Here is a 57,671-nt window from a genome sequence, read left to right as displayed (position 1 = left end):
AGCCAAGGGCGTGTTGAAGAAATTTTAAACAGCAAACCTGAAGAGCGGAGAACGATTTTTGAAGAAGCTGCCGGCGTTTTAAAATATAAAACGAGAAAGAAAAAAGCAGAAGGCAAACTTTTCGAATCTCAGGAAAATTTAAACAGGGTTAACGATATTTTGCATGAACTGGAAGGACAGGTTGAACCGCTGAAAATTCAAGCCTCTATTGCGAAAGATTACTTGCAGCAAAAGGAAGAGCTTGAACAGATTGAAGTGGCTCTGACAGTTTATGAAATCGAGGAATTATATGAAAAATGGCAGAGATTATCCGTTCAGCTTGAAAAACAGCAGCAGGATGAACTGCAGCTGACAAGTGCCATTCAAGCAAAAGAAGCTAAAATTGAGCAGATGCGTGATCATGCAGGAGCTCTGGATGAGTCTGTCAATGATCTGCAAAATATTCTCCTTCATGCCAGTGAGGAACTGGAAAAGCTTGAAGGCCGAAAAGAAGTATTAAAGGAACGGAAAAAAAATGCCTCACAAAATAAAGAACAGCTGGCAAAATCCATTGAAGAACTAACAGAAAGAATTGCTCAGCTACAAGTTCAAAAAGATGAACTGCAGGCAGCTAAGGATCAATTGCAATCTGAAGCAAATCTCCTTAAGAAACAATTGACTGAGAAACAGGAGCAGCTAAAGCTTTTTGCAGAAGATAACGAACAGGTTATTGAATCATTAAAAAGTGAATATATTGAGATTTTAAATAAACAAGCTGCGTCCAAAAATGAAATGCAAATGATTTCTCGTCAATTAAGCCAGCAGGATGCAAGAAATGAAAAACTCGAACTTGATAATGAAAAGTTCATTGAAGAACGCTCACTGATTTCCGAACGTAAACTGCAGGCAGAAAACGGACTAAGTGAAGTGCACGCTGCCTTGGAAGAACAAATTCACCTGTTCCGCGAAGCACAGAAAAAGGCTGAAGCAGTAAAAAACAATTATGAAAAGCAAGAGAAGACCCTTTATCAGGCGTATCAATATTTACAGCAGGGCAAATCAAGACAAGAGATGCTTGAAGAGCTCGAGGATGATTATTCCGGTTTCTTCCAAGGGGTAAAGGAAGTTTTAAAAGCAAGAGGAAACAAACTAAATGGCATTGAAGGTGCTGTTGCTGAATTGATTTCCGTTCCAAAACAGTACGAAACCGCCATTGAAATTGCATTAGGCGGAGCGATGCAGCATGTTATTGTTCAAACCGAGCAGGATGGCCGCAGTGCGATACAATACTTAAAAGGCAATGGATATGGACGTGCGACATTTTTGCCTTTGAATGTCATGAAGGCGAAGTTCCTGCAGGCTAATCAGCAGCAGGCTGTGTCTGGTCATGATGCGTTTGTTGGACAAGCATCATCTCTGATTGAATATAACAGCAAATATGCTGCAGCAATTGAAAGCTTGCTTGGAAATGTAGTCATTGCCACAGATTTAAAAGGTGCCAATGAACTGGCTAAACTGCTATCTTATCGGGTTCGGATTGTGACACTTGATGGAGATGTCGTAAATCCAGGCGGATCTATGACGGGCGGGGCTATTAAGCAAAAGAATTCTTCGATTTTAAGCAGAAAAAGCGAATTAGAGGAACTAAAAGCAAGGATCACTGATATGGAAGGAAAAACTGCTTCGCTGGAAGATCTGGTCAAAAAGCTAAAGCAGGATGTACAGCAGCAGGCAGACCAATTGGAGATTCTGAAAGAAAAGGGAGAGCATCTGCGTTTACAAGAACAAAGAATGAAAGAGGATCTCCGTGAGATTGAATATGAGGAAAAAAGGATAAATGAACGTTTATCCATCTATGATCTCGATAAGGCACAGTATAGTGAGGATAAAGACAATCTTGTGTCAAGGCAGAAAATCCTGCAGCAGGAGCTGCAGCAATTCGAAGTTCAAACAGCAGAGCTTGATGAACAGATTCGTCTTTTAACAGAACGGAAATTTACAGATCAAACGTCTAAAGAAGCGCTGCTCGCTGAAATTAGTGACTTAAAGATTACTTTTGCAGCGAAAAGTGAACAGCTAAATAGTGCAGCTGAAAGGCTGAATCACACTGTAAACGAATGGACCTCGTCCTCAGATAAGCTAAACTTAATTCAGGATGATTTAAAGCTTTTATCGTCAGAAATGACGAACAGCTCTTCAGGAGAAATTCAGCTTGAAGAGGCAGCTAACCGAAAGCTGCAGGATAAAAATGAAACGGTCAGTCTGATTGCAAGCAGAAGAGCTGAACGATTAAAGCTGCAGACAGAGCTTGAGGATTTAGAGCTTGAAGCGAAAGAATTGAAACGCACGCATAAAGGCTTAAGTATTGCTCTGAAAGATGATGAGGTGAAGCTCAATCGAATTGATGTTGAGCTTGAAACACGCCTTGCTCATCTGCGGGAAGAATATTTATTATCGTTTGATGCTGCGAAAGAAGCTTACCCGCTAACGATTGATGCTGAAGAGGCTCGTAAAAAGGTTCGCCTCATTAGAATGTCAATCGATGAGCTCGGCACCGTTAATCTTGGTGCAATTGAGGAATATGAGCGTGTGTCTGAACGTTATGAATTCCTGCTAGAGCAAAAAAACGACCTGCAGGAAGCAAAAGATACGTTATACCAGGTTATTGATGAAATGGACATTGAAATGAAAAGAAGGTTTGAGCAAACATTTAACGGCATCCGTTTTCACTTTGAATCTGTGTTTCAGTCACTGTTTGGCGGCGGCCGAGCCGATTTGCGCTTAACCGATCCTGAAGACCTTTTGAATACAGGTGTTGAAATTGTTGCACAGCCGCCAGGGAAAAAGCTGCAGAATCTTGGTTTATTATCAGGTGGTGAACGGGCTCTGACAGCCATTGGATTATTATTTTCAATTTTAAAAGTAAGACCTGTTCCATTTTGTATTCTCGATGAAGTAGAAGCTGCCCTTGATGAAGCCAATGTCCATCGGTATGCACAATATTTAAAACGATATAGCGGTGAAACACAGTTTATCGTCATAACACACCGCAAAGGGACAATGGAGCTTGCAGATGTACTGTATGGCATTACCATGCAGGAGTCTGGCGTTTCTAAGCTTGTTTCTGTAAGACTTGATGAATCACGGGAAATGGTTCCGCTCTAAGGTTCAGCCGGGGAAATTCCCCGGCATACATATATAAAGCCAATAAAGGATGTGACCAAATGAGTTTTTTCAAAAAATTAAAAGAGAAGATTACGAAACAAACAGACAGTGTAACAGAGAAATTTAAAGAAGGCTTAACGAAAACACGTGATAATTTTTCAGGCAAGGTGAATGATCTTGTTGCTCGTTACCGAAAAGTAGATGAAGACTTCTTTGAAGAGCTTGAAGAGATATTAATACAAGCGGATGTCGGTTTTGATACTGTTATGAAGCTTGTCGATGAGCTAAAACTCGAAGTGAAGCGGAAAAACATTCAGGATCCTGCAGAAGTACAAGATGTTATTTCTGAAAAGCTGGTTGAGATTTATGAACAGGGAGGCAACTCATCTTCTGCTTTAAATATTCAAGAAGGCGAATTAACGGTTATCCTTTTTGTTGGTGTAAACGGTGTTGGGAAAACTACAACCATCGGTAAACTTGCTCATAAATTCAAAAACGAAGGCAAAAAAGTGGTATTAGCTGCGGGAGATACGTTCCGTGCAGGGGCCATTGAACAGCTTGAAGTGTGGGGTGAGCGTGTCGGCGTTGAGGTCATTAAGCAAGGCGCAGGTTCTGATCCTGCTGCGGTAATGTACGATGCTGTGCAGGCGGCGAAGTCACGCCAGGCTGATATCCTTATTTGTGATACAGCTGGACGTCTGCAAAACAAAGTCAATCTGATGAAAGAGCTGGAAAAAGTCAAAAGAGTCATAGAACGTGAAATTCCAGGTGCTCCTCATGAAGTTTTACTTGCCCTTGATGCCACTACAGGCCAAAATGCAATGCTTCAAGCCAAAACCTTTAAGGAAGCAACAAATGTTACAGGTATTGTGCTAACAAAGCTGGATGGAACGGCAAAAGGCGGAATTGTCATTGCCATCCGAAACGAACTCGACATTCCGGTTAAATTCGTCGGACTAGGTGAAAAAATGGATGACCTTCAGGAATTTAACGCCGAGCAATACGTCTATGGCCTATTTGCCGACAACGTTGAAAAAGCAGAAGAATAAACACTTTCAAATATCATTTTATTCAAAAATGCTGACCCGAACTATTAACAGATTTTTTTAATGATCTGTAAAATAGTTCGGGTTTTTTTGTGTTTATAGGTCGCAAATTTTGAGAGCCTGGCTGTAATGAAAATTTTTATAAACAGTACAAATAAAAAAACTTCCCAGCAAGTGAAGGGGTATATCCTTTTCCTTTCGTCTATTATGTAGATGAAAAAATTGTAAAAACATGAACACTAATTGCAATTTATAACGTCTATATTATTGAAGATAGCTATGGAGGGGTATGCAGATGAAAAAAACAAAGATATTGATTTTGCTATTATGTTCGTTATTCTTTTTTTCTTATCTTTTCCCGCAGCAGGTTTCTGCTGCAGAAAAATCCGGCTTAACCATTACGGTTGACGAAGGTTTTGATGGGAAAGTGAAACGGGGAGAAGGCTTTCCAGTTGTTCTAACTGTCGAAAATTCAGGAGAAGATTTTAGCGGAAGTGTGCTAGTTAGCTTTTATCCTTCCTACAACTCGGGAGGTTCTATTCCTGTAAAAATTGAAGTGCCTGCGGGAGAAACTAGAACATTTCAACTATCACTTCCTGGCATGACAGAAGATCATCAATCCTATTATCAAAATGAACCGTCCATTCATGTTTTTGAAGGAGACTGGAAGGATGGGAAACAGCTTACATATAAAGGCGATAAAGCCGTTAAGCCGAAGTTTATTGATGATGCCACTACATTTATTGGTGTATTAAGCGAAAACTACGACCGGCTTAAGGAGCTGAGGACTACATCATCTGCGACAATGGCAGAATTAAACCCAGACATATTGCCAGCACAAGCAATGGGATTAGAATCTATTGATGTCATGATTGTTGATGAATTTTCATTATCACAGCTCAGTGACGCTCAGCAAACCGCTTTAAAAGAATGGATCAAAGTGGGCGGCACGCTCATTGCGGGAGCTGCACCGGATGCACAAGCCACATACGGTGAATTATTTGAACTATTGCCAATGAAACCTGATAAGGAGTCAGACGCTTCCGCGGAGTTTTTAAAACTCGGATCTTCTATTGAAGAATTGCCTTTTAATGAAATTCCATTTTTTACAGGCGAAGTGGCAGAAGGTGCCGAAGTATTAATCAAAAATGGGGAGCTGCCTGCTGTTGTAAGATCATTATACGGCAGCGGTATGATCCTGCAAAGCAGCTTTTCACTCGGGGATGAACCTCTCTCTGCCTGGAAGGACTATGATACATGGTTTGTAAACTTATTAAAGTTTAGTGATGCCGGTCAAATATCGAATGCAAACATGCATGGAGGCTTTTATGATTCGCTATATTGGGAGTTTGCAGAAGCGAATGAATATTTCCCTGCATCAACTGTTTCAATTGAACAGCTTATTGGGTTACTGGCAGTCTATATCATTATAGTTGTACCTATCTTGTATTTTGTCCTGCGTAAAATGGATAAACGAGAGCATTCCTGGTGGGTTATTCCTGCCCTTTCAATCCTAATGGCAGCAGTCATTTTTACAATCGGGGCAAAGGATCGGATCTCTCAGGCACAGTTAAACCAAATGGGCGTTTACTACGAGGAAAACAATCAGTTATCCGGTTTGCAGGCGGCTACATTGCTATCAAATACAGGCGGTGAATATGCCATTGAATATCCTAGCGGAGCATTCCGTCCTGTCAGCGGCGGCGGTGGGGGCAATTCCCTTTATGATCCAATGAGAGGTGCAATCTTCGCTGAGCAAGTAAAAACCAGTTCTGTCATTTTTCCAAAGATGGATTATTGGTCCACACAAACCATTTATGGCAAAGCAAATCAAGCTGCTGAAGGCGGATTTGCTTCTGAATTAACATTATCAGACAAAATATTAACAGGGACAATCACTAATCATTATGATTATGATTTTTCAGAGGTTTTTATTTGGTCGGGTTCACAGAAAATTAAGCTTGGTGCCTTGAAAAAAGGAGAAACCTTGGAGGTTAATAAACAAATTAATCAATCCATTTTAACGAAACCAACATCAAATGGATACGGCGGAATCAACTATAATCAATCAGATATTGATAAGGTAAAGCGCGAGCAGCTTGAATATTCAGCCGTCAACTATGTTTTAAATGAGCATATGGAAGCAGCAAAGCCGGTGATTGCCGGAATCACTTCACAGTCTGTCATTGATGTAACGGTAGCTGATAAGGATGAAAAGCAAAATAATATCAACATGATCCTCTCTTCAGCAGATGTGCAGCAAAACATAACTGGTGCCTTCACTTTAAAGCAAGAGACCTTAAAGACGGACCTTCAGGCAATCTCAGGACATATTTATGAAGAAATGATGTATGGAACAGATTATGAGGTTAATCTTGATAATGGAGAATATGAGTATAAGATCGAATTGCCCGAACAGCTTAAAGGAAAAGATGTGACACTGACTGAGCTAAAGCTTGCTTTCCGAAATCCAACAATTGAATATTCGCTTTTAAACGCTGCTTCAGACGAATGGCTGCCGCTGGAATCAGATAAAACAGCCACGTTAAAGGAAAGTGACAGTGTGAATGAATTTGTATCTCCAGAAGGAGTGATCGTCTTGAAATTAACGAAAAACACGGGTGGAGATCCTTATGTACAAATGCCGAATATCAGTATTAAAGGAGAAGTAGCCCCATGATCGAAATTATGAACTTAACAAAGGAATACGGGAGCTTTAAAGCGCTGGATTCATTGAATTTAAAAATTGAAAAAGGGACGGTTTTTGGATTTGTCGGTCAAAACGGAGCAGGAAAGTCTACCACTTTTTCTATACTTGCAACACTATTAGCTCCCTCTTCTGGAACTGCCTATGTAAATGGCTATAATGTGCAAAAGGAACCTCGGGAGGTAAGGAAGCAAATTGGTTATATGCCTGACTTCTTTGGTGTTTATGACCAATTAAAGGCAGATGAATATTTGCATTTTTACGGAGCGAGCTATGGAATTCCATATCAGGAAAGAGAAAAATTGATTCCGCAGCTGCTCGAACTTGTTAATTTATCGCATAAAAGAGATTCATATGTTGACTTGCTTTCAAGAGGGATGAAGCAGCGGCTTTGCCTCGCGCGCTGTCTCATTCATGATCCAGAAGTGCTGATCTTAGATGAACCAGCCTCCGGATTAGATCCCCGTGCCCGCATCGAAATGAGGGAGATTTTAAAAGAGTTAAAAACAATGGGCAAAACGATTCTTATATCCTCACATATTTTGCCTGAGCTTGCCGAAATGTGTGACCAAATCGGTGTAATTGATCAAGGAAAGCTAGTAGCTGAAGGATCGGTCGCTGATATTCAAGATAAGTTAAGAGGAGAAAAAATCATTTTTGTCAAAGTACAATCAAGCCTGCGCGAAACGGTGTCCTTTTTCGAGGATGATCCGTTTATCTCAAATGTACAGTTAATGGACGATGATCATACAATCCGCTTTATTTATAAAGGCAGCGCTGAAGAGCAGACGGCATTACTAAAAAATGCGATGGTGAAAGGATTGCCGATTACCAGCTTTGCTGAAGAAGAGGCTGACCTGGAAGATATCTTTATGGAAATTACAAAGGGGGTTGAAATGTCGTGAAAAATTTCGTCATAAATCCTGTCTTAAATAAAGAGTTCAAGCTGCGCTTCCGTTCATTTAAAAGCTACCTGGGGATATTATTTTATTTATTGGCGCTTGGAATTATTATTATTGGGTTCGTTTTTATTCAATCGCTTTCCAATAGCTTTGGGTTGTTTAAACCGGAAGAAAGCAAAATGATGTTTATGCTGTTAAGTATGCTGCAGCTTGCTTTGATTTTATTTATTACTCCCGGTTTGACTGCAGGAGTGATCAGCAGTGAACGTGAACGGCAAACATTAAATATGATGCTGACCACTACACAAAGCTCAACAAGCATCATTTTAAGCAAGCTTGTTTCCGCTATTTCCTATTTACTCTTGCTGATTGTGGCAAGCCTGCCATTATACAGCTTCGTCTTTTTGTATGGAGGCATTTCACCAGCTCAAATGCTGACAACCATTGCATTCTATGTTTTTACCATTATCGCATTTGGCAGTCTTGGTGTGCTATTTTCTACTCTCATTCGCAAAACGATTGTCTCGATGGTTACCGCATATGGGTTAACGATGTTTTTGGCAGGCGGTACCGCTTTTCTGACTTTGCTGCTTATGCAGCTTGGCTATAATTATAGCGGCAATCCTTCCAATGTACAGCATGTGCCTTTTGCTTATTTTGCTGCGATGCTAAATCCGGCAATTGCTCTGTTTGGTACGTTTGAGCCAGAAATCATTGACGAAATCACAAATGTGACGGGCATTGAATTTCCTTTATGGGCAGCCTATTTGATTTCGTACACAGTTATAACAGCAGGAGCAATTTTCTTTAGTATTAAGAAGCTTCGTCCAAATATGAAAAAAGGTTAATGGAAATGAAATGAAAAGGACTGATTGCGATGGAAGATCGCCAGCAATTTGCTAAACTGCTGAAGCCTGTAAAAAACCAGCTATTCTTATTGCTTACGCTAAAAGAACTGCAATGGCTATCGATATTTGCTGCAGGCGGGAGTCTGGTGCTGTTCATAGCTGCACGTTTTATTACACTTCCTTTTTTACGGTACTACATTTATAGTCTTGCTTTTCTTTTTATTCTTGCCCTTTTCGTTCGAGTCATTTTAAAAAGTCCGGATGATAAGCAGGCTGCGCTCGTTTTTAATCATTATGTTCCGGATGACCGGGTAATTTCGGCCTATTCCTTCCAAAATGAATCCGGGGAGCTGGCTCAGCTCCAGCTTGCTGATACAGTGGAAAAAATGAAGCATGCGGAATCTTCCGTTTTAAAAAGGAAGAAAAAGTTTTTTTATCCAAAGTGGCTGGCGGCAGCTGCTCTTATGTTCCTATGTGCAGCACTGTTATACATGTTCCCTAATGACAAAATGGATGCTGCCGGAGAACGGGAAAAAGAGATCAAACTGGCATCCGAAATGAACAAGGAACTAGAGAAAAAGATAGATGCAGAAAAAAATAAAGAGGTTAAGAAATCACTGGAAAAAGTAAAAGAAAAACTCGCTGAAACAAAATCAGCCGAAAAAGCAATGGAGGAAATGCAAAAACAGTTGAAAAATATGGAATTACAAGCGTTGAAGGCAAAGGAGAAACAAACTGCACTGCAAAACTTTCAAAAAGATGCAAAAAAGAATGATTTAGCCAGTCTTGGTGAAAAGCTGGATCAGAAGAATATAGAAGAGATCAAAAAAGAGTTGAAAAGCTTAAATGATAATTATGACAAGCTATCTGAGCAACAAAAGCAGGCATTAGAAAGTATTACTGACAAGAATGAACAGCTTTCAGAAGAGGAACTTGCTAAAGCAGCAGAACAGCTGGAACAGCTGCTTCAATCTGAGGAGTTTTTAGATCAGCTTGCTGCCGCCCAAAACTCATTATTAAATACTGGCACTGCCCTTCAGAAACAGCTGGCAGCCAGCGGTCTTTCTGCATCTCAGCTTGCTTTATCATCAAATGCCAGCACTGGAGAAGGAACAGCTCCTAATTCTCAAGATGGAGAAGGGGCAAATGGTGAAGGGGATGGTGAAGGAGATAGTGAAGGTGATGGGGAAGGAACAGGTTCCGGCTCAGGTTCTGGTTCTGGTTCCGGCTCAGGTTCTGGTTCTGGTTCCGGTTCAGGCTCAGGTTCAGGCTCAGGTTCTGGTTCAGGCTCTGGTTCAGGCTCCGGCTCTGGTTCGGGCTCCGGAACAGGCAGCGGTGCGGGCCTTGGACAGGGATCACGTGAACTGCTTACCGTACCACAATCTCTTGATGGAAAGGTTAATAGAGAAACCGATAACGGAAAGCTTGGCCAGGGGACACCATCGCAGCAGTTTGAAGCAGATGGTCCTGTATTAAAGGGGAATATCCGCCCTTATAGTGAAGTATATGGGGAATATGAACGGGCATATCGGGAAAGTGCGGATCGATATAAGCTGCCGGCAGATTTAGAGGATATTGTTAAAAATTATTTTACAAATATTGATCCGAGCTAGGAGTGGTAATATGTCAGCAATTGAAGAAAAAGCACAAACCTTCGCGCAAGCAAGTGAAATGTATCTGAAGGTAAAAGAAGAAATTCAATCTTTTATCGTTGGACAGGATGAAGTCATTGATCATGTGATTTGGAGTATTTTTGGAGGCGGGCATGTCCTGTTGGAGGGATTGCCTGGTTTAGGAAAGACGATGCTGATCAAAACGATATCAGAATGTCTGGACCTATCTTTCTCTCGTATCCAATTTACACCGGACATTATGCCTTCAGATATTACAGGCACGATGCTCCTGCAGCCAGATGTAGATGGAAAGCAGCAGTTTTCATTTCATGAGGGGCCGCTTTTTGCCAATATTGTATTAGCAGATGAAATTAACCGGGCGACACCAAAGACGCAAAGTGCACTGCTTGAAGCGATGGGGGAAAAAACGGTTACAATTATGGGCGAAACGAAGCAAATGGAAAAGCCATTTTTTGTTTTGGCAACACAAAATCCAATTGATATGGAAGGAACTTATCCGCTTCCTGAAGCACAAACGGACAGATTTATGTGTAAGGTAAATGTTTCGTACCCAACGAAGCAGGAATTGCTAGAAATTGTGAAAAGAACGACTGGACCAGTAACGAAAAAGCTGCAAGTTGTAGCGAAAAAAGAAGAAGTGATCAAGCTGCAGCAGCTTGCTAAAGAAATACTTGTTTCAGATGAGATCATTGAATATGCTGTCAAAATCATTTCAGCTTCCCATCCTAATACAGAGGATGCCAGTGAAAGTGTTCGCAAATATGTGCAATATGGAAGCGGGCCGCGTGGTGTACAAAGCTTAATATCAATGGCAAAAGCTCGGGCAATGTGTCTTGGTCGCTATCATGTGTCCATTGGCGATTTGAAACAAGTTGCCTTCCCGGTTTTGCGTCATCGCCTGATTCTTAATTTTGAAGGAGAAGCAAACGGAGTGGCTCCTGATGAGATCATTGAAGAAATCCTGGCGGCAGCTGGAGAGATTCAGTAATGAGTAAAACATACAGCTATCTGGGGAAGCTTCAAAAAAAGAAGCTGCTTGTTAAGACGAAGAAAAGAGGATTGCATGCAGGCTCAAGGCAATCAGCACGCTTTGGTTCTTCTCTTGAGTTTTCAGATTTTAGAGCCTATCAGCTTGGTGATGATGTCAGGCAAATTGATTGGAATGTGTATGGGAGAACTCAAAAGCATTATATAAAACGGTTTCTGGATGAACAGGAATTATCAATCAGCATCTATTTAGACGGTACTGCTTCAATGCAAAAGGCAGAGAAGAAATGGGAAATGGCCCGCGAACTGGCTGCTGCATTGTCATATACGGTTCTATCAAGTGATGATCGGCTTTATTTTGCAGCAATATCTGGTGAATATATTCAGCCTGTGAAAAAAAGAGGAGCCATATACAGCAGAAAAGTATTTTTAGACATTCTGCATCTGCAGGCCCAAGGAGTATCTGGAGCATTTTGGACAGCCTTGCCAAAGGTGATCAGCAAGAAAGAGCAGCTTTCCGTTCTGATCTCAGATGGTCTCGAACCTCTGTCTGTGATGGAAGAGGTCTTTCAACAGCTTGCGGCACTTAAGCAAGAGTTCTGGCTGATTCAAGTATTAAGCTCAGAAGAATTGTTTCCGGACTATTCAGGCGATTTAAAGCTTTTGGATGCTGAAAACGGCACGGTTGTAAATGTGAGTATGAATTCTGCCATTTTAACAGAATACAAGACTAGAATTCGTCAACATAATAAAGAATTAGAATCTTTATGCAAAAAGTATGGAGGTCATTATTTATTGGCAGCAGATGACCGTGATCTGCAGACAATTTTATTTACAGACCTTCCGGCAAAAGGGCTTATGAGATGAGGTGTCATATATGCAGTTTATAAGTCCGCTTTATTTCTCACTGATCCTGTTTTTAGGTGCCGTCATTTTATTTTATTTTTTCCGTAAGCAATATACCGAAAAGTCTGTATCATCAAATATGCTCTGGCAGCAGACGCTGAATGAGTGGCAGGCTTCGCCGTTTTTGAAAAAAATGCAGCAAAATCTATTGTTCTGGCTGCAGATTTTAGCACTTTTATTGCTGATGCTTGCCTTAACAGGCCCAGTTTTCAAGCAAAATGCCGTTGTTGGTGATGACGTCATCTTTGTGATTGATACATCAGCCTCTATGTCAGCGGATTTTCAGGAAAAAGATCGCTTTACAGCTGCAAAAAATGAAATGCTCCAAATTACAGATATTCTGAATGGACAAAATGTTACGATCATCCAAGCAGGTCAGCAGCCTCAGATATTGTTAAACAAAGAAAGCAATAAAAGTCATGCAGAACAAGTGATTACTTCTCTGGAATTGACCTATGATCACGAATCAATGGATGAAGCATTGCGCCTGGCTAATTCACTGGCAGGAGAAGGTAGTGCTATTCATGTTTTTTCTGACAATGTCGAAGAAGAATTGGCAGCCGATGAACTTCCTGAACGTTATGTGCAGGTGCATAACATAGGAGAGAATGATGTGAATCTGTCATTAATTTCATTTGGTGTAACCTATACGGAGGGCAGGACTAGCGGCGTCGCTGTCATTGAAAATCAAAGTAATGAAGTACAAAATGCAGAGTTTTCCATTCTGGGAGAAGAACAGCAATTATTTCAACAATCGGTCGAAATTGAAGCTGGAGAAAGGGAAATCATCCAAGTTGGTGAATTAAAAGAACAGCCGCTATATGAAGGGGTCATCTCTACGAAGGATTCCTACAGTGCCGATAATCAGCTGACCGCCGTTTTATCAAGCGGATCACCGCAGGTTTATAGTTTAGGTGAAACCAGTTCATTTGCTGTACGGGGATTTGAAACCATTGGGGCCGAGGTGATTCAAGCGGCCGTTGGAGAATGGGATCAAGATAATGGGCAGGGTATCATTCTCGCAGAAGGAGATACATTGGAAGAGCTGCCGAATTTGCCAGCAATCTATTTTCACTCCTCAGCAGAGAAAGTAGAACTGAATGAAGCTGTAACTATACAGGAAGATCAGCTGCTGCAATACGTTGACCATGACTCCCTCTATATTGGGCAAGCATCAGAACCTCTTGAAGGAAATTGGGAAACAATCATGCAAAGCGGGAACCATCCGCTGATTCAAAAAGGAAGTCATAATGGACAGCCTTTAATAATTGTCAATTTTTCATTATCAGATTCAGATTGGCCCCTGCATCCAGGTTTTCCAATCTTTTTATTTAATGCATACGAATGGCTTTCTCAAGAAACAGATTTTCTTGGGTATTACCAGCCTGGAGAAGAAAAATGGCTGAATGTGAGCAGTTCTATGCAAAGTATTGATATTTTTAATATTGAAGATGAAAACTTGTATTCTTTAAATTTAGAAAATGAAAGCTTTAGAGCACCAGTCCAGCCTGGTTCCTATCAGGCTGTGTCTCAAGATCATATTTATCATTTTGCGGTTGCGCTTGATGAAAGAGAGAAGCAGATCACATCTGGCCAATCGTTTACGTTAAATGCAAGAACGCTAGAGGCAAAACAAGCATCAAGTGTTAATGAGTCATTATGGTTCTGGCTCGCGCTGATTGCCCTTGTTTTCATAGCAATCGAGTGGGAGGTATACAGGCGTGGGCATCGAGTTTAAATATCCGTATCTATTATTATTGCTGATTCCTGCAGCACTTCTCATCTTTTTATATATGAGACAAGCAATGAAATCGAGCCAGCGAGGATTTTCTTTAATAGCTATTATTAGAAGCCTGGTGTTTGTGTTGCTAATAGGTGCATTAGCAATTCCTCAGCTGCTGCTTCCTTTAAAAGGAGAAACAGTTGTATTTCTGACAGATCGATCTGCCAGTGTAAAGGATGCCGACTCCATCTCATTAGGATGGATTGAGGAGGCTGCAGCAAATAAAGGAGAAGACGATCAGCATGCCGTTGCCGCTTTTGGGGAAGATATCGTTCTCGAACAAAATCTCAGTGGAGATCAATCCAGTATCACACAATATAATGGAAAGCTTAATCCTGCCGAAACGAACCTGGAAGCTGCCCTTTCGTTTGCTTCTACCATGATTCCCAATCAGGCAGGCGGCCGGATCGTTGTTTTTTCAGATGGAAATGAAACATCCGGACGCAGTGAGAATGCAATACAATTATTGAAAAACCGCGGAATCGAAATTGATTACATGGCATTGCCGAGTGTAACAGGAGAGGACCTTGCTATTTCGAATGTAGCTCTTTCTCCTTCTATTTATCTGGGAGAAGAAGTTCCGATTACGGTAACCATTGACAGCAATACCGAAAAACAAGCGGACATTCGCCTTTCTGTCAATAATCAGGAGGTCATTCAGGAAAAGGTTAACGTTAAAGAAGGAACAAATTTATACAGCTTCCGCTACAAAGCTGCAGAGGGCGGGATGAATGTATTTAAGGCGGAAGTAGCAGCAGTTGGCGACACTTTTACAGAAAACAATGTCATGCATGCCATCTCAACTGTTCAAGCAGCCCCAAAACTGCTGATTGTCCAGAATGAAGAAACTTCACAGCTGCCATCTGTATTTGAGGATGCTGGTCTTGAAACAGATGTACTGACACCTGAAAAGCTGCCTACGTCACTATCAGGATACTTATCATATCAATCTATTTTGTTTAATAACGTAGCAGCTACATCAATTACTGAGCAGCAGATGACTTTAATAGAGCAAGCAGTCAGAGAATTTGGTGTCGGGTTTGTGATGGCTGGAGGAGATGAAAGCTTTGGTCTAGGCGGTTATTTTAAAACACCAATCGAAAAGCTGCTTCCTGTTGATATGGATATTAAAGGAAAGAAAGAAATGCCTTCTCTTGGTTTGATGATCGTATTGGACCGATCCGGCAGCATGAGCGGAAATAAACTCGAACTAGCCAAGGAAGCGGCCGCACGTTCTGTTGAACTTCTCAGGGACGAAGATACCCTTGGTTTCATAGCATTTGATGACAGACCTTGGGAAATTGTCGAAACTGGACCTTTAAAAGATAAAGAAGATACGGTCGATAAAATCCGCTCTGTCACACCTGGTGGCGGTACAGAAATATACAGTTCATTAGAAATGGCTTATGAAGAGCTGGAAGAGTTAAAGCTGCAGCGTAAACACATTATTTTACTGACAGATGGCCAATCGGCGACAAATAATGATTATGAAAGCTTAATTGAAGAAGGAAAAGAGGGTAATATTACACTATCCACTGTTGCATTAGGCGGAGATGCGGATCGTGCCCTGCTGGAGGAATTAGCTTCATTGGGAACTGGGCGTTTTTATGATGTTGCCGATTCTTCTGTTATTCCAAGTATTTTATCTCGGGAGACAGTCATGGCAACAAGAACCTATATCGAAGACCAGCCGTTTTATCCTGCCATCGGGCCATATCCTGATTGGCAGGGGCTGTTTAATGATGGAGTGCCGCAGATGAATGCTTACATTGCCACAACAGCAAAAGACCGGGCACTGGTGCCGCTATTAAGCGAGAAAGAGGATCCTGTGCTCGCTCAGTGGAGGTATGGGATGGGGCAAAGTATCGCTTTTACATCTGACCTCACTGGAAAGTGGTCTGGCGATTGGGCTAGATGGGGGAATTGGCCGCAGTTTCTAAATGAAATGGTAACGAAAACGCTGCCGCAGTTTGAGTCTGAACCTTTTAGCATTACAGTTAATAAAACAGCTGGAAATACAGTGTTAACTGTTGAATCACAGTCGAAGCAATCTCTGCCGATTGAAGCATCGATTATCTCTGAAGACGGTGATGAAGTCGATGTCAGTACAAATATTGTAGCGCCGGGAGAATATGAAATTGTTGTTCCCGAATCGTCTGGCATGTATTTTTTATCAATTGCACAAACAGATGAAACTGGGCAGCAGCATGCCTTTCAAACAGGCTTTACAATTCCTTACTCGGATGAATATCTAATACAAGGTACAAATGAGGATGTTCTGAAAAAGCTGGCTGAGGAAACGGGCGGCAAGAAACTGGAACAGCCTGAGGAAGCATTCCGGCCGCTTGCAGAAGCTGCTTATGATGTTCAGCCAATCAGTAAAATGCTGCTGCTAGCTGCTTTCTTGCTCTTTTTTAGTGAAATTGCCATCAGGCGATTTGGATTGCATTACCTGCTTTTGAAAAAATGGAGCAATCGTACAAAGAAGAAAGAAAATGTCCAGCCTTCAGCAATTCAGCAAAAGCGGGAACAGCCTAAAAAAACTGGAGATAAGAAAGAAGTAAAACCAGCAGCTGAGGCACCTGCAAAGGCTCAAACTGAAAAATCAAATGAAAAACATAAGCCAAAGCCGAAGACCATGACGCCAAACGAACGAGCGGAAAATATGACCCGGCTTTTGGATGCGAAAAATAGAAAGAAAAGATAAAAAGAAAGAAAAACACATTATTTTGTAAAAGGTCAACCCGGTCAGACTATACGACCGGGTTTTCTTTTTAGCTTTCATGAAGTTAAGTGTAAGTCCAGTTGATCTTCTTTCAAGCTTTCCAGTCGGCAAATTTCCTTTGCAAAAGGTTGAATCCGCAGCAATCTGTGTCTTAACTCTTATGCTTGATTTGCTTGGCTTTTTCTTGACACACTACTTTGAACTATGTAAACTGAACATGTAAAGGCTTTTCACTTAACAAGGGGGTATGCTTATGTTAGAAAAGACGACGAGAATGAATTATTTGTATGATTTTTATCAGTCGCTGCTAACTCCAAAGCAAAGAAGCTACATGTCCTTGTATTATTTGGATGATTATTCTCTCGGTGAAATTGCTGAAGAGTACGAGGTTAGCCGTCAGGCTGTTTATGATAATATTAAACGTACAGAAGCAATGCTAGAAGAATATGAAGAAAAGCTGCTATTGCTGCAAAAATTTCAAGAGCGCAATAAACTGATTGCACAAATCAAGGAACTTTTAACTGAAGAAAATCCTTCAAAGCAAACAATCGGTGAAGCGGTTGCAGAGCTTGAGAAATTAGATTAGGAGGCGGCATATATGGCATTTGAAGGTTTAGCCGACCGACTGCAGAATACGATTCAAAAAATCCGCGGCAAAGGAAAAATCGGGGAAGCTGACGTTAAAGAAATGATGCGTGATGTGCGGCTTGCACTGCTTGAAGCCGACGTTAACTTTAAAGTGGTCAAAGAATTTGTCAAAAAAGTTAGCGAACGTGCTGTTGGGCAAGAAGTAATGAAAAGCTTAACACCCGGTCAGCAAGTCATTAAAGTGGTTAAAGAGGAACTGACAGAGCTTATGGGCGGGGAGCAAAGCAAAATTGCTGTCGCAAACCGGCCGCCAACCGTGATTATGATGGTAGGTCTGCAGGGTGCCGGTAAAACAACCACTACTGGAAAATTGGCGAATCTTTTGCGCAAAAAGTATAACAGGAATCCAATGCTTGTTGCAGCAGACATTTACCGTCCAGCAGCAATTAAGCAGCTGGAAACGCTAGGCAAACAGTTAAGTATGCCTGTTTTCTCATTGGGAGATCAAGTGAGTCCTGTTGAAATTGCCAAACAGGCAATAGCTAAGGCAAAAGAAGATCATCATGACTATGTCCTCATTGATACGGCAGGCCGTCTGCATGTCGATGAAGCATTAATGGATGAGCTTACGCAAATAAAAGAGCTGACGAAACCGGATGAAATTTTCCTTGTCGTTGACGCAATGACAGGGCAGGATGCAGTTAATGTTGCATCAAGCTTTAATGATCTGCTTGGCTTAACGGGCGTTGTATTAACAAAGCTTGATGGAGACACGCGAGGCGGGGCAGCACTTTCGATTCGATCCGTTACCAATACACCGATTAAGTTTGTTGGTTTAGGGGAAAAGCTGGATGCTTTGGAGGCTTTCCACCCTGAGAGGATGGCATCCCGTATTTTAGGTATGGGCGATGTGCTTACCTTAATTGAAAAGGCGCAGGCAAATGTTGATGAGGAAAAAGCAAAAGAGCTGGAAAAGAAAATGCGCAGTGCATCATTTACACTCGATGATTTTCTTGAACAGCTTGGACAGGTCCGCAATATGGGACCTCTCGATGATCTTCTGAAAATGATGCCTGGAGCCGGCAAGATTAAGGGATTAGACAAAATGAAAATCGATGAGAAGCAAATCACGCATGTTGAGGCGATTATTCAATCGATGACAAAAGCAGAGAAAGAGCATCCTGAAACAATCAACTCGAGCAGACGAAAGCGGATTGCGAAGGGAAGCGGCAGAACTGTCCCTGAAGTAAATCGTTTATTGAAACAGTTTGATGAAATGAAAAAGATGATGAAACAGATGACAGGAATGCAGCAAAAAGGCAAGAAAAAAGGCGGCTTTAAGCTTCCGTTTAAGCCTTTTTAACGTAAAAAAACAGTATGTAAAGAAAAAACACTTTACAAACTAATTAGAACTTGATATTATACTATCTTGTGTGAAACTATTCGGAGGTGCTTATTAAAATGGCAGTAAAAATTCGCTTAAAACGTATGGGAGCAAAAAAATCTCCTTTTTATCGTATTGTAGTAGCAGATTCTCGTTCTCCTCGTGATGGACGTTTTATTGAAACAGTAGGAACTTACAATCCAGTTGCAGAGCCTGCAATCGTTGATATCAACGAAGAGCTAGCGCTTAAATGGCTTCAAACTGGTGCTAAGCCATCTGACACAGTACGTAACTTATTCTCTAAAGAAGGCATTATGGAAAAATTCCATAACGCTAAGCACGGCAAGTAATTTGTTGCAAGATGAAAGAGCTGATCGAAACAATCGTTAAACCCCTTGTTGATTTTCCGGATGAAGTTCAAGTAGATGTTCTTGAAGAAGACAACAGAATAACCTACCAGCTTTCAGTCAACAAAAATGACATGGGCAAAGTCATCGGAAAGCAAGGGCGGGTTGCAAAAGCAATTCGAACTGTTGTATACGCAGCAGCATCATCACAGCAAAAGAAAATCTACTTAGAGATAACAGAATAACTATAGATCAGCTGCAGCGGCTTGCTTTGCCCCTCGGGGTGGCTAGCCACTGAAGCTAGACTAGAGAATGAGAAAAAAGGAGGGGAAACCCTCCTTTTTTCTTATAGAGACAATATAGTTTTCTGTTTTACTTAAAATTAATTAAATAGCCGCTGAGCTGAAAGTTCTGGTACAGTTGCTGATTTCGACTAAATAGAAGTGCAGCTAAGTCCCTGTCTTGCTTTTCCAGGCTTGCCAAACGACAGGTTTCCTTTAAATTCAGTTATAATAATAATAGCGAGTTTGACTAGGAGGCGATATCACATTGAAGCTCATACAGACGGTGACTATAAAACAGGTGCTCACGGAAACGACAAAAAAACAGCTGGAAACAGAATATGATACAGAACGCCAGCAGCTGCTAAAAGAAATCGACCAGCTTCATTTTGAAATGAAAAAGCTGGAAAAAACAAAAAAATATCAGGTCGGCAGTTTGCGAAATCAGTTTGAGAAGGAAATTCAAAAACGGGCTGAAAAAGAAAAACTGCTTGATTTTCAAATACAGCAATTACATATGCTACCTTTAGGCAGTGAAATAAAGTCAGACGAAGTACAAGCGCTCTTGGAGATAAAAGAAGGCGATCGCTGGGATTCGTTCCAGGAAAAGAAATACATTATCATCAAGGACGGGATTGTAGATGAAATTCGCTAGAGGTGATCAAAATGCAAAAATACTATAATGTAGGAAAAATTGTTAATACTCATGGAATTAAAGGAGAAGTAAGGGTTATATCAAAAACGGACTTTGCAGATGAACGATATAAGCCAGGCAATAGTCTTACCCTTTTTATGCCTGAAGCCAAAGAACCGATTGAGCTAACTATAAAATCACATCGAAAACACAAGAATTTTGACCTTTTAACATTTGACGGGTATGAAAATATTAATGAAATTGAAAAAATGAAAGGCGGCATTCTGAAGGTTTCTGAAGATCAGCTTGGTGCCTTAGAGGATAACGAATTCTATTACCATGAAATTATTGGCTGTGAAGTGAAAACAACAAGCGGTGAAGAGATTGGAAAAATTAAAGAGATCCTTTCTCCTGGAGCAAATGATGTATGGGTTATTAAAGGAAAAGGCGGTAAAGAACTTTTAATCCCCTATATCGAGGATGTTGTGAAAAGTGTAGACGTAAAAACGAAGCAAATCGTTATAGAGCCGATGGAAGGGCTGCTTTCATAATGAAGATTGATGTTTTAACGCTTTTTCCAGAAATGTTTGAAGGTGTTTTTGGTCATTCAATATTAAAAAAAGCAGCGGAACAGAAAGCTGCACAATACAACGTAGTCAACTTTAGAGACTATGCTGATAATAAACATAAAACAGTAGACGATTATCCTTACGGCGGGGGAGCGGGCATGGTTTTAAAGCCGCAGCCGATCTTTGACGCGGTGGAGGCTGTGAAATCTTCTAGTGAAGCCAAGCCCAGAGTGGTCCTATTATGTCCGCAGGGTGAACGGTATAATCAAAAGAAAGCGGAAGAATTGGCTGCTGAAGAGCATTTGATTTTTATCTGCGGTCATTATGAAGGCTATGATGAGCGCATTCGAGAGCATATTGTTACAGACGAAATTTCAATCGGTGATTTTGTTCTAACAGGCGGCGAGCTTGGGGCTATGGTGATCATTGATAGCGTTGTTAGACTTCTTCCGGGTGTCCTGGGCAATCAGGAATCTCATCAGAAGGATTCATTCAGCACAGGAATGCTTGAGCATCCACACTATACAAGACCAGCAGATTTCAGAGGTTTAAAAGTCCCTGACGTTTTAGTATCAGGCAATCACGCCCATATTGAGGAATGGAGAGTAAAGCAGTCTTTGAAAAGGACATATACAAGAAGACCTGATTTGCTTGAAGACCTTGAATTGTCGGAAACGCATAAAAAATGGCTGAATGAAATAAAAAAAGAGGATAAATAGCATTGAACTTGCTTTGTAAATATGCTATGATAATTTTTGTGACTTAGGCTGAACAAGTTTTAGCAGAGGTCTTATAACGATGTTCCGCTGCAAATAGAAATGTTGTGCATGAGCGTCTGTTCGAGAGGAGTTGAAAACGATGCAAAAATTAATCGAAGAAATCACAAAAGAACAACTTCGTTCTGACCTTCCTGCGTTCCGTCCTGGTGATACTGTACGTGTACACGTTAGTATCGTTGAGGGTACTCGTGAGCGTGTTCAGGTATACGAAGGTGTTGTGATTAAGCGTCGTGGTGGCGGAATCAGTGAAACTTTCACAGTTCGTAAGATCTCTTATGGTGTAGGCGTTGAGCGTACATTCCCTGTTCATACACCAAAGATCGCGAAGCTTGAAGTGATCCGTCGCGGTAAAGTTCGCCGTGCTAAGCTTTACTACTTGCGTAACCTTCGCGGTAAAAAAGCTCGTATTAAAGAAATCCGATAATGTTAAAATGCTAAAGGAGCTTGATTATCAAGCTCCTTTTTCAATAGAAAAACTTTATGGTAACTAGGCTGAGCAAGCCACTTCCGCTTTTCTTGATAATATTACATAAATGTTAAATAATATAAATATAGGCTTCCCATCGTGTGTATGTGGAGAAACAGTTGTACAATAAGTTGAGGATATTATTTGTACTTATTTTAGACAGGAACTTTTTGAAAGATGGTGGGAATATGGCGAAAAAGAAAAATGAATTATGGGAATGGACGAAGGCTTTATTAATTGCGGTTGTTTTAGCGGCAGTAATCCGCTATTTTTTATTTGCGCCCATCGTAGTAGATGGTTTGTCTATGATGCCGACTTTGCATGATCAGGACCGGATGATTGTAAATAAATTTAGCTATACAATTGGAGAACCTGACCGTTTTGATATTATCGTTTTCCACGCACCAGAAAATAAAGATTATATCAAGCGTGTAATTGGCCTGCCAGGCGACACTGTGGAGTATAGGGATGATACCCTTTATGTGAACGGAGAAGCCTATGAGGAGCCATATTTGGACGAATACAGGGCCAAGGTCATTGATGGACCGTTAACGGAGCCTTTTACCCTTGAGGACAAAATTGGGGAGACAACCGTACCGGAAGGCCATTTATTTGTCATGGGGGATAACAGGAGATTCAGCAAAGACAGCAGACATATAGGGGCTGTGCCAATGGAAGAAGTGCTCGGAAAAGCGAGTGTCATTTATTGGCCGATTGAAGATGTACGTTTAGTGAATTAACACCAAGAGGAAGATAGCTTAAAAGAAAGAGGTGAACACATTGACGATTCAATGGTTTCCTGGCCATATGGCAAAAGCGCGCAGACAAGTAACAGAAAAGCTTAAATTAGTAGACATTATTTTTGAACTTGTTGATGCCCGTATCCCTTATTCATCACGAAATCCGATGATTGATGAAATTATCCAGCATAAACCGCGGCTTGTTTTATTAAATAAAGCGGATATGGCAGATCCTCATGCAACAAAGCAGTGGATTGAATATTTTAAAGGCAAAGGCATTAAGGCAATTGCGATCAATTCACAGGCTGGGCAAGGGATGAAGGATATTACAGCCGCAGCACAAGAGACACTTCAGGAAAAATTTGACCGCTTAAGAGCAAAAGGTGTAAAACCTCGTGCTATCCGCGCGATGATCGTAGGCATTCCGAACGCCGGAAAATCGACGCTCATTAATCGGCTTGCTAAAAAAAATATTGCGAAGACAGGGAATATGCCTGGTGTCACGAAGGCACAGCAATGGATTAAGGTAGGAAAAGAGCTGGAACTGCTTGATACCCCAGGGATACTATGGCCAAAATTTGAAGATCAAAACGTAGGCTTAAAGCTGGCGCTGACTGGTGCTATTAAAGACACCATTTTAAACCTTCAGGATATAACGGTTTATGCACTGCGTTTCTTTTCTGAAAAATATCCTTCAAAGCTGAAAGACCGCTTTAGCCTTGAAGAAATCCCAGAAGATATTGTAGAGCTATTCGATGAAATTGGAAAGCGCAGAGGCTGTCTGATGGGTGGAGGCGCTGTTGACTATGACAAAGTGACCGAACTTGTCATCCGAGAGTTTCGTTCCGAGAAATTTGGAAAAATCTCTCTAGAGTGGCCGTCTGAATTAAATCAAGAAGCAGAATAAAGCAAATTAGGTCTTCTGACAAAGAAGGCCTTTATTTTTTGCCGTACAAACCGATAAAAAACGAAAGAGCTTTAAAAGGAGCAGCAGAATGAAACAAAGTATTGCAGAGATTAAAAATAGACTTATAAACGTTCAGGAAGAGAACGATCCATACCTAAAGCAGCTCTCGATGGATGAACGCAAGGGAGTTCAGTCCTTAATCAGTGCATGGCATAAAAGAAGAGCACTGGAAAAGAAAGAGCACGACAAATTTAAAGAGATGACCTTTTTTGAAGAAAAATATCATAGTCAGGGATATGAGCTGATTGCTGGTGTTGATGAGGTAGGTAGAGGGCCGCTTGCTGGGCCAGTTGTAGCGGCAGCGGTCATTTTGCCTGCAGATTTCTATCTCCCTGGGATTGATGATTCAAAAAAGCTTAACGAGCAAAAAAGACTGAGCTTCTTTCATGCGATAATGGAACAGGCTGAAGCGGTCAGTATTGGCGTTATAGAGGTAGAAGAAATAGATATGATTAATATATATGAAGCGTCAAAAAAAGCGATGATAACCGCTGTAGGCACTTTAAAGACAAAGCCGGATTTTCTGCTGATTGATGCCGTGAAATTGGATGTTCCGTATCCTTATGAGGCTATCATTAAGGGTGATGGCAGATCTATTTCGATTGCGGCTGCATCCATTGTGGCAAAAGTAACGAGAGACAATATGATGAAAGCTTTAGACGAACAACATCCCGGCTACGGCTTTGCAAGCAATATGGGGTATGGAACAAAGGAACATTTACAAGGGATTGAAACACACGGTGTATTACATATTCATCGAAAAAGCTTTGCACCGATCAAGGAATATTTAGCAAAAAGCAGATAAGAGGGTGAACATAATGGGGCAGATGGGGATCGCGAGCCTTTTTATGAAGAATGATCATAACATCAGTAACAAAACAGCACAGTTTAGACCCGGTCAGATTGTAAGCGGGAAAATCATTAAGCATTATCCAAACCAGACAGCAGAAGTGCAAATTGGCGGTCAAAAGGTTATCGCACAACTGGAAACTCCGCTTGCAGCTAATGAGCGCTATTGGTTTCAGGTGCAAAATGGGGAAGGTACTGTGCATTTGAAAGTTCTTGAAGGCCAAGGGCTAAATGGAAGAATGCCAACTGCTACCCCGGAGAGCCTCTTGCAGCAGTTTCAGCTGCCTGTTACTAAAAATCATCTTGCTCTGCTTCAATTCTTTACAAAAGAACAGCTTCCGCTGACGGCTGAAACCTTCAAGCAGGTTGCAGAGTGGCTGAAAAACAGCGAACCTTCCGGCAGCGGGCTGCAGGCAATAAAAGAGATGTTTACTCGGCAGCTGCCGTTTACAAAGCAAGTGTTTTCATCCTTGCAAGCTGTTTTCGAACAAGAGTCATTAACATCACTTCTGCAAAATTTGCAAAAAGAGCTGTCACAGACTCCGGGAGCAAGGGGCAATGCGCAGCTGACAACATCTTTACAACAATTGACAGAATCCTTTCAGGAAAAGGCTGGGAAAGAGCTTATATCGCAAGTGTTAAAGCAATGGCTGACAGCTCCCGATCCCAGCAGAGCAAGTGCAGCTTTTAAACAGCTTCAAGCACTTGGTGTGCTGCCTGAGAACAGTAATGAGCAAAATAGTTTAAAAACCGTTATCCGGACAATCTCTGAGCAGCTGCCTGCAGGAAAAGCGGAGATCACATCGGTATTAAGCGACATAGTAAGAAGTAATCAACCTTCAGATCGGCATCATTTTATTATGAATTTGACGAAATTGCAGGCGTTGATGCCAGACCAGGGCCCCCAGCAGGAAGCGCGCCAGAACCTGCTAAATGGAGTTAGATCAAATGCCATACAGCTGCCATTAGAAGCGGGAGCGCTTCACAGGGTGATTCAGCCTGCTTTGCAGCATGTTTTAACAGATGTACAGGACTTGGGAAGTAGTCTAAACCACAATCAGCAGCTGAATAATAGTCTGATTCGAGCAGGACAAGTGCTGCTTGACAGAGAACAGACACCACTAATGAATAATCCTCAGGAACCTTCTTTGCCGGCAGAAGAATCTGCTCTGATTAGAGATCAGATGAAAAGTATAGTGAAACTTTTAGGTTTTTCACATGAACATGACGCACTGCAGGTGATCAAAAACCCTGATAATGAAGGTTTGAAAAACTTGGATTCTATTAAATCCCTCCTGCTGAGCAATTTGCGTGAGGATTTTTCCCCGGCATTGAAAGACGCAGCTGATAAGGTAATTAATAGAATTACAGGTTTTCAGCTGCTTTCCCAAGAAGTAGGACCTATACAGCAATATGTTTACCAAATTCCTTTTTCATTTTTAGGGAAAACGAATGATGTGACGATGCAGTGGAGCGGGAGAAAAACAACTGAAGGAAAAATTGATCCGGATCATTGCCGTATCCTTTTTTATTTGAATCTCGATTCGTTAAATGAGACTGTTGTTGATCTGCATGTGCAGACAAGGGTTATTAACATGACTGTAATCAATGATACACCGGATATTAAGTCGGTCGTTCAGCCTTTTATTCCAATGTTAAAAGAGCGCCTGATGGAGCATGACTATAAACTTTCTGCTCTTGAGTTCAAAATGAGTATAGATAATAAACAGCAGTCTGTCCAAACATCATTTCTATCAAAAAATCAGCCTAAATTCAGCGGATTGGATATTAGAATATGAAAAAAGAACATGAACGCAAAACAGCAGTGGCGCTCTCGTATGATCAAAATAGCGAAAGTGCTCCAAAAATTACGGCAAAAGGCAGCGGCTATATTGCCGAAAATATTCTCGAAAAAGCGCGGGAAAACGATATCCCCATTCAGCAGGACGCCTCACTAGTAGAACTGCTTGGAAACCTAAATATTAATGAAAACATTCCAGAAGATCTTTACCAGGCAGTAGCAGAAGTTTTTGCATTTATCTATCGTGCAGACAAAGCAGCCGGGAAAAAGAGCAGAGGTTATTAATTCTTGAACCTTGACTAAGCTCAAGCAATTGACAGTTATATTTGTCATATTGTTTGGGTTTTTCTATTGTCTCGGATTAAATGGTTTTAGGCAGTCTGATTTAGAAGAATGACAAAAAGGTTTTCCAGGCTATGTTACTAATTTCTCCAAAAAAGCATGATTACCCAAACAAAATAAGAGAAAAAATTTCTAAAAAAACTGAATAATCTTATTCTACTAAAATATTGCAAGTTTCTTTTCAAAGGCTAAACGATGATTTTTAAAGGAAAAAAGTCTTTTGTGCATTAAAATTGTAAAGAATTTAAATATTTCATCTATAATGCTAGACAATGCTAGTGTCATTTTATAAAATGAAAGCGCAGTCTAATTTTGAAGAGCTTGATAGGAGGATGGGAAATGAATATACATGAGTATCAAGGTAAAGAAGTCCTCAGACAATACGGGGTAGCAGTTCCAAATGGAAAGGTTGCTTTTACGGTTGAGGAAGCTGTTGAAGCAGCAAAAGAACTTGGCACAGACGTTTGTGTAGTAAAAGCACAAATCCATGCTGGCGGAAGGGGTAAAGCCGGCGGTGTTAAGGTAGCGAAAAACCTTGACGAAGTCCGTACATATGCATCTGAAATTTTAGGAAAAACACTTGTTACACATCAAACAGGTCCTGAAGGTAAAGAAGTAAAACGCTTACTAATTGAAGAAGGCTGCGATATTCAAAAGGAATATTATGTGGGTCTTGTTTTAGACCGCGCAACTTCTCGTGTAACACTTATGGCATCAGAAGAGGGCGGCACTGAGATTGAAGAAGTAGCAGAAAAGACTCCTGAAAAAATCTTCAAAGAAGAAATTGATCCAGTTGTAGGCTTAACAGCTTACCAAGCGCGCAGAATTGCTTTTAATATTAATATTCCTGCAAAGCTTGTAAACCAGGCTGTTAAATTTATGATGGGCTTATATAGCGCTTATGTTGATAAAGATTGTTCAATTGCTGAAATCAACCCGCTTGTCGTAACAGGTGATGGAAAGGTAATGGCGCTTGATGCGAAACTGAATTTTGATTCAAATGCCTTATATCGTCAAAAAGCAATTGTAGATTTCAGAGATTTAGAAGAAGAAGATGCAAAAGAAATTGAAGCATCAAAATACGATTTAAGCTACATTTCCTTAGATGGAAATATTGGCTGTATGGTTAACGGAGCCGGCCTTGCGATGGCAACGATGGATATTGTTAAACATTACGGCGGCGATCCGGCAAACTTCCTGGACGTTGGGGGCGGCGCTACAGCTGAAAAGGTAACAGAAGCATTTAAAATCATCCTTTCTGATCAAAATGTAAAAGGAATCTTTGTCAACATTTTCGGCGGAATTATGAAATGTGACATTATCGCAACAGGTGTAGTGGAAGCTGCAAAACAAGTTGGTTTATCCGTACCACTAGTAGTTCGTCTAGAAGGAACAAACGTAGAGCTTGGCAAGAAAATTCTTGCAGAATCAGATATTGATATAATCGCAGCCGACTCCATGGCTGACGGAGCACAAAAAATCGTTTCCCTAGTCGGATAAAGTGTTAATGCTGCTTTCTAAAAAGAATGTTATTAAACTTAGTTTAAGTAGTATTTTTTAAGTATATGCTGGTCGATTGAAACGGAAGGGTACGAGACTCCTGCGGGAGAAGTGAGAATGGTGAGACCCCGTAGACGCGTTAGCGTCGAGGAGGCTCAGCGCTCACCCGCGGAAAGCGAGTACCCTGGAGTGGAAATCAGTCTTATATATTTTGAAAAATACTAATTTAAGAAAGCGAGTCAACAACACTTATACACTATTAAAATGTGATAAAAGATAACCCGGAAAACAGGAAGGAGAATTAACGTGAGCGTTTTTATCAATAAAGATACAAAAGTAATCGTTCAAGGAATCACAGGCTCAACAGCCCTTTTCCATACAAAACAAATGCTTGAATACGGTACAAAAATTGTCGGCGGTGTTACTCCTGGTAAAGGTGGAACTGAGGTCGAAGGAGTGCCCGTATTCAATACAGTAAGTGAAGCAGTGAAAGCAACTGGTGCAAATGCATCTGTTATCTATGTTCCGGCTCCTTTTGCAGCAGATGCAATTCTTGAAGCAGTTGATGCTGAGCTCGATCTTGCTATTTGTATTACAGAACATATTCCTGTCCTGGATATGGTGAAAGTTAAACGTTATATGGAAGGAAAGAAAACACGTTTAGTTGGACCAAACTGCCCAGGAGTTATTACTCCTGATGAATGTAAGATCGGCATCATGCCTGGCTACATTCATACAAAGGGCCATGTTGGTGTTGTATCCCGTTCTGGTACTTTAACATATGAAGCGGTACATCAGCTGACACAAGCAGGAATTGGCCAGTCTACAGCTGTAGGTATCGGCGGGGACCCTGTTAATGGAACAAACTTTATCGACGTGTTACAAGCATTTAATGAAGATCCTGAAACAAAAGCGGTTATCATGATCGGTGAAATCGGCGGTACTGCTGAAGAAGAAGCTGCTGAATGGGTAAAAGCCAATATGACAAAACCGGTTGTTGGCTTTATTGGCGGCCGTACTGCACCACCAGGAAAAAGAATGGGCCATGCTGGCGCGATTATTTCTGGCGGAAAAGGAACAGCTGATGAAAAGATCCGTGTCATGAATGAGTGTGGTATTGAAGTAGCAGACACTCCTTCAGTAATGGGTGAAACTTTAATTAAAGTATTAAGAGAAAAAGGTCTTTACGAACAATGTAAAACACATTAATAATATGGCAATAGGAAATAGTCCTCCAAAATCATGGAGGACTATTTCTGCATCATAAAAAAATAGCAGGAGGTTTACAATGGACGAATTCACAAGAAGATTAACCCATCTGCAGCAATGCAGAGGCATTGGCTGGAAGACTATTTATCATATAATAAAAGTAAACCCTACATTATCAGATCTTTATGAACAGGATTTCTTGCAGCATTTCTCTTCTCTTTTTAAATCCTCTCAATTATTTAACACCGCTTTATTTGATCTTCACACAGATACGATCCTTAACAAAATTTCCCTCTATGACCAACATCATATTAATCTGATTACAATAGCAGATGAGTGTTATCCTCAAAGATTAAAGGAAACATTTCAGCCGCCATGGGTACTATATGCTAAAGGAAAAATATCTCTGTTAAATCATAATGATTGTCTTGCTGTGGTTGGGTCAAGGCAGGCGACCACCTATGGTCAAAAAGCAATAAAATGTTTATTTCCTAAACTAATTTCCGAAAAAGTTGTAATTGTCAGTGGATTAGCAGCAGGAATCGATACCATTGCACACGAAACAGCTATTAAGGAAGGCGGACAAACAATTGCCATCATAGCAGGTGGATTTTTTAATATTTACCCAAAAGAGAATACTTCCTTGGCAGAGCATATAATGAAAGACCATCTCTTGCTCTCTGAGTATGCTCCTGATTCTAAGCCGGCCAGATGGCAATTCCCGCAAAGGAATCGAATTATCAGCGGGATATCTAAGGCTACACTTGTTGTACAGGCAAAAAGAAGAAGCGGTTCTCTCATCACCGCAAGTACCGCGCTTAACGAAGGAAGAGATGTTTTCGCCATTCCTGGAGATATAACCGATCCCGCTTACGAGGGAACAAATGAGATTATTCAAAAAGGTGCAAAGCTCATTATCAGAGCAGAGGACATTTTGGAAGAGTTAAGATACAATTGAATTTCTGTAATTCTCAATTATTTCTTGTATGGATTTTATTCTTTAAAAAGTGTGAAAAAAGCTTTTTTATAAATAAAAACAACTAAAAATAAAGGAATTTGTGTAAAAAGCTTGAATTTCTATAAAAACTGTTATACATTTTGCAACAGATGTTTGTCACCGATTTCATAAAAAATAAAAACGATTATGATGGATAATAGGTTAAAAAATGGTAGAAATTCTGATGAAATGAGGACTCATCAGCTTAAGTACAACCCTGTTTAAATTTGACAAAGCTGAATAATATGATAAATAATATGAATATTTCCTGTAGATTTTAAAATTGCAAGCTAAAATAGATTCAAAAAAATGAATGATAAGGGAATCATGACGATAATGATAAATTCACCCCTCTTAAGGAGGACAATAGATGTCTGAGTTTTTAGTAATAGTGGAATCACCAGCAAAAGCAAAAACGATCGAGCGTTATCTCGGTAAAAAATATAAAGTAAAAGCTTCGATGGGACATGTCAGAGACTTGCCTAAGAGCCAGATGGGCGTAGATGTAGAAAATAATTTTGAGCCTAAATATATCACCATTCGAGGCAAAGGCCCTGTTCTGAAAGAATTGAAAACAGCGGCTAAAAAGGCTAAGAAAATTTATCTCGCAGCTGACCCGGATCGCGAAGGAGAAGCAATTGCCTGGCATTTAGCACATAGTCTTGATATTGATATAGCTTCAGATTGCAGAGTCGTCTTTAATGAAATTACAAAGGATGCAATCAAAGAATCATTTAAACATCCGCGTGCCATTAATATGGACTTGGTTGACGCTCAGCAAGCGAGAAGAATGTTAGATAGACTTGTAGGCTACAATATTAGCCCGCTGCTTTGGAAAAAGGTCAAGAAAGGGCTAAGTGCAGGAAGGGTTCAATCTGTTGCTGTAAGATTAATTATTGACCGTGAAAAAGAAATCAAGGATTTCATTCCCGAAGAATATTGGTCAATTGATGGAGAATTCCTTAAAGGAAAAACAGCTTTTGAGGCTTCCTTTTACGGAGTAGATGGGAAAAAGGTTGAATTAGGTTCAGAGGCAGCTGTAAAGGATGTTCTCAAAAAGATGAAGGGCAACAGCTTTACTGTCACCTCTGTTACAAAAAAAGAGAGAAAAAGAAATGCAGCTGTTCCTTTTACAACTTCCTCTCTTCAGCAAGAAGCGGCACGAAAACTAAACTTCCGTGCAAAAAAGACCATGATGCTTGCGCAGCAGCTGTATGAAGGAATAGACTTGGGCAAAGAAGGTACTGTGGGTCTGATCACATATATGAGAACAGACTCAACTAGAATATCTGAGGTTGCTCAAACCGAAGCGGCAAATTATATTGAACAAACCTTCGGAAAAGAATATCTATCACTTGATAAAAAGAAAGAAAAGAAAAACGCGAATACACAGGATGCCCATGAAGCGATAAGACCGACAAGCACATTAAAGGAACCATCCAGTATGAAGGACTTCTTATCACGTGATCAGCTCCGTTTGTACAGATTGATTTGGGAACGTTTTGTTGCAAGTCAAATGGCTCCTGCTATTATGGATACAATGAGTGTTGACTTAAATAATGGTCCAGTCATTTTTAGAGCGACAGGATCAAAAGTGAAATTCCAAGGTTTTATGAAAGTATATGTAGAAGGATCTGATGATCAGTCAGAAGAAAAGAATAATATGCTGCCAAATCTTCAAGAAGGAGACGAGGTTCTAAAAAAAGATATTGAACCAAAGCAGCATTTTACACAGCCGCCGCCAAGATATACAGAGGCAAGACTCGTAAGAACAATGGAAGAATTGGGAATTGGCCGTCCATCTACATTCGCTCCAACTTTGGACACAATTCAAAAACGGGGTTATGTTTCATTGGATAATAAGCGTTTTATCCCGACTGAACTTGGTGAGATCGTACTTGAACTTATTCTCGAGTTTTTCCCTGATATCCTGGATGTTGAGTTTACAGCCAAAATGGAACAGGATCTTGATTACATTGAAGAAGGCAAAGTAAACTGGGTAAAAATTATTGATGATTTTTACGGTGACTTTGAAAAACACTTAGAGGTAGCAGAAAAGGAAATGCAATCCGTTGAGATCAAAGATGAACCTGCCGGTGAAGATTGCGAGATGTGCGGCAGCCCAATGGTATTTAAGATGGGCAGGTACGGAAAATTTATGGCTTGCAGCAATTTCCCAGACTGCCGAAACACAAAACCAATTGTTAAAGAAATTGGTGTAAAGTGCCCTAAATGTAAGGAAGGAAATATAATAGAAAGAAAAAGTAAAAAGAAACGGATTTTCTATGGCTGTGACCGTTTTCCAGAGTGTGACTTTATTTCGTGGGATAAGCCGCTTGCGCGCAGCTGTCCAAAATGTGATAACACTCTCGTGGAAAAGAAGCTTAAAAAAGGCGTACAAGTACAATGTGTGGAATGTGATTATAAAGAAGAACCACAAAAGTAGAGCAGGCAAACGCCTGCTCTTTTCAATTTTTTAGGAGGCTGAAACCTTTATATTGTCCTTGTTGGGGAGATTATTTGAAAAAAGAGTGCTCTTGCTTTCCTTTTTTCTTATCGTATTGTACAATGCAGATTGGATATTTAACATTATCCTGTTGAAAAAGAATATTAAACGCTTTTTATAGCAAAAATGAGCGTATCCTGACAAAACGAAACTTTAGGACGATCTTAATCGTATACTATTCATAAGGACGCTAAATCCATGTCAAATGCAAAGGTTTACAGTAACTATTCCTTTACATGATGATTCAATAAATCGTTTCTATGACCATCTTACATACTTTATCACTTTAAAGCGGTGTGAGTTCAGCTTTTAGAAGTTATAAACCATTAGCATGATTGTATATACTGGAGGAATTGAAATTGGAAAATAGAATTGTGAATGTAGTCGGCGCCGGTTTGGCTGGCAGTGAAGCAGCTTGGCAAATTGCGAATCGTGGAATCCAAGTTCGCTTATATGAAATGAGACCGGTTAAACAGACACCTGCTCATCATACAGATAAATTTGCAGAATTAGTGTGCAGCAACTCTTTGCGTGCAAACAATTTAACTAATGCAGTAGGGGTATTAAAGGAAGAAATGAGAAATCTAAACTCTGTGATCATAAACTCTGCAGATCAGAGTGCAGTTCCAGCTGGGGGAGCACTTGCAGTTGACCGCCATGACTTTGCTGCCCGTGTCACAGAGCAAGTGAAGAATCATCCAAATGTAACGGTCATTCAGGAAGAGGTAACCGAAATTCCAGAAGGTCCAACTGTGATCGCAACTGGACCGCTGACTAGTCCTGCATTATCAGAAAAGCTAAAGCAGCTTTCCGGTGAAGATTACTTATACTTTTATGATGCTGCAGCACCGATTATTGAGAAAGACTCAATCAATATGGACAAGGTGTACTTAAAATCCCGTTACGACAAAGGAGAAGCAGCATACCTAAATTGTCCAATGACCGAAGAGGAATTTGAAACGTTTTATCAGGCATTAGTATCTGCAGAAACGGTTCCTTTAAAAGAATTTGAAAAGGAAATCTTTTTTGAAGGCTGTATGCCAATCGAAGTAATGGCGGGCCGCGGTAAAAAGACCATGCTATTTGGTCCAATGAAGCCGGTTGGTTTAGAGGATCCTAAAACAGGAAAACGTCCATATGCAGTCGTACAGCTTCGCCAGGATGATGCAGCGGGAACTTTATATAATATTGTAGGTTTCCAAACGCATTTAAAATGGGGACCGCAGAAAGAAGTTCTTCGTTTAATACCAGGTTTGGAAAACGCTGAAATTGTACGTTATGGTGTGATGCACAGAAACACATTTATTAATTCTCCTAAAGTTCTGCGTGCAACATACCAATTCCAGAATCGTTCTGATCTGTTCTTTGCGGGACAAATGACTGGAGTGGAAGGATATGTTGAATCAGCAGCTAGCGGACTAGTAGCTGGAATTAACGCAGCAAGAATGGTTGAAGGGAAAGAGCCGCTTGAGTTCCCGCACGAGACAGCGATTGGCAGCATGGCGCGATATATCACAACTGCTAATTCGAAAAACTTCCAGCCAATGAATGCAAACTTTGGGTTATTCCCGGATCTGCCAGTGAAGATTAAAGGGAAAAGTGAAAGAAATGAACAGCATGCAAATAGAGCATTACAAACAATTCAGAACTTTGTGAAAAATTTGTAAAGTTTCTTGCAAGAGCTGCTGATGTGTGATAATATTTAGTAGCTCTTGCGAGGTGATTTATTTGAATGTAAACGTTTCTTTAGATCTATTTATTGAATATTTACAAATCGAAAAAAATTATTCACAGTATACCATCGAGCATTATCATTATGATATTCGGGAATTTTTTTTGTTCATGTCTGAACAAGGAATTGAAACAATCAGCCAAGTTCAATATAGTGACGTTAGAATTTTTTTAACAGACCTCTACAATAAGAAGCTGAAAAGAAAATCAGTAGCAAGAAAAATTTCATGCCTACGCAGTTTTTTTAAATTTCTCGTTAGGGAAAAGGTCATCTTGGAAAATCCATTTTCACTAGTGTCTATCCCTAAAAGTGAGAAAAGGCTGCCGCAGTTTTTTTATGAAGAAGAGCTCCAGGTATTGTTCGAAGCCTGTGAAACAGATACAGCTTTAGGGCAGCGTAATAAAGCCCTGCTTGAACTTCTTTATGCAACTGGCATGCGTGTAGGGGAATGTACAAAGATTCGATTGAAAGACTTAGATTTTCACATTTCTACCGTACTTGTGCATGGAAAAGGAAGCAAGGATCGTTATATTCCATTTGGCAGCTTTGCTCAGGAAGCATTGGAAGCTTATATACATAATGGCAGAAAAGAATTGCTGAAAAAAGGCGGAGAAGATGATCATTTGTTTTTAAATTATCAAGGGAAGGGAATCAGTGAAAGAGGGATTCGCAATGTCCTTGATAAGTTGATCGAGAAATCGTCTCTAAATGGAAAGATTCACCCTCACATGCTGCGCCACACCTTTGCTACGCACCTATTGGCAAATGGAGCAGATATGCGGACTGTACAAGAGCTATTAGGACATGCTTTCTTATCTTCTACACAGGTTTATACACATGTAACAAATGAATATTTGCGGAATACCTACATGACTCATCATCCTAGAGCTTAAATTTTGTCATAACTGTTTCGTTTTTTGGTTATTAATGAATATAGATCTTTTTAATGGGCGCTTGTTCCCTATTAAATAAATGACTCTCCAGAAGGAGGAATTAGGATGTCTCAATTTCATGCAACAACAATCTTTGCTGTACAGCATAATGGTGAATGTGCCATGGCTGGTGATGGACAGGTTACATTTGGAAATGCTGTAGTAATGAAGCACACAGCAAAAAAGGTGAGAAAACTTTTTAATGGAAAAGTGGTTGCCGGATTTGCTGGATCTGTTGCTGATGCATTTACATTATTTGAAAAGTTTGAAGGAAAGCTTGAAGAATATAATGGCAATCTGCAAAGAGCAGCTGTTGAGCTTGCAAAAGAGTGGAGAAGTGATCGAGTACTCCGAAAGCTTGAAGCAATGCTGATCGTAATGAATAAAGAAGGTTTATTACTTATATCAGGTACAGGGGAAGTCATTGAACCGGATGACGGCATTTTAGCCATTGGTTCTGGAGGTAATTATGCGCTTTCAGCAGGGAGATCTTTAAAAAGATATGCAGGTGAGCATTTAACTGCAAAGGAAATTGCTAAAGCATCTCTTGAAACGGCTGCGGAAATTTGTGTGTATACAAACCATAATATCGTTGTAGAAGAATTATAGAGAGGAGTGCTCAAAATGGCAAAAGGAACAAATTTAACACCAAGGCAAATTGTTGATAAGCTGGATCAGTATATTATTGGGCAAAAGGACGCAAAGAAGGCAGTTGCTGTTGCATTGCGCAATCGCTATCGCAGAGCATTGTTAGATGATCAGCTCCGTGACGAAATCAGTCCGAAAAATATCTTAATGATCGGGCCAACAGGAGTAGGTAAAACGGAAATTGCCAGACGGATGGCTAAATTAGTTGGCGCACCTTTCGTAAAAGTTGAAGCAACAAAGTTTACCGAAGTTGGTTATGTAGGCCGTGATGTTGAGTCAATGGTAAGAGATCTGGTTGAAACTTCTGTAAGGCTTGTCAAAGAGGAAAAGATGGCAAGTGTGAAAGAGCGTGCAGAAGAAAATGCTAATCGCAGACTTGTATCTTTATTAGTGCCAAGCAGCAAGAAAAATACTTCCTATAAAAATCCGCTTGAGATGCTTTTTGGCGGCGGAAATGAACAAGCTGAACAGGAACAATCTAATAGTGAAGATATTTCCCTGCAAGAAAAAAGAAAAGTCATCAAGATGAAGCTAGAACTTGGCGAACTTGAAAACGAAATGATTACTGTGGAGGTTGAAGAACAGCAGCCTTCAATGTTTGATATGCTCCAAGGGTCAGGAATGGAGCAAATGGGCATGAATATGCAGGATGCATTAAGCGGTTTTATGCCTAAAAAGAAAAAGAAGCGTAAGCTGACTGTAAGAGAAGCAAGAAAAGTCTTAACAAATGAGGAAGCTCAGAAGTTAATTGATATGGATGAGGTTGGCCAGGAAGCCGTCTTTAGAGCTGAACAATCAGGGATCATCTTTATTGATGAAATCGATAAGATTGCCAGCAAAAATAACGGAGGTTCTTCGGCGGATGTATCGCGTGAAGGTGTGCAAAGAGATATCCTGCCAGTTGTAGAGGGATCAACAGTAGTGACCAAATACGGCTCCGTGAAAACGGATCACGTACTCTTCATGGCTGCAGGAGCATTTCACATTGCGAAGCCTTCTGACCTGATACCAGAATTGCAGGGGCGTTTCCCGATTCGTGTTGAACTGACAAAGCTGACTGTTGACGATTTCTTTAAAATCCTTGTTGAGCCGGATAATGCGTTGATTAAACAATATCAAGCTTTATTGGAAACAGAAGGTATACAAATTGAATTTTCTGACGATGCTATTCGTAGGATTGCTCAATTTGCATTTGATGTGAATCAAAATACAGATAATATCGGTGCGAGACGACTTCACACCATTTTGGAAAAACTGCTTGAGGACTTATCCTTTGAAGCGCCGGAAGTTACTTTAGAAAAGATTTCAATCACTCCTCAATACGTTGAAGAGAAACTTGGTGCCATTTCACGTGATAAGGACCTTAGCCAATTTATCCTGTAAGTCGTTTTAAAGCAAAGAGTAAGGGTATTATGAAAACACTCCTGCATTGAAATAGGATTTAATGAAGAGTTTTTAGCTAGGCTTTTTCCAGCAATATGTACAAACATAGGTTCTTCGAGAAACTGTAAAATGTACCTGAAAACAGCCTCAAAATATGATAATTGTTAATTGTGTTAGCAAATAGGAGGAAGTAAGAATGGATTTATTATCAAAAACAAGAAAGATTAATGCAATGCTTCAAAAAGCTGCTGGGAAACCGGTTAATTTCAAAGAAATGGCTGAAACGCTAAGTGAAGTCATTGAAGCGAACATTTTTGTTGTTAGCCGCCGCGGTAAGCTTTTAGGCTATGCAGCTAATCAGCAAATTGAAAATGAGCGTATGAAAAAAATGCTTGAAGAGCGTCAATTTCCTGAAGAATATACAAAAAACTTATTCAGCATTCAAGAAACTTCATCAAACTTAGACATCAATAGCGAATATACAGCTTTCCCTGTGGAGAATAAAGATCTGTTCCGTGAAGGTTTAACGACGATCGTACCAATTATTGGCGGCGGGGAACGTCTTGGTACATTGATTTTGGCTCGTGTACAAGAACAATTCCATGATGATGATTTAATTTTAGCTGAATACGGTGCAACAGTTGTTGGAATGGAAATTCTTCGTGAAAAAGCTGAAGAAATTGAAGAAGAAGCTAGAAGCAAAGCGGTTGTCCAAATGGCAATCAGTTCACTTTCTTATAGTGAGTTAGAGGCGATCGAGCACATCTTTGAAGAATTAAATGGAAATGAAGGATTACTTGTAGCATCTAAAATTGCTGACCGTGTCGGCATCACAAGATCTGTTATTGTTAACGCTTTGAGAAAACTTGAAAGTGCTGGTGTTATTGAGTCACGTTCATTAGGAATGAAGGGAACTTACATCAAAGTTCTTAACGATAAATTCTTATTCGAGCTTGAAAAATTGAAGTCAAACTAAAAACTTCAAAAAGTATCCAGTTGAACTGGATGCTTTTTTTTTATACTATCAAGATTGTAGACCATACAGTTAAAAACAATGCACGATTCAAATCGGGGATTTCCTAAATTAAAATCCAGCCCGGACTATAAGAAAGTTTTTCCTTATTCTTTCAACTATAGTTCGGGTTTTTATCTGCCTATTACTGGTTTTCTATAGGGAAATTCGATTTCAAAATGAGGTAAATACTGTTCCAGTCTCTATTTATTTCTATTTATATTTCATTTGTTACGAAAAAACAGTGAAAGTATATTTTGTTGAAAAATAGTAGGTTAGCCTTATAACAAGGTGTAACTTTATCCATTTGAGTAAAAACTCCTATATTGTGTTTGTGGCTATTACATCATATAATCGCAGTATGCCTATAATTCGACAAATAGCGCGCTTTGCGTTTTTATGATAAGAGAGAATAGTCTTATGCAAAAATTAATGAAAATAGTCCGAATGAATCACTAAAATTAACATAATGCACATAGACTTATTATTTCAAATTCATTACAATAAGATTTAAGTTGAAAATTGTCGTAATTCGTCGGAGAATATGTGTTTTTTTCAGATAATTATTGATTAAGGAATATGAGGTGGCAAAATTGAACTTGTTTTCAGGTACGATCTCGACGATTGAAGGTGCGTTAAATTACTCATCACTAAAACAAAAAGTGATCTCTCAAAATATAGCTAATGTGGATACACCGGGTTATAAGGCGAAGGATGTCAGCTTTAAAGACACTTTAAATCAAGCGATGGCAGGGGCTCAGAAAGCATATCGAACGGATTCCAGACATTATGATTTTAAAACAAATGCTTCTGCAAACGGAATTGTGTCACAAAGAAACGTTTCTTATAACGAATCAGGCAACAGTGTCGATATTGACAAAGAAATGTCTGATTTAGCCACAAATCAAATTTACTATAATGCGCTTGTTGACCGGATGAGCGGTAAATTATCAAGTCTGCAAAACGTTCTTAAGGGAGGCAGATAATCATGACAATTTTTCATAGTATGAACAATACGTCTTCTGCCTTAACTGCACAAAGACTTCGTATGGATGTTATCTCATCTAATATGGCAAATGTTGATTCAACAAGAAGTTTGAATGGCGGAGAAACATATCGCAGGAAATCAGTCGTATTGCAGCCAAAAGAAGGACAATTCTCGTCATTTCTAAATAAAGCAATGGGACGATCCAGTCAAACTGGAATAGGAAACGGTGTGAAGGTAACGGAGGTAGTAGAAGATGAGACGCCATTTAAAATGGTGTATGACCCTACTCATCCAGATGCCAATGAGGATGGCTATGTGGAGATGCCGAATGTGGATCCACTTAGAGAGATGGTTGACCTTATGAGTGCAACTAGATCTTATGAAGCGAACGTAACCGTATTTAATGCGTCTAAAAATATGATGATGAAATCATTAGAGATTGGGAAGTAAAGGAGGGATTGCTAAATGAATAATGTAACATTTTCGCCCGTGTCGCAATCTGTACAAAACATAAACAATACAACAGTGAATCGTACTACACCATTCGAAGCGCAGAAAGATTTTGCGTCCGTCCTTAAGGATTCTATTAATAAAGTTAATGAAACACAAATTGAATCTGACAAACTAACTGAAAAATTAGCTCGCGGAGAAAACGTTGATTTGCATCAAGTCATGATTGCTTCACAAAAAGCGAGTGTAACAATGACAGCTACTCTTGAAATACGGAATAAAGTGATCGAAGCATATCAAGAGATGATGAGAATGCAAGTTTAATAGAAAAGAATAAAATTTATTTGGACTATGCGCCCACAATGCATATACAGCTATAGCTTCTGAGAAGACATGAATTTAAGAAAATAGAAATGAATAATGAATTTTTTCTGAGAGGCTATGGCGGAACCATCGGGGGGTAATGATGAAAGAATCGTTTCAAAATTTCATAACAAAATTAAAAGAGTTTTGGAGATCGCGTTCAAAAAAGCAAAAAACTTTATATATCGGTTCTTCTATTCTTTTAATTATATTAATAATTGCCGGTTCAATCTGGGCAACTTCTACAAGTTTCGTTCCTTTATACAGCAATCTATCGCCATCGGAAACAGGGGCAATTAAAGAGAACTTAACGGCAAGGGGTATACAGTCTGAAATAGCTAATGACGGTACGACCATTTTAGTACCAGAAGAGATGGCTGATACGTTACTGGTTGAACTTGCTGCTGAAGGTCTGCCTAAATCAGGCGGCATTGATTATTCCTTCTTTAGCCAGAACGCTGGAATTGGAATGACAGAAAATGAATTTAATGTATTGAAGCTGGATGCTATGCAGACGGAGTTAGCAACGTTAATCAAAGGGGTTGATGGGGTTAACGATGCAAAGGTTATGATTAACCTTCCTGAGAAAGGCATCTTTGTTAATGATTCAACAGAAGCAGCATCTGCTTCTATCGTGCTTGATACAAAACCTGGTTATCAGTTTGAGGACTCACAAATCCAGGCTTTGTATCATCTTGTCTCAAAAAGTGTACCAAACCTACCTACTGATAATATCGTCATCACTAACCAATATTTTGAGTACTTTGATCAAAAAAATAATGAAAATTCTCCAGGGTCTACTTTTGCTGCACAGCATGAGATCAAAAAAGAAATTGAACGCGATGTGCAAAGACAAGTTCAAAGCATGCTTGGAACATTAATGGGACCAGACAAAGTGGTTGTTTCTGTTACTGCTGATATTGACTTTACCCAGGAAAACAGAGAAGAAAACCTTGTTGAGCCTGTTGATGAAGAAAATATGGAAGGCATCGCGATTAGTGCGCAGAGAGTTACAGAAACCTTCACTGGGAACGGAGATCAAGCTGGCGGAATTCCGCAAGGAGAAGATCCAGCTGATGCGTTAGGCACCACATATGTAGAAGGTGCTGAAGGAAATGGCGATTATGAACGAATTGAAGAGACAATTAACAATGAAGTGAATAAAATTCGCAGAGAAATTGTTGAAAGTCCTTATAAAATTAGAGATTTAGGCATCCAGGTTATGGTTGAGCCTCCTACTGCTGATGACCCTAACTCACTGCCGCAGGAACGAATTAATGATATTACCCAAATGTTAGGAACGATTGTAAGAACGACAATCAATAAAGATTCTGTAGAAGGAGAAATCACCGACGAAGCATTGCAAGATAAAATTCTTGTATCTGTTCAGCCGTTTAATGGCAAGGTGGAATTTTCTGAAGAAGCAGCAGCTGGCCTGCCATGGTGGGTTTATGCTATAGGCGGATTATTAATTTTAATTATCGCCGTTTTAATTTTCCTCTTTATTCGAGCTAGAAAGAAAGCGAATGATATCGCTGAAGAAGAAGAGGTTCTTGCTGAACAAAGGACATTTAATGTTCCGGACGTGAACGAAGAGACTGAAACAGAAGGTACTTTACGCCGCAAGCAATTAGAAAAGATGGCAAAAGAAAAGCCGGAAGACTTTGCTAAACTATTAAGAACTTGGATCGCAGAAGACTAAGGGGGGACTAAATCGTGGCAAGAAATGAACAAAAAGAATTAACAGGCAAGCAAAAAGCGGCCATTCTGCTAATCTCCCTTGGGCCTGATGTTGCTTCATCGGTATACAAGCATTTAAGTGAGGAAGAAATTGAAAAACTCACATTGGAAATTTCCGGGGTCAAAAAAGTGGAATCAGAGGCAAAAGAAGAAATCCTTGAGGAGTTTCACCAAATAGCACTTGCACAAGATTATATTTCACAAGGCGGTATTGGCTATGCGAAAACAGTCTTAGAAAAAGCTCTTGGTACAGAACAAGCGTCAGTCATTATCAACAGACTGACTTCTTCTTTGCAGGTGCGTCCATTTGACTTTGCCCGCAAAGCAGACCCTGGCCAGATTTTCAACTTTATACAAAACGAGCATCCGCAGACAATCGCACTTATTCTTTCTTATTTAGATTCAGCGCAGGCGGGACAGATTCTTTCAGAACTGCCTCAGGAAATGCAGGCTGATATCGCAAGAAGGATCGCTGTAATGGATAGCACATCACCGGAAATCATCAACGAAGTAGAACAAATACTTGAAAGAAAGCTTTCAGCAACTGTTACACAGGATTATACGCAGACAGGCGGAGTTGAAGCGGTTGTAGATGTATTAAATGGTGTGGATCGTGCGACAGAAAGAACGATTCTTGATGCATTAGAAATTCAGGATCCTGAATTAGCCGAAGAAATTAAGAAAAGAATGTTCGTCTTTGAAGATATTGTTACACTTGATAATCGCGCTATCCAGAGAATCATCCGTGATTGTGAAACTGAAGATCTTATGCTTTCTCTGAAAGTATCCAGTGACGAAGTTAAAGAAATTGTCTTTAGCAATATGTCTTCCAGAATGGTTGAGACGTTTAAGGATGAAATGGAATACATGGGTCCTGTAAGACTGCGTGAAGTTGAAGAAGCACAGTCAAGAATTGTCGGCATCATCCGCAGACTAGAAGAGTCCGGTGAAATTATCGTGGCCCGTGGCGGAGGAGATGACATTATTGTCTAGACTATATAAGGCTATAAATGACATCCCTGAAAAAGACCAAAAGATCATTAGAATTAAAACATTTGAAAATACTGAAGGCAGCCCTGAGCTGAGAAACCATGCACACACAGAAGCTGAGATTCAGCAGATCATATCCCATGCAAAAATGGAAGCAGAGCAAATGCTGAATGCAGCCAGAGAAGAAGTTAATAGGCTGGAAGAGCATATGCAAACAGAGCGGGAATCTCTACAGCAGGAAAAACAGGCACTGTTTGAGCAAGCTCAGTCTGAAGGGTATAGTGCAGGCTATGAAGATGGCAGGAAACAAGGTTATCACGATTATGCAGAGTATATAGCCCTTGCTCAACAGACAGTCGATCTCAGCAAAAAAGACTATGAATCAACTGTAGATCAAGCTGAAAGGACGATTCTGCAGATCGGCATCAAGGTTGCTTCAAAAATTATTAACGAAGACCTTTCGGGAAATGCAGAACATTATATTTCATATGTAAAACGTGCTCTAAAAGAAGCAAGGGAACAAAGTGATGTTCAGCTACATGTGCACCCGACACAATACGAGCTGCTAGTAAACCATAAGGATGAACTAATGGCTGTGTTTCCGAAAGAAACAAAATTGTACATTTTTCCAAACGACGAATTGCCTGAAAGCAGCTGTGTAATAGAGTCTGAAAGCGGCCGAATAGATGCTGCTGTTGATAGTCAGCTTAATGAAATAAAGGTCAAGCTGTTTGAAAAATTGGAGAGTGACCATTAATGCAGATAAATGATGCGCTGGATTATCTTGATGAAATAGACAGCTTTAAGCGATACGGAAGAGTAAATCGTGTGGTGGGGCTAATGATTGAATCTCAAGGTCCAGAAAGTTCTATCGGTGATGTCTGCTATATCCATATTGGAAAAAAGAAAAAATCAACCATATTGGCTGAAGTAGTTGGATTTAAAGGTGAAAATGTCATCCTAATGCCTTATACAGAACTTAATGAAATTGCACCTGGCAGTTTAGTGGAAGCAACGGGCAGTCCCTTAGAAATTAAAGTTGGTTCTGCATTAATTGGAAAGGCGATTGATTCATTAGGAAGACCGCTTGATGAGAGCAGTTTGCCAAGAGGGCTAACTAGTGTCCCTACTGATCAAAATCCGCCAAATCCGCTAAAAAGGCCGCCGATCCATGAGCCGATTGAAGTTGGAGTACGTATGGTTGACAGTTTGCTATCTGTTGGAAAAGGACAGCGTGTAGGTATTTTCGCGGGAAGCGGTGTAGGAAAAAGCACCCTGCTCGGTATGATCGCGCGTAATACAACTGCCGACTTAAATGTCATTGCTCTAATAGGTGAGCGTGGCCGTGAAGTACGTGAATTTATTGAAAAAGACCTGGGACCTGAAGGGTTAAAAAGATCTATTGTTGTTGTTGCTACTTCAGACCAGCCTGCATTAATGCGGATTAAAGGTGCATATACGGCAACAGCCATAGCCGAGTATTTTCGAGATAAAGGCTTAAACGTTATGCTAATGATGGACTCAGTCACCCGTGTAGCAATGGCACAGCGTGAAGTTGGACTGGCAGTTGGAGAACCTCCTACGACTAAAGGGTATACACCATCTGTCTTTGCGATTCTGCCTAAGCTCCTTGAGAGAACGGGTACTAATGAAGTCGGAACTATTACGGCATTTTACACGGTGCTTGTTGATGGTGATGATATGAATGAACCGATTGCAGATACAGTGCGAGGAATTTTGGATGGGCATTTTGTTTTAGATCGTGCTCTTGCCAATAAGGGTCAATATCCTGCCGTTAATGTATTAAAAAGTGTCAGCAGGGTCATGAATCAGATCTCAGCACCCGCACATGTGCAAGCAGCTGAAAGGCTGCGTCAATTCTTAAGTATTTATATCAATTCAGAAGATCTGATAAACATTGGGGCATATAAAAAAGGATCATCTGCAGAAATCGATGAGGCCATTAGACTTTATCCGCTGATTACAGCATTTTTAAAACAGAGGACACATGAAAAAATATCGATTGACGAAAGCATTCAGCAACTTTATCGCATTACCGGGAAAGGAGACTGACCCAAGTGCAGTTTCAGTTTAAATTCAATAAAGTACTGTCCATCCGCGAACGTGAAAAAGATGAAGCATTTGAGCTTTATAACCAATCTGTTAAACGATTTGAAGATGCTGCTGAGAAGCTTTATGAATTGCTTAAGAAAAAAGAGGATTTGGAATCCCTGCAATCAGAAAGATTACTAAGCGGTTTGCCTGTCCAAGAAATCAGACATCATCAGCAGTTTGTAGGCAACCTGGAAAAGACCATTCATCATTTTCAAAAGATGGTGATGAATACAAGAAGTCAGATGAATTATTTTCAGGATCGATTAATGGAAAAAAATATAGAAGTGAAAAAATACGAAAAGATAAAAGAAAAAAGCAAAGAACATTTTTATGAGGAATTAAAACAGCTAGAGGGCAGACAAATGGATGATATTTCGATACAGCATTTCGTCAATCGAGGAAATTAGGTGGTCGAATGGGAAAAAAGAATGAACTTGAAGGAAATCAAAATACAACAAGCAAGTTTCAAAAGTTTCTATATTGGTTTCTAATTCCCCTGCTTTTTGCGCTTGCAGTTATGCTGCTTGTTTTCACTTTACTTGGTCACAACGTTTTCCAAGTCACGAAAGAATATGGACAAAAAATTCCTATTCTTTCTTCTCTCTTTACTGAAGATCAAAATGCCAGTATGGAAGAATTTGAAAACAAAGTGTTTGAGCTTGAAGCCGATATAAAAGACAGGGAAGCTAGAATTACACAGCTTGAAGGACAGCTGGAAACAAAAGACCTTGATATAGAGCGAGCACAGCTTGAAAAGGAAAGATTACAGCAGGAAATAGATGAACTTAGAGCAATTCGGGATGAAAATAAACGGGCCTTTAAGGACATTATTAAAACCTATGAAACGATCTCCGCCAAAAAAGCTGCTCCAATTATCACAGAAATGGAAGATTCTGAAGCAGTCCGCATATTAGCAAATGTCAAACCGGATACGCTGGCATCAATTATGGAAAACCTGGATCCGGCAAATGCTGCACGAATGACAGGATTGCTGACAGCTGCAAAAGAAAACGAGGATGGTGCTGAGTAATTCTGCTTCCACGTAGAAGGGAGGTGAAAAAATGCAAGTTGCAGGATTAGGATTAATCAACAGTTTAAAAGCTTCCGGCAATAAATTTGCAGCTGGGGATGGAGCTGAAGGCTTTACTTCTATGCTAGCAGGTTTAATGGGAGGCAAAATAACCGCTCAATCAAACGAAGACAATCTTAATGGCGTAAAAGACATGACGGAAGCTGAATTGGCTGAAATTCTCGCTTTGTTTAATACTGATCAGCTTCTCGATTTAGAAAATGGTCTAGAGCTTTTTTCTAAAATAATGATGGAGTCCGATCAGTCACTACTGCAAATTCTTTCAGAAGAGATGGGGATTACATTAGAGGAACTTGGTGAACTTCTCACAAAGTTATTAGCTTCGTTTAAACAAGAAGGAAACAGCGGCGCGTCTGAAGAGGCTGACGCTGAACTGGATATCGAAATGGAAGGTAAGGAAGGTCAAGAACTTCAAAACATGGAATTGGCTATTATGCAGATGCTTGAAAAATTGGCTGCAGTAAAGTCTGCTTCATTTAATGGAAGTGGTGATCGAGACTTTCTGATGGGAATGAAAGCCGTTAAGCTTTTTGACCTCTTATCTGCACATCAGGATATCGCTGGGAAAGACGTAAACCTAAAGGATTTCTTAAAAAGTTTTCATGATGGGCTTCAGGAATTGATGAGTACAAAATCAGCAGCTAATCGTGAAATGGCCTTTAAATTATTTTCTGGAGTATCAGAAGAATTGTCAGACCAGCTTAATTCAAATGCAACTGGCTTAGAGACGTTTAAACCGAAAACGGAAGGTTTATCTGCTGGTTTTCTGCAATTCCAGCAAATGGCAAAACCTGAACAGTTGACCCTAATGTTGAGTCAAAACGGAAAACCAGTTTCCACACAGCAGCTCATGCAGCAGTTTGAGTCAATTCTGGCCAAAAGTCATTTAATGAAAAATGGTGAAACTCAAAGACTATTTATTAAATTAAATCCAGAGCATCTAGGTGCTTTAAGAATTGAATTAATCCAAAAAGATTCGACGATGATTGCAAGAATACTAACTTCAACTGCAGCGGCTAAAGAAGCACTAGATGCGAACTTAAACGGATTAAAAAATGCATTTTCTGCGCAGAATCTTCAAGTAGAGAAAGTGGAGATTACCCAGCAGATGAATCAGCAGGAAAGATTCTTTCATAAAGAACAGCAATCTGAACAAGAGCGCCAGCAGTCTCGACAGCCAGATAAACAGCAGCAGGAAACTGAAAATAGCTTTGGAGACTCCTTTGAGGAAGCATTATTGAATACGGAAGCGTAGGTGAGAAAATGACAAATTCTATTGATTCTGCTTTATTGCTGTCAAACTATCAAAATCAAACAAAAAAAACGGGCAGTGATGTGTTAGGAAAAGATGACTTTTTGAAGATTTTAATGGCACAGCTGCAAAACCAGGATCCTTCAAGCCCAATGGAAGATAAAGACTTTATTGCGCAAATGGCTACTTTTTCATCATTAGAGCAAATGACAAACATGAATACAACACTTCAAAGCTTTCTGAAAATGCAGGAGCAAAGCCAGATGATCTCCTACAATGCTTTTATTGGAAAAGAAGTGAGCTGGCATAAAGTATCTGAAGCAGAAGGTGAAAATGATGTCCCAGTCATTGAAGAAGGAACTGGAAAAGTAGCTTCCATTCAATTCAAGGATAATAGCGTGAATTTTATACTTGAAGATGGAACTAAACTGACTCCAGCTAACATCTCACAAGTAAATGAAACTTCGAAGGAAAATGCGATGCTTCAAGCAAGCATGATGATTGGCAAAACAGTAACATATCTGGATGCTGATAAAAAGGAGCATATCGCTTCTATTCAGTCTGTGTCCTTCAAAAATGGCAAAACATCTTTCCAGCTTGATGATGAAGCCAAAACAGCTATTTCTTCTTCACAGATTGTAAAAATTGAATCTTAAAAGGAAGCGATTGGATGAGCAACTATATGTTTCGTCCGATTCATACCCAGCCGGTTATAAAACCGCAGCCACAACAGAAACTACAGCAAAAGGCCGCTGAGAAGCCCTTTACAGAGCATTTAAAATCAGCATTAGGCGCAAATGAGAAGTTATTGATTAGCAAACATGCTAAAGAACGACTGCAGCAGCGTGGCATTACCATTGACGATGAAAAGTGGAAAAGCATTGAAAGTAAAGTGTCAGAAGCCAAAAGAATGGGTGTAAAAGAAGCACTTGTATTGCTGAAAGATGCAGCTCTAATCGTTAGCGCGAACAATCAAACCGTTATTACCGCCATGGATCGGACAGAAGCCGAATCACAGATTTTTACTAATATTACTGGAACAATTGTAATGGACTAAATGGCTGGACCTTAAGAAGGAAGCCAACACCTGCCGACTGACAGACGCAGGTAATATGGGAGGAGAAAAAAACATGCTACGTTCAATGTATTCAGGAATAAGCGGGATGAAAAATTTTCAGACAAAGTTAGATGTTATTGGTAATAATATAGCAAACGTGAATACCTATGGCTTTAAAAAAGGGCGTGTAACGTTTAAAGACACAATGAACCAGACGGTTGCAGGCGCGAGTGCAGCACAGGAAAACCGCGGTGGTAAAAATGCGATGCAGGTGGGTCTTGGTTCGACTCTTGCTACCATTGATACCATTCACACGGGTTCAAGTTTACAAACAACTGGACGTTCACTGGACTTGGGTATTGATGGAGATGGCTATTTCGTTGTAAGTCAAGGTCAATCACAATATTACACAAGAGCAGGAAACTTTTATTTAGATGATAACGGTACTCTTGTGAATGCGGACGGTTTAAAGGTTCAGTCTTATGAAAATGGTGTTTTAAGTGATATCACAGTCAATGTTAATGCAATGCTTCCTGCTGTGGTAACGGATGAAATTACCCTTGAAGGCAATTTGCCATCAGACGCAAGTGGTGCGAATGAATTAGTACAGCAAATTAAAGTTGTAGATGCAAATGGCGATGCACAGGTTCTTGATGTGGAGTTTAAAGGAACGGGCAACAATTGGACTGTTCAATTGTGGAATAGAAATGTCGATCCTGCACAGCCTAGTCCTGCAACTCCGCAAGCAATTACGTTTCCGAATCAGGCGAACTCCAATATTGCATTGAGTGGATTTACTCCTGCACAAAACGTAACGATAAATTTTAGCGGTCTAACAAATCAGCCTGGTTCTATCACAGCAATGGCGAATCCAAATGGAAACACTGCTGGTATGCTGGAAAGCTTTAATATCGGTTCTTTAGGTGAAATTAATGGTGTATATTCAAATGGTGAAATTGGGACACTAGGCCAGCTTGCTATTGCTAAGTTCAGTAACGGATCTGGTCTTCTAAAAGCAGGAAACAGCTTATTCCAAGAGACTGTTAACTCTGGTGTTGCCAATATTAATGTTGCAGGTGAAGGTAGAGGAGTTGTCGCAGCCGGGTCACTTGAAATGTCAAATGTTGACCTTTCCGAAGAATTTACAGAAATGATTACTGCACAGCGCGGATTCCAATCCAATACACGTATCATTACAACTTCAGATGAAATACTGCAGGAACTTGTTAACCTAAAACGATAGATTAAGGGAGGGACAGGGTTAAAGGCAGCTCGTCTTTAACCCTGAAAATCAAAGTGATAAAAGTATCTCGGTTAAATGGAAAATCATTTATACTTAATGCCATGTTAATTGAAACAATAGAATCTTTTCCAGATACAACGATCATGCTCACAAATGGACGTAAGTATGTTGTAAAAGAATCAGAAGAACAAGTATATGCTATGATTACATCACTATATAAAACAATAGGCCTTGCAGGAATGCAGCATGCGGGAGGCAATGAAGATGAAGAATAATAAACTGTTAATGATCATGATATTTATACTTATTGCCATAGCGCTTGTTGGGGCTATTGTGTATTTTACTGTCACAAATCTTAATGCAGGACCTGAAGAAGAAAAGGAACCTTCCATTGATGAGGTCATTGAAGCTTCAGTTGAAATTCCGGAGATTACGACCAACTTAGCAAGCGGTGAATATTTGAAAATTTCCTTTATGGTTCAAACCGATGACAAAAAGGCAAAGGAAGAACTGGAAAAGCGCAGTTTTCAAGTGAAAAATATTATTATTCAGGAACTTGCTGATATGAACGCGGAAGAAGTTCAAGGAAAAGACGGTCAGCTTTCCCTGCAGGAAAATTTTAAAGCTAAGGTCAATGAATTAATGCAAGAGGGACAAATCGTGAAAGTCTATATTACAGAATCCCTCCTCCAATAAATAATTGAAATCATCTACTAACATTCTAAATGGAGGTGGGAACATGAGTAGTGAAGTTCTGTCGCAAAATGAAATTGATGCATTGCTGTCGGCTATATCGACAGGCGAGATGGATGCTGACGAGCTGAAAAAGGAACAGAGTGAAAAGAAGGTTAAGGTTTATGATTTTAAAAGAGCTCTGCGCTTTTCAAAAGATCAAATCAGAAGTTTAACAAGAATACATGAGAACTTCGCAAGATTATTAACAACCTTCTTTTCTGCTCAGCTTAGAACATATGTCCAAATCTCAGTAGCATCAGCCGATCAGATACCATATGAAGAATTTATCCGCTCAATCCCGAAAATGACGATACTGAATGTATTTGAAGTACCGCCGCTTGAGGGAAGAGTTTTAATAGAGGTTAACCCAAACATCGCCTATGCTATGATGGATCGAATGATGGGCGGGCGCGGCACCAGCTTAAACAAAGTTGACAATTTAACGGAAATTGAAACGAAAATAATGTCTAATACATTTGAAAAAGCGTTTGAAAACCTGCAGGAAGCTTGGAGTACGGTTGCAGAGATTGATCCGATTCTGTCGGATTTTGAAGTAAATCCGCAATTTTTGCAAATGGTATCTCCCAATGAGACGGTAGTTGTTATATCATTGAATACGACAATAGGTGACACAAGCGGTATGATCAATATTTGTATTCCGCATGTTGTCCTAGAACCCATTATTCCGAGGTTATCTGTTCACTATTGGATGCAGACTGAGAAAAAGGATCGGGTGCCAGGGGAACTGGAACGGCTTGAGAAAAATATCCAGCGGGCAGAGGTGCCGATTATTAGTGAGCTTGGAAGCTCAGATATTTCCGTTCAAGACTTCCTAATGCTTGATATCGGTGATGTCATTGAATTAGACAGGACAATTGACCAGCCGTTAATAATTAAAATTGGTGACGTTCCTAAATTTACAGGTCAGCCAGGAAAGATAAACAAAAAGCTTGCTGTGCAAATTTTGGACATTGTGAAAGGGGGAGAAGAGAATGATGAGTGATGGCATGCTTTCACAAGATGAAATTGATGCACTCTTAAGAGGAACAGATGGTGATCAGCCTTCAGAAAAAGAAGCTGCTGAATTAAATATTGATGAGTTAATCTCACCTATGGAACAGGATGCTTTAGGAGAGATCGGAAATATCTCCTTTGGCAGCTCAGCTACTGCTTTATCTGCTCTATTGAATCAAAAGGTAGATATTACAACACCTACTGTCTCCGTCATTCTTAAAAAAAGGCTAATTGAGGAATTTCCTCATCCATATGTGGCCATTCAAGTTAGCTATACGGAAGGTTTTTTAGGAAGTAACCTATTGGTCATTAACCAAGAAGATGCGGCTGTTATTGCCGATTTAATGCTTGGTGGAGATGGGAAAAACCCTTCTGACTTATTGGATGAAATTCGATTAAGTGCTGTGCAGGAAGCCATGAACCAAATGATGGGTTCTGCTGCCACTTCCATGTCGACGATTTTTGGAAAAAAGGTTGATATTTCACCACCAACTATCGATTTATTAAATTTACCAGATGGCGAGGGTATGGAAACAATTCCGCCCGATGATAAATTAATTAAAATTTCTTTCCGTTTAAAAATTGGTGATCTGATTGATTCAAATATTATGCAGCTTCTTCCGCTTAGCTTCGGAACGAAACTGGTCCATGAATTAATGAATCCAGGTTCTGAAACAGACTCAGCAAGCAGTCCTGAACAACCTGCTGCTGTAGAGTTGAACAAACAGCAAGAGACTGTTCATGAATCACAACACACTGCACAGTATACAATGCAGCCAGAGCAACAGCCAGTACCTCAAGCTCAGCCGATGCCGCAGCATCAAGCTCCGCCGCAAGCCCAGCAAATGCAGCAGCAAAGCTACCAGGCTCCGCCGCAGCATATTGGCACAAGCTTTCAGGGCAGCATTCAGCCCAACGTTCAGCCTGCTGTGTTCTCGGAGTTCGATCCATACCAGAATCAGCCTGCAGAAACTAAAAATCTGAACATGCTGCTGGATATTCCGCTTCAGATTACCGTGGAGCTAGGAAGAACAAAACGCTCTGTCAAAGAAATTTTAGAACTTTCCGCAGGATCGATTATCGAATTGGACAAGCTTGCTGGTGAACCGGTGGATATTTTAGTCAACAACCGCTTAATTGCCCAAGGTGAGGTAGTGGTTATTGACGAAAACTTTGGAGTTCGGTTGACAGATATTATCAGCCAGACAGACAGAATTAAAAAACTGAAATAAACAATTAGAATAATGGGGGTAATGTTGGAAATGTCGCACAAAATATTAATAGTAGATGACGCAGCATTCATGAGAATGATGATTAAGGACATTTTAACGAAAAATGGTTTTGAAGTAGTAGGAGAAGCTGCAGACGGTGCACAGGCTGTAGAAAAATATAAAGAAACAACTCCTGATTTAGTAACTATGGATATCACAATGCCTGAAATGGACGGAATTACAGCATTAAAAGAAATTAAAAAAATTAATCCTAACGCAAAAATTATCATGTGTTCTGCAATGGGTCAGCAGGCAATGGTTATTGATGCCATTCAAGCTGGCGCGAAAGACTTTATTGTTAAGCCATTCCAGGCTGATCGTGTAATCGAAGCAATTTCAAAAACGTTAGGATAAAGACTAGAACATATAGAGGGTGCAAAGCGTTGTTAAAAAAAGGACTGCAAATCGTCATGCCGGTTCTTTTCATCTTTGCTGTGCTGGGGCTGCCAATAACAGCCTCAGCTGAGCAAATTGAAAGTGTGAAGGACTATTTAGAACAAAAGGGCGATAGTGAAAAGACCGAAACTACAGAGGAACAAGAAGAAACAGATACAGGTGCAGAAACAGAGCCAGAAACAGAAACTCCAGGGCAAGTTGCTGAAGCAGACAATATAGGATTTAGCTTTTGGGATGTTTTTAAAATGATTGCTGCAACCATCTTTGTTGTCGGTCTCTTATATGCACTTTTAAAAGTCATCAATAAGAGAAATAGGACCTTCCAATCAACACAATTAGTGGAAAACCTAGGAGGAACTTCTTTAGGCAATAATCGATCCATTCAAATTATTAAAGCTGGAGAATCATTGCTTATTGTCGGTGTTGGTGAGAATATTCAAGTTCTGAAGGAAATTAATGATCCGGACGAATACAGCCAAATGCTCTCAATTTATAACAGCAAAATGGATCAGCTTGTTCAGCCAAGCGATATTGTGACAAAGGCAATAAATGCTCTGAGAAATCCTCAATCGCAAAAAGAGAAAGGGAACAGCTTTCAAACGATCCTAAAAAAACAAATGGATGACATGGCGCAAAGCAGAAAAAAGATCCTTGATGAAATGAAGAAGAAAGGATCTGACGACAAATGAATGAGTTTATGGAAATATTTAATGGCAGTTCGCCTGAAAATGTCTCGACATCTGTAAGGCTTGTCTTATTGTTGACCGTCTTGTCTTTAGCGCCAAGCATTCTGATATTAATGACATGTTTCACAAGAATCGTGATTGTTCTCTCCTTTGTCAGAACGGCGCTTGCTACACAGCAAATGCCACCAAACCAAGTAATTATTGGATTAGCTCTGTTTTTAACCTTTTTTATTATGGCCCCAACCTTTCATGAGGTAAATGAACAGGCGCTGACGCCATTATTTAACGAAGAAATTAACTTAGAAGAAGCCTACGAACTTGCTGCTGTTCCTTTTAAAGAGTTTATGAGTGCCCATACCAGGCAAAAGGATCTTGCATTATTTTTAGAATACTCAGGAGCAGATACACCGGAAACAATTCAGGATATCCCTCTGACCGCGCTCGTGCCTGCCTTTGCCATTAGTGAAATCAAAACAGCCTTTCAAATTGGTTTTATGATTTTTATTCCATTCCTTGTCATTGATATGGTAGTAGCAAGTGTGCTTATGTCGATGGGGATGATGATGCTTCCGCCAGTGATGATCTCTCTCCCATTTAAAATTCTATTATTCATATTGGTAGACGGCTGGTATCTAGTTGTAAAATCTCTTCTACAAAGTTTTTAAGCAGGTGAAAAAATGACGCCAGAAGCAGTAATCTCAATTGCAGAGCGCGGTGTAATGACAGTTTTATTAATATGCGGACCATTGCTTATTTTGGCGCTAGTTGTCGGGCTGGTTGTCAGTATATTTCAGGCGACCACGCAAATTCAAGAGCAGACATTAGCATTTATACCGAAAATAGTTGCCGTTTTTGTTGGCTTAATCTTTTTCGCGCCATGGATGTTAAGTCACTTAATATCCTATGCAAATGAAATTTTTACAAATTTAACAAGGTATGTAGGTTAACATGTTAGATTTTTTACCATCTTTCCCTGCATTTTTACTTGTACTTGTTAGGGTTACATCATTTTTTCTAATGATGCCCCTTTTTTCTTATCGGTCCATTCCGAATTCTCATAAGATTGGTTTGGGATTCTTTATGGCCTGGATTATGTTTTATACGATGGACATTCCTGAATTTGAGATCGATGCAAATTACTTTATGCTAATTATCAAAGAAGCTCTAGTAGGTTTAATGGTTGGATTCATTGCCTATTTAATGATGGCTGCTATTCAGATTGCTGGAGGATTTATTGATTTTCAGATGGGCTTTGCGATCGCAAATGTGATTGATCCTCAGACTGGTGCACAAAGTCCGCTGACAGGTCAATACCTTTATACGGTAGCTCTTCTTTTTCTATTATCGGTCAATGGCCATCATTTGCTCCTTGATGGCATTTATCACAGCTATCAGTTTGTCCCAATCGATCAGCTGTTTATTCCATTTGGCAATGCTAATATGGCTGAATTTGTCATTAGAGCTTTTAATTCTATGTTCATTATCGCTTTTCAAATGTCAATTCCTGTTGTCGGCAGCTTATTTCTTGTTGATGTAGCACTTGGCATTGTAGCTCGAACTGTGCCGCAGCTAAATGTATTTGTTGTTGGACTGCCGTTAAAAATTGGAGTTAGTTTTATTGTTTTAGTCGTTGTCATGAGTGTAATGATGGTTGTCGTTTCGGAAGCCTTTGAAGCAACTTTAACAACCATGCGCGGACTGATGGAATTGATTGGAGGCTCATGACATGAAGCTTTTATCCTTGGACCTTCAGCTTTTTGCAGGTGAAAAAACGGAAAAAGCGACCCCAAAAAAGAAACAGGATTCACGTAAAAAGGGTCAGGTAGCAAAAAGTCAGGATATCAATACGGCACTAGTTTTGCTGGCTGTTTTTTTATTTTTATTCTTTGCCGGTTCCTATTTGATTAATATTTTGATCTATATTATGAGACACTCCTTTCAGGAATATATCATGCTTGATTTAACCGAAGAAGGAATTCAGGTAATTTTTCTGGATGTTTTAAAAGAGCTTGTTATATTTCTCGGTCCGATCATGGCGGTTGCGATGGTTGGAGGAATTATTGCTAATTATGCTCAAGTAGGTGTCCTTTTTTCAACAGAAGCGATTCAGCCGAAGCTTGAAAAGTTAGATCCAATTAAAGGCTTTAAAAGAATCTTTTCTGTTCGGGCACTAGTGGAATTGCTTAAATCAATGTTGAAAATTGGCTTTGTTGGTGTTGTGGCTTTCGCGATATTATGGATGCGGATTGATGAAATTCTTTATTTATCACAGAAGTCAATCGGAGCTGCGATGGCTACAATTGGCAGTCTGACCGTACAGATGGGTTTATTTGCAGTTCTTGCTTTGTTATTTCTCGCTGTTCTAGACTATTTTTATCAAAAATACGATTTCGAAAAAAATATCCGCATGTCAAAACAGGATATAAAGGATGAGCATAAGAACTCTGAAGGGGACCCGCTCATTAAATCGAAAATAAAACAGAAGCAAAGAGAAATGGCGATGAGAAGAATGATGCAGGAAGTGCCAAAAGCAGATGTAGTGATTACAAACCCTACCCATTATGCCATTGCGTTAAAGTATGATGATGCTGTTTCAGATGCACCCATTGTAGTTGCGAAAGGGGTAGATTTTGTAGCACAGAAAATCAAGCTCATTGCCAAAGAAAATGATGTTGCTGCTGTTGAAAATCGGCCGCTGGCAAGAGCGCTGTATAGTCAAGCAGAAATTGGGGAAGCAATTCCTGAAGAGTTTTTTAAAGCGGTAGCAGAAATACTTGCTTACGTTTATCGAATTAAGCACAAAATTTAATAGGAGATCCATCACCCTATTGAGATCGCTTCGTGTTTGTAATGTTAGGAGAGAGAATAAATGGCAATAAGAGACTTAACGGTGCTGCTGAGTGTCATAATGATCGTTGCGATGCTCATTATCCCGCTTCCGCATTGGTTATTAAGTATATTAATCATTGTGAATATGGCCTTGGCGCTCATGGTATTATTAACGGCAATGAATATGAAGGAAGCACTTGAATTTTCAATTTTTCCTTCCTTAATTTTGCTGATGACACTGTTCAGACTCGGATTAAACGTTTCAACTACCCGCTCTATTCTTTCAGAAGGTGACGCAGGAAAGGTTGTCGAAACATTTGGTTCTTTTGTGACGGGCGGCAATATATTAGTCGGAATGGTTGTATTCTTGATCCTTGTAATTATACAGTTTGTTGTCATTACAAAAGGTTCAGAGAGGGTGTCGGAAGTAGCTGCAAGATTTACCCTTGATGCAATGCCAGGAAAGCAGATGAGTATTGATGCTGATTTAAATGCCGGCATGATTTCTGAACAAGAAGCAAAGGAAAGACGGGAGAAAGTAAGCCGCGAATCAGATTTTTATGGAGCAATGGATGGTGCGAGTAAGTTCGTCAAAGGTGATGCCATCGCAGGAATTATAATTACAATTATTAACTTGATTTTCGGGATTGTCATTGGTATGGTTCAACTCGGCCTTCCTATTGCCGAAGCAGCAACAACGTACTCGATGCTGACAGTCGGGGACGGATTAGTAAGTCAAATACCTGCTTTATTAATTTCGACCGCTACTGGTATTGTTGTGACTAGAGCAGCTTCAGATGGAAATATCGGGAAAGATATTACATCACAGCTTTTCGCTTATCCGAAAATGCTATATGTGACAGGAGGAACCATCCTTTTGCTGGGTATTTTCACTCCGATTGGCATTTTTCTTCCCCTTCCAATTAGCGGGTTGCTTATTGTAGGAGGATACATGATATCTCGTGTACCTGAAACAAATAAAGAACAGCTTCAGGAAATGGAAGAAGAAATTGAAACGAGTGAGATGAAAAGTCCTGAGAGTGTGGTAAATCTGTTAAATGTTGATCCAATTGAATTCGAATTTGGATATGGTCTTATTCCGTT

Annotated in this window: 56 protein-coding genes (2 of these 56 running past the window's edge); all 56 read left to right on the top strand. The window is 40.0% G+C overall.

The features are described 5' to 3' along the window. Positions 1-3,144 carry the 3' portion of a chromosome segregation protein SMC gene (smc, locus tag A6754_RS13800; protein ID WP_066446697.1) on the top strand. It extends 423 nt beyond the left edge of the window, so 3,144 of the gene's 3,567 nt are visible here — the last part of the coding sequence; the start codon falls outside the window, past its left edge; its stop codon occupies positions 3,142-3,144. A gap of 59 nt (positions 3,145-3,203) precedes the next feature. Then, positions 3,204-4,193, top strand: coding sequence for a signal recognition particle-docking protein FtsY (ftsY, locus tag A6754_RS13795; RefSeq protein WP_066446694.1), 990 nt, complete (start codon positions 3,204-3,206; stop codon positions 4,191-4,193). Between the two features lie 292 nt (positions 4,194-4,485). Continuing rightward, the gene (locus A6754_RS13790; RefSeq protein WP_156495799.1) at positions 4,486-6,870 is read left to right on the top strand and encodes a DUF8725 domain-containing protein; all 2,385 of its coding nucleotides are present in this window, start codon (positions 4,486-4,488) and stop codon (positions 6,868-6,870) included. Then, positions 6,867-7,802 carry an ABC transporter ATP-binding protein gene (locus A6754_RS13785; protein WP_066446682.1) on the top strand — a complete coding sequence of 312 codons (936 nt, stop codon included), beginning with the start codon at positions 6,867-6,869 and terminating at the stop codon, positions 7,800-7,802. Before A6754_RS13790 ends, A6754_RS13785 begins: the two co-directional genes overlap by 4 nt. Then, positions 7,799-8,647, top strand: a complete 849-nt coding sequence (locus tag A6754_RS13780) for an ABC transporter permease (protein ID WP_066446679.1) — start codon at positions 7,799-7,801, stop codon at positions 8,645-8,647. Before A6754_RS13785 ends, A6754_RS13780 begins: the two co-directional genes overlap by 4 nt. Positions 8,648-8,676: 29 nt before the next feature. Continuing rightward, on the top strand, positions 8,677-10,260 hold the full coding sequence (locus A6754_RS22810; RefSeq protein WP_156495798.1) for a DUF8809 domain-containing protein: 1,584 nt from the start codon (positions 8,677-8,679) through the stop codon (positions 10,258-10,260). A 10-nt stretch (positions 10,261-10,270) separates the two neighbouring features. Next, complete coding sequence (locus tag A6754_RS13770) at positions 10,271-11,269, top strand: AAA family ATPase (RefSeq protein ID WP_066446676.1); 999 nt, start codon at positions 10,271-10,273, stop codon at positions 11,267-11,269. Next, the gene (locus tag A6754_RS13765) at positions 11,269-12,135 is read left to right on the top strand and encodes a DUF58 domain-containing protein (protein WP_066446674.1); all 867 of its coding nucleotides are present in this window, start codon (positions 11,269-11,271) and stop codon (positions 12,133-12,135) included. Before A6754_RS13770 ends, A6754_RS13765 begins: the two co-directional genes overlap by 1 nt. A 10-nt stretch (positions 12,136-12,145) precedes the next feature. Next, positions 12,146-13,912: a vWA domain-containing protein gene (locus A6754_RS13760; protein WP_066446672.1), complete on the top strand. Its 1,767-nt coding sequence runs from the start codon at positions 12,146-12,148 to the stop codon at positions 13,910-13,912. Next, positions 13,896-16,664 (top strand): VWA domain-containing protein, encoded by a 2,769-nt coding sequence (locus tag A6754_RS13755; protein WP_066446671.1) that lies wholly within the window; start codon positions 13,896-13,898, stop codon positions 16,662-16,664. The genes A6754_RS13760 and A6754_RS13755 overlap by 17 nt, the downstream gene beginning before the upstream one ends. Positions 16,665-16,935: 271 nt before the next feature. After that, positions 16,936-17,268, top strand: a complete 333-nt coding sequence (locus tag A6754_RS13750) for a putative DNA-binding protein (protein ID WP_066446668.1) — start codon at positions 16,936-16,938, stop codon at positions 17,266-17,268. 12 nt (positions 17,269-17,280) lie between these two features. Next, entirely contained in the window at positions 17,281-18,633 is a 1,353-nt protein-coding gene (gene ffh, locus A6754_RS13745; RefSeq protein ID WP_066446666.1) for a signal recognition particle protein, read from the top strand. 98 nt (positions 18,634-18,731) lie between these two features. Continuing rightward, on the top strand, positions 18,732-19,004 hold the full coding sequence (rpsP, locus tag A6754_RS13740) for a 30S ribosomal protein S16 (protein ID WP_066446665.1): 273 nt from the start codon (positions 18,732-18,734) through the stop codon (positions 19,002-19,004). An 11-nt stretch (positions 19,005-19,015) separates the two neighbouring features. Continuing rightward, a complete protein-coding gene (locus A6754_RS13735; RefSeq protein ID WP_066446662.1) occupies positions 19,016-19,246 on the top strand; it encodes a KH domain-containing protein in 231 nt (76 codons plus the stop codon). Between the two features lie 304 nt (positions 19,247-19,550). Further along, on the top strand, positions 19,551-19,937 hold the full coding sequence (locus tag A6754_RS13730; protein WP_066446659.1) for a YlqD family protein: 387 nt from the start codon (positions 19,551-19,553) through the stop codon (positions 19,935-19,937). Positions 19,938-19,948: 11 nt separating this feature from the next. After that, complete coding sequence (gene rimM, locus A6754_RS13725) at positions 19,949-20,467, top strand: ribosome maturation factor RimM (protein ID WP_066446656.1); 519 nt, start codon at positions 19,949-19,951, stop codon at positions 20,465-20,467. Continuing rightward, complete coding sequence (gene trmD, locus A6754_RS13720; protein WP_066446654.1) at positions 20,467-21,204, top strand: tRNA (guanosine(37)-N1)-methyltransferase TrmD; 738 nt, start codon at positions 20,467-20,469, stop codon at positions 21,202-21,204. The genes rimM and trmD overlap by 1 nt, the downstream gene beginning before the upstream one ends. Before the next feature lie 139 nt (positions 21,205-21,343). Continuing rightward, on the top strand, positions 21,344-21,688 hold the full coding sequence (gene rplS, locus A6754_RS13715; protein ID WP_066446651.1) for a 50S ribosomal protein L19: 345 nt from the start codon (positions 21,344-21,346) through the stop codon (positions 21,686-21,688). Positions 21,689-21,918: 230 nt separating this feature from the next. Next, complete coding sequence (lepB, locus tag A6754_RS13710) at positions 21,919-22,470, top strand: signal peptidase I (RefSeq protein ID WP_066446650.1); 552 nt, start codon at positions 21,919-21,921, stop codon at positions 22,468-22,470. Between the two features lie 40 nt (positions 22,471-22,510). Then, positions 22,511-23,377 (top strand): ribosome biogenesis GTPase YlqF, encoded by an 867-nt coding sequence (gene ylqF / locus A6754_RS13705; RefSeq protein ID WP_066446648.1) that lies wholly within the window; start codon positions 22,511-22,513, stop codon positions 23,375-23,377. An 88-nt stretch (positions 23,378-23,465) separates the two neighbouring features. Beyond that, positions 23,466-24,242, top strand: a complete 777-nt coding sequence (gene rnhB / locus A6754_RS13700) for a ribonuclease HII (protein WP_066446646.1) — start codon at positions 23,466-23,468, stop codon at positions 24,240-24,242. Positions 24,243-24,255: 13 nt separating this feature from the next. After that, entirely contained in the window at positions 24,256-26,085 is a 1,830-nt protein-coding gene (locus tag A6754_RS13695) for a TP0910 N-terminal domain-containing protein (protein WP_066446638.1), read from the top strand. Further along, positions 26,082-26,372: an EscU/YscU/HrcU family type III secretion system export apparatus switch protein gene (locus A6754_RS13690; RefSeq protein WP_066446636.1), complete on the top strand. Its 291-nt coding sequence runs from the start codon at positions 26,082-26,084 to the stop codon at positions 26,370-26,372. Before A6754_RS13695 ends, A6754_RS13690 begins: the two co-directional genes overlap by 4 nt. A gap of 396 nt (positions 26,373-26,768) precedes the next feature. Next, entirely contained in the window at positions 26,769-27,929 is a 1,161-nt protein-coding gene (sucC, locus tag A6754_RS13685) for an ADP-forming succinate--CoA ligase subunit beta (RefSeq protein ID WP_066446634.1), read from the top strand. 306 nt (positions 27,930-28,235) lie between these two features. Continuing rightward, positions 28,236-29,138 (top strand): succinate--CoA ligase subunit alpha, encoded by a 903-nt coding sequence (gene sucD / locus A6754_RS13680; protein ID WP_066446631.1) that lies wholly within the window; start codon positions 28,236-28,238, stop codon positions 29,136-29,138. Between the two features lie 79 nt (positions 29,139-29,217). After that, a complete protein-coding gene (gene dprA, locus A6754_RS13675; protein ID WP_066446629.1) occupies positions 29,218-30,096 on the top strand; it encodes a DNA-processing protein DprA in 879 nt (292 codons plus the stop codon). A 409-nt stretch (positions 30,097-30,505) separates the two neighbouring features. Further along, positions 30,506-32,581, top strand: a complete 2,076-nt coding sequence (gene topA / locus A6754_RS13670) for a type I DNA topoisomerase (protein WP_066446627.1) — start codon at positions 30,506-30,508, stop codon at positions 32,579-32,581. A gap of 419 nt (positions 32,582-33,000) precedes the next feature. After that, a complete protein-coding gene (gene trmFO / locus A6754_RS13665; RefSeq protein WP_066446625.1) occupies positions 33,001-34,308 on the top strand; it encodes an FADH(2)-oxidizing methylenetetrahydrofolate--tRNA-(uracil(54)-C(5))-methyltransferase TrmFO in 1,308 nt (435 codons plus the stop codon). 55 nt (positions 34,309-34,363) lie between these two features. Then, entirely contained in the window at positions 34,364-35,266 is a 903-nt protein-coding gene (xerC, locus tag A6754_RS13660) for a tyrosine recombinase XerC (RefSeq protein WP_082851825.1), read from the top strand. A 105-nt stretch (positions 35,267-35,371) separates the two neighbouring features. Then, entirely contained in the window at positions 35,372-35,914 is a 543-nt protein-coding gene (gene hslV, locus A6754_RS13655; protein ID WP_066446621.1) for an ATP-dependent protease subunit HslV, read from the top strand. Between the two features lie 15 nt (positions 35,915-35,929). After that, the gene (gene hslU / locus A6754_RS13650; protein ID WP_066446619.1) at positions 35,930-37,336 is read left to right on the top strand and encodes an ATP-dependent protease ATPase subunit HslU; all 1,407 of its coding nucleotides are present in this window, start codon (positions 35,930-35,932) and stop codon (positions 37,334-37,336) included. 196 nt (positions 37,337-37,532) lie between these two features. Continuing rightward, positions 37,533-38,312 carry a GTP-sensing pleiotropic transcriptional regulator CodY gene (codY, locus tag A6754_RS13645; RefSeq protein ID WP_066446616.1) on the top strand — a complete coding sequence of 260 codons (780 nt, stop codon included), beginning with the start codon at positions 37,533-37,535 and terminating at the stop codon, positions 38,310-38,312. A gap of 629 nt (positions 38,313-38,941) precedes the next feature. Beyond that, complete coding sequence (flgB, locus tag A6754_RS13640) at positions 38,942-39,334, top strand: flagellar basal body rod protein FlgB (RefSeq protein WP_066446614.1); 393 nt, start codon at positions 38,942-38,944, stop codon at positions 39,332-39,334. Positions 39,335-39,336: 2 nt separating this feature from the next. Continuing rightward, positions 39,337-39,786 carry a flagellar basal body rod protein FlgC gene (flgC, locus tag A6754_RS13635; RefSeq protein ID WP_066446612.1) on the top strand — a complete coding sequence of 150 codons (450 nt, stop codon included), beginning with the start codon at positions 39,337-39,339 and terminating at the stop codon, positions 39,784-39,786. 15 nt (positions 39,787-39,801) lie between these two features. Then, a complete protein-coding gene (gene fliE, locus A6754_RS13630) occupies positions 39,802-40,110 on the top strand; it encodes a flagellar hook-basal body complex protein FliE (RefSeq protein WP_066446610.1) in 309 nt (102 codons plus the stop codon). 142 nt (positions 40,111-40,252) lie between these two features. Then, positions 40,253-41,851: a flagellar basal-body MS-ring/collar protein FliF gene (gene fliF, locus A6754_RS13625; protein WP_066446608.1), complete on the top strand. Its 1,599-nt coding sequence runs from the start codon at positions 40,253-40,255 to the stop codon at positions 41,849-41,851. 14 nt (positions 41,852-41,865) lie between these two features. After that, a complete protein-coding gene (gene fliG, locus A6754_RS13620; protein ID WP_066446606.1) occupies positions 41,866-42,882 on the top strand; it encodes a flagellar motor switch protein FliG in 1,017 nt (338 codons plus the stop codon). Further along, a complete protein-coding gene (gene fliH, locus A6754_RS13615; RefSeq protein ID WP_180320226.1) occupies positions 42,875-43,636 on the top strand; it encodes a flagellar assembly protein FliH in 762 nt (253 codons plus the stop codon). Before fliG ends, fliH begins: the two co-directional genes overlap by 8 nt. Next, complete coding sequence (fliI, locus tag A6754_RS13610) at positions 43,636-44,952, top strand: flagellar protein export ATPase FliI (protein ID WP_066446600.1); 1,317 nt, start codon at positions 43,636-43,638, stop codon at positions 44,950-44,952. Before fliH ends, fliI begins: the two co-directional genes overlap by 1 nt. A 5-nt stretch (positions 44,953-44,957) precedes the next feature. Beyond that, complete coding sequence (gene fliJ, locus A6754_RS13605) at positions 44,958-45,401, top strand: flagellar export protein FliJ (protein ID WP_066446598.1); 444 nt, start codon at positions 44,958-44,960, stop codon at positions 45,399-45,401. A gap of 8 nt (positions 45,402-45,409) precedes the next feature. Continuing rightward, on the top strand, positions 45,410-46,024 hold the full coding sequence (locus tag A6754_RS13600) for a MotE family protein (RefSeq protein ID WP_066446594.1): 615 nt from the start codon (positions 45,410-45,412) through the stop codon (positions 46,022-46,024). 31 nt (positions 46,025-46,055) lie between these two features. Beyond that, on the top strand, positions 46,056-47,339 hold the full coding sequence (locus tag A6754_RS13595; protein ID WP_066446591.1) for a flagellar hook-length control protein FliK: 1,284 nt from the start codon (positions 46,056-46,058) through the stop codon (positions 47,337-47,339). 8 nt (positions 47,340-47,347) lie between these two features. After that, entirely contained in the window at positions 47,348-47,992 is a 645-nt protein-coding gene (gene flgD, locus A6754_RS13590) for a flagellar hook assembly protein FlgD (protein WP_066446590.1), read from the top strand. Positions 47,993-48,006: 14 nt separating this feature from the next. Further along, positions 48,007-48,393, top strand: a complete 387-nt coding sequence (locus tag A6754_RS13585; RefSeq protein ID WP_066446588.1) for a TIGR02530 family flagellar biosynthesis protein — start codon at positions 48,007-48,009, stop codon at positions 48,391-48,393. 73 nt (positions 48,394-48,466) lie between these two features. Next, a complete protein-coding gene (locus A6754_RS13580; RefSeq protein ID WP_066446586.1) occupies positions 48,467-49,636 on the top strand; it encodes a flagellar hook protein FlgE in 1,170 nt (389 codons plus the stop codon). Positions 49,637-49,689: 53 nt separating this feature from the next. Further along, positions 49,690-49,911 carry a flagellar FlbD family protein gene (locus A6754_RS13575; RefSeq protein ID WP_066446585.1) on the top strand — a complete coding sequence of 74 codons (222 nt, stop codon included), beginning with the start codon at positions 49,690-49,692 and terminating at the stop codon, positions 49,909-49,911. After that, positions 49,901-50,332 carry a flagellar basal body-associated protein FliL gene (gene fliL, locus A6754_RS13570; protein WP_066446582.1) on the top strand — a complete coding sequence of 144 codons (432 nt, stop codon included), beginning with the start codon at positions 49,901-49,903 and terminating at the stop codon, positions 50,330-50,332. Before A6754_RS13575 ends, fliL begins: the two co-directional genes overlap by 11 nt. 43 nt (positions 50,333-50,375) lie before the next feature. Further along, the gene (gene fliM, locus A6754_RS13565) at positions 50,376-51,374 is read left to right on the top strand and encodes a flagellar motor switch protein FliM (protein WP_066446580.1); all 999 of its coding nucleotides are present in this window, start codon (positions 50,376-50,378) and stop codon (positions 51,372-51,374) included. Then, the gene (gene fliY / locus A6754_RS13560) at positions 51,364-52,617 is read left to right on the top strand and encodes a flagellar motor switch phosphatase FliY (RefSeq protein WP_066446579.1); all 1,254 of its coding nucleotides are present in this window, start codon (positions 51,364-51,366) and stop codon (positions 52,615-52,617) included. Before fliM ends, fliY begins: the two co-directional genes overlap by 11 nt. A gap of 30 nt (positions 52,618-52,647) precedes the next feature. Beyond that, entirely contained in the window at positions 52,648-53,010 is a 363-nt protein-coding gene (gene cheY / locus A6754_RS13555) for a chemotaxis protein CheY (RefSeq protein ID WP_066446575.1), read from the top strand. A gap of 29 nt (positions 53,011-53,039) precedes the next feature. After that, complete coding sequence (locus A6754_RS13550) at positions 53,040-53,741, top strand: flagellar biosynthetic protein FliO (protein ID WP_257297764.1); 702 nt, start codon at positions 53,040-53,042, stop codon at positions 53,739-53,741. Further along, positions 53,738-54,403, top strand: a complete 666-nt coding sequence (gene fliP, locus A6754_RS13545; protein WP_066446572.1) for a flagellar type III secretion system pore protein FliP — start codon at positions 53,738-53,740, stop codon at positions 54,401-54,403. Before A6754_RS13550 ends, fliP begins: the two co-directional genes overlap by 4 nt. Positions 54,404-54,415: 12 nt before the next feature. Continuing rightward, positions 54,416-54,685 (top strand): flagellar biosynthesis protein FliQ, encoded by a 270-nt coding sequence (gene fliQ, locus A6754_RS13540; RefSeq protein ID WP_066446570.1) that lies wholly within the window; start codon positions 54,416-54,418, stop codon positions 54,683-54,685. 1 nt (position 54,686) lies between these two features. Continuing rightward, on the top strand, positions 54,687-55,463 hold the full coding sequence (gene fliR, locus A6754_RS13535) for a flagellar biosynthetic protein FliR (protein WP_066446566.1): 777 nt from the start codon (positions 54,687-54,689) through the stop codon (positions 55,461-55,463). A 1-nt stretch (position 55,464) separates the two neighbouring features. Next, positions 55,465-56,547, top strand: coding sequence for a flagellar biosynthesis protein FlhB (gene flhB / locus A6754_RS13530; protein ID WP_066446564.1), 1,083 nt, complete (start codon positions 55,465-55,467; stop codon positions 56,545-56,547). 60 nt (positions 56,548-56,607) lie between these two features. Beyond that, a protein-coding gene (flhA, locus tag A6754_RS13525) for a flagellar biosynthesis protein FlhA (RefSeq protein WP_066446562.1) crosses the window boundary here: on the top strand, positions 56,608-57,671 show its 5' portion. 973 nt of this gene lie beyond the right edge of the window; 1,064 of the gene's 2,037 nt are visible here — the first part of the coding sequence; its start codon is at positions 56,608-56,610; its stop codon lies beyond the right edge, outside the window.

Origin of the sequence: Cytobacillus gottheilii, from assembly GCF_001636345.1 — a bacterium.
GTDB lineage: Bacteria > Bacillota > Bacilli > Bacillales > Cytobacillaceae > Cytobacillus > Cytobacillus gottheilii.
Note: the sequence above shows the minus strand (reverse complement) of the source record. Positions and strands in the feature narration are given on the sequence as shown.

Coding starts and splice junctions, on each gene's coding strand:
- ftsY (WP_066446694.1), top strand. CDS start 3,204: ATGAGTTTTTTCAAAAAATTAAAAGAGAAGATTACGAAACAAACAGAC.
- A6754_RS13790 (WP_156495799.1), top strand. CDS start 4,486: ATGAAAAAAACAAAGATATTGATTTTGCTATTATGTTCGTTATTCTTT.
- A6754_RS13785 (WP_066446682.1), top strand. CDS start 6,867: ATGATCGAAATTATGAACTTAACAAAGGAATACGGGAGCTTTAAAGCG.
- A6754_RS22810 (WP_156495798.1), top strand. CDS start 8,677: ATGGAAGATCGCCAGCAATTTGCTAAACTGCTGAAGCCTGTAAAAAAC.
- A6754_RS13770 (WP_066446676.1), top strand. CDS start 10,271: ATGTCAGCAATTGAAGAAAAAGCACAAACCTTCGCGCAAGCAAGTGAA.
- A6754_RS13765 (WP_066446674.1), top strand. CDS start 11,269: ATGAGTAAAACATACAGCTATCTGGGGAAGCTTCAAAAAAAGAAGCTG.
- A6754_RS13760 (WP_066446672.1), top strand. CDS start 12,146: ATGCAGTTTATAAGTCCGCTTTATTTCTCACTGATCCTGTTTTTAGGT.
- A6754_RS13750 (WP_066446668.1), top strand. CDS start 16,936: ATGTTAGAAAAGACGACGAGAATGAATTATTTGTATGATTTTTATCAG.
- ffh (WP_066446666.1), top strand. CDS start 17,281: ATGGCATTTGAAGGTTTAGCCGACCGACTGCAGAATACGATTCAAAAA.
- rpsP (WP_066446665.1), top strand. CDS start 18,732: ATGGCAGTAAAAATTCGCTTAAAACGTATGGGAGCAAAAAAATCTCCT.
- A6754_RS13735 (WP_066446662.1), top strand. CDS start 19,016: ATGAAAGAGCTGATCGAAACAATCGTTAAACCCCTTGTTGATTTTCCG.
- rimM (WP_066446656.1), top strand. CDS start 19,949: ATGCAAAAATACTATAATGTAGGAAAAATTGTTAATACTCATGGAATT.
- trmD (WP_066446654.1), top strand. CDS start 20,467: ATGAAGATTGATGTTTTAACGCTTTTTCCAGAAATGTTTGAAGGTGTT.
- rplS (WP_066446651.1), top strand. CDS start 21,344: ATGCAAAAATTAATCGAAGAAATCACAAAAGAACAACTTCGTTCTGAC.
- lepB (WP_066446650.1), top strand. CDS start 21,919: ATGGCGAAAAAGAAAAATGAATTATGGGAATGGACGAAGGCTTTATTA.
- rnhB (WP_066446646.1), top strand. CDS start 23,466: ATGAAACAAAGTATTGCAGAGATTAAAAATAGACTTATAAACGTTCAG.
- A6754_RS13695 (WP_066446638.1), top strand. CDS start 24,256: ATGGGGCAGATGGGGATCGCGAGCCTTTTTATGAAGAATGATCATAAC.
- A6754_RS13690 (WP_066446636.1), top strand. CDS start 26,082: ATGAAAAAAGAACATGAACGCAAAACAGCAGTGGCGCTCTCGTATGAT.
- sucC (WP_066446634.1), top strand. CDS start 26,769: ATGAATATACATGAGTATCAAGGTAAAGAAGTCCTCAGACAATACGGG.
- dprA (WP_066446629.1), top strand. CDS start 29,218: ATGGACGAATTCACAAGAAGATTAACCCATCTGCAGCAATGCAGAGGC.
- topA (WP_066446627.1), top strand. CDS start 30,506: ATGTCTGAGTTTTTAGTAATAGTGGAATCACCAGCAAAAGCAAAAACG.
- hslV (WP_066446621.1), top strand. CDS start 35,372: ATGTCTCAATTTCATGCAACAACAATCTTTGCTGTACAGCATAATGGT.
- hslU (WP_066446619.1), top strand. CDS start 35,930: ATGGCAAAAGGAACAAATTTAACACCAAGGCAAATTGTTGATAAGCTG.
- codY (WP_066446616.1), top strand. CDS start 37,533: ATGGATTTATTATCAAAAACAAGAAAGATTAATGCAATGCTTCAAAAA.
- flgC (WP_066446612.1), top strand. CDS start 39,337: ATGACAATTTTTCATAGTATGAACAATACGTCTTCTGCCTTAACTGCA.
- fliE (WP_066446610.1), top strand. CDS start 39,802: ATGAATAATGTAACATTTTCGCCCGTGTCGCAATCTGTACAAAACATA.
- fliF (WP_066446608.1), top strand. CDS start 40,253: ATGAAAGAATCGTTTCAAAATTTCATAACAAAATTAAAAGAGTTTTGG.
- fliI (WP_066446600.1), top strand. CDS start 43,636: ATGCAGATAAATGATGCGCTGGATTATCTTGATGAAATAGACAGCTTT.
- A6754_RS13600 (WP_066446594.1), top strand. CDS start 45,410: ATGGGAAAAAAGAATGAACTTGAAGGAAATCAAAATACAACAAGCAAG.
- A6754_RS13595 (WP_066446591.1), top strand. CDS start 46,056: ATGCAAGTTGCAGGATTAGGATTAATCAACAGTTTAAAAGCTTCCGGC.
- flgD (WP_066446590.1), top strand. CDS start 47,348: ATGACAAATTCTATTGATTCTGCTTTATTGCTGTCAAACTATCAAAAT.
- A6754_RS13585 (WP_066446588.1), top strand. CDS start 48,007: ATGAGCAACTATATGTTTCGTCCGATTCATACCCAGCCGGTTATAAAA.
- A6754_RS13580 (WP_066446586.1), top strand. CDS start 48,467: ATGCTACGTTCAATGTATTCAGGAATAAGCGGGATGAAAAATTTTCAG.
- fliL (WP_066446582.1), top strand. CDS start 49,901: ATGAAGAATAATAAACTGTTAATGATCATGATATTTATACTTATTGCC.
- fliM (WP_066446580.1), top strand. CDS start 50,376: ATGAGTAGTGAAGTTCTGTCGCAAAATGAAATTGATGCATTGCTGTCG.
- fliY (WP_066446579.1), top strand. CDS start 51,364: ATGATGAGTGATGGCATGCTTTCACAAGATGAAATTGATGCACTCTTA.
- cheY (WP_066446575.1), top strand. CDS start 52,648: ATGTCGCACAAAATATTAATAGTAGATGACGCAGCATTCATGAGAATG.
- fliP (WP_066446572.1), top strand. CDS start 53,738: ATGAATGAGTTTATGGAAATATTTAATGGCAGTTCGCCTGAAAATGTC.
- fliQ (WP_066446570.1), top strand. CDS start 54,416: ATGACGCCAGAAGCAGTAATCTCAATTGCAGAGCGCGGTGTAATGACA.
- fliR (WP_066446566.1), top strand. CDS start 54,687: ATGTTAGATTTTTTACCATCTTTCCCTGCATTTTTACTTGTACTTGTT.
- flhB (WP_066446564.1), top strand. CDS start 55,465: ATGAAGCTTTTATCCTTGGACCTTCAGCTTTTTGCAGGTGAAAAAACG.